General features: G+C 64.2%; 47 protein-coding genes and 1 tRNA gene (2 of these 48 running past the window's edge). 16 read left to right on the top strand and 32 right to left on the bottom strand.

Features of this window, described 5'->3' with window-relative positions; genetic code table 11:
• Positions 1-1,103, top strand: partial view of a M23 family metallopeptidase gene (locus tag X907_RS11955; RefSeq protein WP_127568304.1) — the 3' portion only. 376 nt of this gene lie to the left of the window's left edge; only the last 1,103 of its 1,479 coding nucleotides appear in the window; the start codon falls outside the window, past its left edge; its stop codon occupies positions 1,101-1,103.
• A 15-nt stretch (positions 1,104-1,118) separates the two neighbouring features.
• On the opposite strand, the gene ubiG is transcribed toward X907_RS11955, so the two are convergent.
• The 4 genes from ubiG to X907_RS11975 form a co-directional block, all read right to left on the bottom strand.
• Positions 1,119-1,877 (bottom strand): bifunctional 2-polyprenyl-6-hydroxyphenol methylase/3-demethylubiquinol 3-O-methyltransferase UbiG, encoded by a 759-nt coding sequence (ubiG, locus tag X907_RS11960; protein ID WP_127568306.1) that lies wholly within the window; start codon positions 1,875-1,877, stop codon positions 1,119-1,121.
• A 282-nt stretch (positions 1,878-2,159) separates the two neighbouring features.
• The gene (locus X907_RS11965) at positions 2,160-3,005 is read right to left on the bottom strand and encodes a helix-turn-helix domain-containing protein (RefSeq protein WP_233352344.1); all 846 of its coding nucleotides are present in this window, start codon (positions 3,003-3,005) and stop codon (positions 2,160-2,162) included.
• Positions 3,006-3,147: 142 nt separating this feature from the next.
• Positions 3,148-5,475, bottom strand: coding sequence for a phosphoenolpyruvate--protein phosphotransferase (gene ptsP / locus X907_RS11970; RefSeq protein WP_233352345.1), 2,328 nt, complete (start codon positions 5,473-5,475; stop codon positions 3,148-3,150).
• A gap of 76 nt (positions 5,476-5,551) precedes the next feature.
• The gene (locus X907_RS11975; RefSeq protein ID WP_127568310.1) at positions 5,552-6,757 is read right to left on the bottom strand and encodes an aspartate kinase; all 1,206 of its coding nucleotides are present in this window, start codon (positions 6,755-6,757) and stop codon (positions 5,552-5,554) included.
• Positions 6,758-7,268: 511 nt separating this feature from the next.
• Here X907_RS11975 and clpB point away from each other — a divergent pair.
• The 3 genes from clpB to X907_RS11990 all read left to right on the top strand — a co-directional run bounded on the left by clpB (position 7,269) and on the right by X907_RS11990 (position 10,922).
• Positions 7,269-9,887, top strand: a complete 2,619-nt coding sequence (gene clpB, locus X907_RS11980; protein WP_127568312.1) for an ATP-dependent chaperone ClpB — start codon at positions 7,269-7,271, stop codon at positions 9,885-9,887.
• A 268-nt stretch (positions 9,888-10,155) separates the two neighbouring features.
• Positions 10,156-10,575 (top strand): MAPEG family protein, encoded by a 420-nt coding sequence (locus X907_RS11985; protein WP_127568314.1) that lies wholly within the window; start codon positions 10,156-10,158, stop codon positions 10,573-10,575.
• Positions 10,572-10,922, top strand: a complete 351-nt coding sequence (locus X907_RS11990; RefSeq protein WP_127568316.1) for an ArsC/Spx/MgsR family protein — start codon at positions 10,572-10,574, stop codon at positions 10,920-10,922. The genes X907_RS11985 and X907_RS11990 overlap by 4 nt, the downstream gene beginning before the upstream one ends.
• A gap of 473 nt (positions 10,923-11,395) precedes the next feature.
• Here X907_RS11990 and ispG read toward each other — a convergent pair whose 3' ends face one another.
• From ispG to sdhC, 9 genes are all read right to left on the bottom strand, one after another.
• Entirely contained in the window at positions 11,396-12,535 is a 1,140-nt protein-coding gene (ispG, locus tag X907_RS11995; protein ID WP_127568318.1) for a flavodoxin-dependent (E)-4-hydroxy-3-methylbut-2-enyl-diphosphate synthase, read from the bottom strand.
• A gap of 81 nt (positions 12,536-12,616) precedes the next feature.
• The gene (locus X907_RS12000; RefSeq protein ID WP_233352346.1) at positions 12,617-13,306 is read right to left on the bottom strand and encodes a DUF4167 domain-containing protein; all 690 of its coding nucleotides are present in this window, start codon (positions 13,304-13,306) and stop codon (positions 12,617-12,619) included.
• A gap of 267 nt (positions 13,307-13,573) precedes the next feature.
• The gene (prmC, locus tag X907_RS12005; protein WP_127568322.1) at positions 13,574-14,416 is read right to left on the bottom strand and encodes a peptide chain release factor N(5)-glutamine methyltransferase; all 843 of its coding nucleotides are present in this window, start codon (positions 14,414-14,416) and stop codon (positions 13,574-13,576) included.
• Positions 14,417-14,628: 212 nt separating this feature from the next.
• On the bottom strand, positions 14,629-15,702 hold the full coding sequence (prfA, locus tag X907_RS12010) for a peptide chain release factor 1 (RefSeq protein ID WP_127568324.1): 1,074 nt from the start codon (positions 15,700-15,702) through the stop codon (positions 14,629-14,631).
• A gap of 17 nt (positions 15,703-15,719) precedes the next feature.
• Entirely contained in the window at positions 15,720-16,301 is a 582-nt protein-coding gene (locus X907_RS12015; protein WP_127568326.1) for an LOG family protein, read from the bottom strand.
• Between the two features lie 216 nt (positions 16,302-16,517).
• Complete coding sequence (locus tag X907_RS12020; RefSeq protein WP_127568328.1) at positions 16,518-17,297, bottom strand: succinate dehydrogenase iron-sulfur subunit; 780 nt, start codon at positions 17,295-17,297, stop codon at positions 16,518-16,520.
• A gap of 18 nt (positions 17,298-17,315) precedes the next feature.
• A complete protein-coding gene (gene sdhA, locus X907_RS12025; RefSeq protein WP_127568330.1) occupies positions 17,316-19,106 on the bottom strand; it encodes a succinate dehydrogenase flavoprotein subunit in 1,791 nt (596 codons plus the stop codon).
• 12 nt (positions 19,107-19,118) lie between these two features.
• Positions 19,119-19,496 carry a succinate dehydrogenase, hydrophobic membrane anchor protein gene (gene sdhD, locus X907_RS12030; RefSeq protein WP_127568332.1) on the bottom strand — a complete coding sequence of 126 codons (378 nt, stop codon included), beginning with the start codon at positions 19,494-19,496 and terminating at the stop codon, positions 19,119-19,121.
• Positions 19,496-19,891: a succinate dehydrogenase, cytochrome b556 subunit gene (gene sdhC, locus X907_RS12035; protein ID WP_127568334.1), complete on the bottom strand. Its 396-nt coding sequence runs from the start codon at positions 19,889-19,891 to the stop codon at positions 19,496-19,498. Before sdhC ends, sdhD begins: the two co-directional genes overlap by 1 nt.
• A 260-nt stretch (positions 19,892-20,151) precedes the next feature.
• Between sdhC and X907_RS12040 the strand changes: the two genes are divergently transcribed.
• The 3 genes from X907_RS12040 (at position 20,152) to X907_RS12050 (ending at position 23,591) form a co-directional block, all read left to right on the top strand.
• On the top strand, positions 20,152-21,033 hold the full coding sequence (locus X907_RS12040; protein WP_127568341.1) for an SDR family oxidoreductase: 882 nt from the start codon (positions 20,152-20,154) through the stop codon (positions 21,031-21,033).
• A gap of 34 nt (positions 21,034-21,067) precedes the next feature.
• Positions 21,068-22,816 carry a DUF885 domain-containing protein gene (locus tag X907_RS12045; RefSeq protein ID WP_127568344.1) on the top strand — a complete coding sequence of 583 codons (1,749 nt, stop codon included), beginning with the start codon at positions 21,068-21,070 and terminating at the stop codon, positions 22,814-22,816.
• Between the two features lie 421 nt (positions 22,817-23,237).
• Positions 23,238-23,591, top strand: coding sequence for a hypothetical protein (locus X907_RS12050; RefSeq protein WP_127568346.1), 354 nt, complete (start codon positions 23,238-23,240; stop codon positions 23,589-23,591).
• Positions 23,592-23,757: 166 nt separating this feature from the next.
• On the opposite strand, the gene X907_RS12055 is transcribed toward X907_RS12050, so the two are convergent.
• Complete coding sequence (locus X907_RS12055) at positions 23,758-24,057, bottom strand: GIY-YIG nuclease family protein (RefSeq protein ID WP_127568348.1); 300 nt, start codon at positions 24,055-24,057, stop codon at positions 23,758-23,760.
• A 408-nt stretch (positions 24,058-24,465) separates the two neighbouring features.
• On the opposite strand from X907_RS12055, the gene X907_RS12060 reads away from it, so the two are divergent.
• On the top strand, positions 24,466-25,110 hold the full coding sequence (locus X907_RS12060) for a MarC family protein (RefSeq protein WP_127568350.1): 645 nt from the start codon (positions 24,466-24,468) through the stop codon (positions 25,108-25,110).
• Positions 25,111-25,204: 94 nt separating this feature from the next.
• Positions 25,205-25,384, top strand: coding sequence for a hypothetical protein (locus X907_RS12065; protein WP_127568352.1), 180 nt, complete (start codon positions 25,205-25,207; stop codon positions 25,382-25,384).
• Between the two features lie 18 nt (positions 25,385-25,402).
• On the opposite strand, the gene X907_RS12070 is transcribed toward X907_RS12065, so the two are convergent.
• The 5 genes from X907_RS12070 to X907_RS12090 all read right to left on the bottom strand — a co-directional run bounded on the left by X907_RS12070 (position 25,403) and on the right by X907_RS12090 (position 34,136).
• Positions 25,403-26,962, bottom strand: a complete 1,560-nt coding sequence (locus X907_RS12070; RefSeq protein WP_127568354.1) for a carbon-nitrogen hydrolase family protein — start codon at positions 26,960-26,962, stop codon at positions 25,403-25,405.
• Positions 26,959-27,807: an N-carbamoylputrescine amidase gene (aguB, locus tag X907_RS12075; protein WP_233352347.1), complete on the bottom strand. Its 849-nt coding sequence runs from the start codon at positions 27,805-27,807 to the stop codon at positions 26,959-26,961. Before aguB ends, X907_RS12070 begins: the two co-directional genes overlap by 4 nt.
• A gap of 2 nt (positions 27,808-27,809) precedes the next feature.
• The gene (locus X907_RS12080; protein ID WP_127568356.1) at positions 27,810-29,540 is read right to left on the bottom strand and encodes a serine hydrolase domain-containing protein; all 1,731 of its coding nucleotides are present in this window, start codon (positions 29,538-29,540) and stop codon (positions 27,810-27,812) included.
• Between the two features lie 4 nt (positions 29,541-29,544).
• Positions 29,545-30,546 carry an agmatine deiminase family protein gene (locus tag X907_RS12085; RefSeq protein WP_127568358.1) on the bottom strand — a complete coding sequence of 334 codons (1,002 nt, stop codon included), beginning with the start codon at positions 30,544-30,546 and terminating at the stop codon, positions 29,545-29,547.
• 254 nt (positions 30,547-30,800) lie between these two features.
• Positions 30,801-34,136: a TonB-dependent receptor gene (locus X907_RS12090; protein ID WP_127568359.1), complete on the bottom strand. Its 3,336-nt coding sequence runs from the start codon at positions 34,134-34,136 to the stop codon at positions 30,801-30,803.
• Positions 34,137-34,515: 379 nt separating this feature from the next.
• On the opposite strand from X907_RS12090, the gene X907_RS12095 reads away from it, so the two are divergent.
• Positions 34,516-36,120, top strand: coding sequence for an ArnT family glycosyltransferase (locus X907_RS12095; protein WP_170175548.1), 1,605 nt, complete (start codon positions 34,516-34,518; stop codon positions 36,118-36,120).
• Here the strand turns inward: X907_RS12095 and msrA are convergent.
• The 8 genes from msrA to X907_RS12135 all read right to left on the bottom strand — a co-directional run bounded on the left by msrA (position 36,114) and on the right by X907_RS12135 (position 45,999).
• Positions 36,114-36,746: a peptide-methionine (S)-S-oxide reductase MsrA gene (gene msrA / locus X907_RS12100; protein ID WP_127568363.1), complete on the bottom strand. Its 633-nt coding sequence runs from the start codon at positions 36,744-36,746 to the stop codon at positions 36,114-36,116. The genes X907_RS12095 and msrA overlap by 7 nt on opposite strands.
• A gap of 94 nt (positions 36,747-36,840) precedes the next feature.
• Complete coding sequence (gene argC, locus X907_RS12105) at positions 36,841-37,782, bottom strand: N-acetyl-gamma-glutamyl-phosphate reductase (protein ID WP_127568365.1); 942 nt, start codon at positions 37,780-37,782, stop codon at positions 36,841-36,843.
• Positions 37,783-37,786: 4 nt separating this feature from the next.
• Positions 37,787-39,142, bottom strand: a complete 1,356-nt coding sequence (locus tag X907_RS12110) for an acetylglutamate kinase (RefSeq protein WP_233352348.1) — start codon at positions 39,140-39,142, stop codon at positions 37,787-37,789.
• Entirely contained in the window at positions 39,139-40,146 is a 1,008-nt protein-coding gene (locus tag X907_RS12115; RefSeq protein ID WP_127568367.1) for an N-acetylornithine carbamoyltransferase, read from the bottom strand. Before X907_RS12115 ends, X907_RS12110 begins: the two co-directional genes overlap by 4 nt.
• A 222-nt stretch (positions 40,147-40,368) precedes the next feature.
• Complete coding sequence (locus X907_RS12120) at positions 40,369-41,868, bottom strand: L,D-transpeptidase family protein (RefSeq protein WP_127568369.1); 1,500 nt, start codon at positions 41,866-41,868, stop codon at positions 40,369-40,371.
• Positions 41,869-42,006: 138 nt separating this feature from the next.
• Positions 42,007-42,279: a hypothetical protein gene (locus tag X907_RS12125; protein ID WP_233352349.1), complete on the bottom strand. Its 273-nt coding sequence runs from the start codon at positions 42,277-42,279 to the stop codon at positions 42,007-42,009.
• 233 nt (positions 42,280-42,512) lie between these two features.
• Complete coding sequence (locus X907_RS12130; RefSeq protein WP_127568373.1) at positions 42,513-43,493, bottom strand: P1 family peptidase; 981 nt, start codon at positions 43,491-43,493, stop codon at positions 42,513-42,515.
• A gap of 115 nt (positions 43,494-43,608) precedes the next feature.
• Positions 43,609-45,999: a TonB-dependent receptor plug domain-containing protein gene (locus tag X907_RS12135; protein ID WP_127568375.1), complete on the bottom strand. Its 2,391-nt coding sequence runs from the start codon at positions 45,997-45,999 to the stop codon at positions 43,609-43,611.
• Positions 46,000-46,345: 346 nt separating this feature from the next.
• On the opposite strand from X907_RS12135, the gene X907_RS12140 reads away from it, so the two are divergent.
• Both X907_RS12140 and ggt read left to right on the top strand, forming a co-directional pair.
• Positions 46,346-47,299 carry a LysR substrate-binding domain-containing protein gene (locus X907_RS12140; protein ID WP_170175549.1) on the top strand — a complete coding sequence of 318 codons (954 nt, stop codon included), beginning with the start codon at positions 46,346-46,348 and terminating at the stop codon, positions 47,297-47,299.
• Between the two features lie 62 nt (positions 47,300-47,361).
• A complete protein-coding gene (gene ggt, locus X907_RS12145) occupies positions 47,362-49,092 on the top strand; it encodes a gamma-glutamyltransferase (protein ID WP_127568379.1) in 1,731 nt (576 codons plus the stop codon).
• A 138-nt stretch (positions 49,093-49,230) separates the two neighbouring features.
• Here the strand turns inward: ggt and X907_RS12150 are convergent, their stop codons facing one another.
• The 4 genes from X907_RS12150 to X907_RS12165 all read right to left on the bottom strand — a co-directional run bounded on the left by X907_RS12150 (position 49,231) and on the right by X907_RS12165 (position 53,407).
• The gene (locus X907_RS12150) at positions 49,231-50,289 is read right to left on the bottom strand and encodes an ABC transporter ATP-binding protein (RefSeq protein ID WP_233352350.1); all 1,059 of its coding nucleotides are present in this window, start codon (positions 50,287-50,289) and stop codon (positions 49,231-49,233) included.
• The gene (locus X907_RS12155; protein ID WP_127569511.1) at positions 50,286-51,917 is read right to left on the bottom strand and encodes an ABC transporter permease; all 1,632 of its coding nucleotides are present in this window, start codon (positions 51,915-51,917) and stop codon (positions 50,286-50,288) included. The genes X907_RS12150 and X907_RS12155 overlap by 4 nt, the downstream gene beginning before the upstream one ends.
• Before the next feature lie 26 nt (positions 51,918-51,943).
• A complete protein-coding gene (locus X907_RS12160) occupies positions 51,944-52,984 on the bottom strand; it encodes an extracellular solute-binding protein (protein ID WP_127568381.1) in 1,041 nt (346 codons plus the stop codon).
• Between the two features lie 348 nt (positions 52,985-53,332).
• Positions 53,333-53,407, bottom strand: a tRNA-Val gene (locus X907_RS12165).
• Between the two features lie 256 nt (positions 53,408-53,663).
• On the opposite strand from X907_RS12165, the gene X907_RS12170 reads away from it, so the two are divergent.
• Positions 53,664-53,882, top strand: coding sequence for a phosphoglycolate phosphatase (locus tag X907_RS12170; RefSeq protein ID WP_127568383.1), 219 nt, complete (start codon positions 53,664-53,666; stop codon positions 53,880-53,882).
• A 2-nt stretch (positions 53,883-53,884) separates the two neighbouring features.
• Here the strand turns inward: X907_RS12170 and X907_RS12175 are convergent, their stop codons facing one another.
• A complete protein-coding gene (locus X907_RS12175) occupies positions 53,885-54,583 on the bottom strand; it encodes an HAD hydrolase-like protein (protein ID WP_127568385.1) in 699 nt (232 codons plus the stop codon).
• 98 nt (positions 54,584-54,681) lie between these two features.
• Between X907_RS12175 and glmU the strand changes: the two genes are divergently transcribed.
• The 3 genes in view from glmU to rpiA are tightly spaced (at most 40 nt apart) and all read left to right on the top strand, a layout consistent with a single transcriptional unit that may run on beyond the window.
• Positions 54,682-56,034 (top strand): bifunctional UDP-N-acetylglucosamine diphosphorylase/glucosamine-1-phosphate N-acetyltransferase GlmU, encoded by a 1,353-nt coding sequence (gene glmU / locus X907_RS12180; protein WP_127568387.1) that lies wholly within the window; start codon positions 54,682-54,684, stop codon positions 56,032-56,034.
• Between the two features lie 40 nt (positions 56,035-56,074).
• Positions 56,075-57,547, top strand: coding sequence for an NAD-dependent succinate-semialdehyde dehydrogenase (locus X907_RS12185; protein WP_127568389.1), 1,473 nt, complete (start codon positions 56,075-56,077; stop codon positions 57,545-57,547).
• Positions 57,544-57,671, top strand: the beginning of a protein-coding gene (gene rpiA / locus X907_RS12190; RefSeq protein WP_127568391.1) for a ribose-5-phosphate isomerase RpiA. 577 nt of this gene lie beyond the right edge of the window; the window shows 128 of its 705 coding nt (coding positions 1-128); it begins with the start codon at positions 57,544-57,546; its stop codon lies beyond the right edge, outside the window. The genes X907_RS12185 and rpiA overlap by 4 nt, the downstream gene beginning before the upstream one ends.

Here is a 57,671-nt window from a genome sequence, read left to right on the forward strand (position 1 = left end):
TGGATCCCATCTACCCCGCCCGCTCACTGCGCGCAGGCCAGTCGCTCAACCTCTTCTTCGAGCGCGATCCCTTGCAGCGCGTCTCGGCGGACGAAGAAAGCGGCCTTACCCTGACCGGCATTTCCTTCCGTCCCGACCAGGAGCGCACCCTGACCGTCGCGCGCACCGCCGACGGCCAGTACCGCACCCGCGAAGCCGTCATGACCGTCGAGCGTGAGATCGTGCGCGCACGCGGCGAGATTTCCTCCAGCCTGTACGCCGCCGCGCTGAATGCCGGCGCGACCGACCGCATCGTCACCGACATGGCGCTGGTGCTGGGCCACGCGGTGGACTTCCGCACCATCCGCTATGGCGACACGTTCGACATCGTGTTCGAGCGCTACACGAACCGGGCAGGCGAGGTGATCCGCACCGGCCGCATTCTCTACATGACGTTTGAAGGCCGTGGCCGTCCGCTGGAGTATTTCCGCTACGAAGCCCCGGACGGCGATATTGGCTATTACACTGGCGAAGGTGAGAGCGCGGCGCGCCTGCTGATGAAAATGCCGATCAATGGCGCGCGCATCTCCAGCCAGTTCGGCATGCGCTTCCACCCGATCCGCCGCACCAACCGGCCCCATAACGGCACAGACTTCGCCGCCCCGACCGGCACGCCGATCTACGCCGCCGGTAGTGGCACGGTGGAACGCGCCGACTGGTTCGGCTCATTCGGCAACTATATCCGCATCCGCCACGCCAATGGCTATCAGACCGCCTACGCGCACCTGAACGGGTTTGCCCGCGGCATCCGCGCCGGCACGCGCGTCACGCAAGGCCAGACCATCGGCTATGTCGGCACGACCGGCGCTTCCACCGGTCCGCACCTGCACTATGAGGTTCACCTCAATGGCCGCCCGCTCAACCCGATGAGCCTGGACCTGCCGACGGGCCGCCGTCTGGAAGCGGGTGAGCTGGGCATTTTCAACGCCGAGCGTGACCGGATCATCGCCCTGCGCGATCAGGCTCCGGCAGCGCGTGAGGAAGAGCCCCAGCCCGTTCTGGTTGCCGAGCGCAGCGAGGAACGCCGCGTCAGCGCCGGTTCAGGAGCCAGCGCACGGCCGTAACGGTACGGCCCGCGCCTACTTCGTGGCCGCCATCAGATAGTTCACGCCAGCATCAGTGCTGATGAAGAAGCTGTCCTTGAGCGGGTTATAGCTGACGCCCACGGGCGTTTCGGGCGCAAGGCCCGCAGTTTTCAGCGCGGCCTCCACCTCTTCGGGCTTTACCAGCTTTCCGAAGCGGTGCGTGCCGCGCGGCAGCCAGCCCAGCACATATTCCGCGCCGAAAATCGCCGTCACGAAGGCGCGGCTGGTGCGGTTGATCGTGCCGACAATCATTATCCCGCCGGGCTTTACCAGCGCCGCGCAATCGGCAAGGAACTGCGCCGGATCGGCGACATGCTCGACCACTTCAAGATTGAGCACGACGTCAAACCGCCCCGGCCCTTCGGCCTCCAGCAACTGCTCCGCCGTGCCGTGGCGGTAGTCGATTTCCAGCCCCGCCTCGCGGGCATGCACCAGCGCGGTCTTGATATTGGGCTCGGCGGCATCCACCCCCGTCACACGTCCGCCCAGACGCGCCATCGGTTCAGACACCAGCCCGCCCCCGCAGCCAATATCAAGCAGCTCAAGACCCGCCAGCGGCTCGCGGCCCTCACGGGCGAAATGGGCGCTCAGGCGCTCGCGTATCCAGGTGAGGCGCGCCGGGTTGAATTTGTGCAGCGGCGCAAACTTGGATTTGGGATCCCACCACTCGGCAGCCATGCGTGAGAACTTCTCCACCTCCGCCGGATCGATGGAGGGGCTGGAGAGGGTTTCAGGCGAGCTTGACTGGGCCATGGGAGGGGTTCCTGAGACGGGGAAGATCACGCCGCCAATATACGCTGGCACGCGCGCGCGTTAAGGGCTGTGAGTGAGGTAAAATGCCGCCGCCTGAAATGCGGGTGGGGGCAGAGCCCTCGTCCTTCGAGACGCTCGCTGCGCTCGCCCTCAGGATGAGGGCTTTGGCTATGCTTTCCCCCTCATCCCTCGGCCACGTAGTGCTCGAAGCACGAGGGAAAAGCATAGCTGCAGGCATGGATCCGCCGCAGGTTCCGCTATTCCGGCTATTACAGGAAAAACCTACCGGCCCGCGCCTGCGCCAGCGCCGCTCACCGGCGTGCCTTCGGCACGCGCTGCCCGCCAGTTGCGCACGAAATTGTCCATGGGCAGCGATTCCAGTATCTGCCCGGAATTGCCCAGCACGCCGATGTCCTGCGCGCCCGAACGCACGCGCACAGCGCCCGCATCGGTGGCAGAGACTTCCAGCCCGGCCTCGTCCGGCGCACGCCAGGAGGCACCGGCCTCCATCTCGCGCGCGAACAGCACACGGCCAGAGCCATCACGCACTTCCAGCGTCACCGGCGAGATGGCGGTAAAGACCAGCGCTTCGGGCGCATGGGCGGTCGGCAGACCGGCCCATATCTGGGCCGGGTCCGGCGCGCGGCTGGATTCCACCACGGGGCGCGGCGTGGCCAGCAGCGTGGCGGCATCAGGCGCTTCGGCAAACGCGCCGGTGCGGGTGATGTGGACGCCATACCAGCTCGTCGCGGCCAGCACGCTGCCCAGAATGATAACGGCGCCGATAACGCCCTTGGGCAGTTTGAATTCGCGTTTTTTCCTCGGAGCGGTCGGCTGGGCGCGGCCCGTATCGCACTCCACCTCCAGCTTGAACTGCTCCACCATTTCGGTGACGTTCAGCTCAAGGAAGCCGGCATAGGCACGCAGATAGCCGATCGTGTAGGCGCGCGAGGGCAGGCCGCGCGGGTCCATCGCTTCGAGGGCTTCGAGATAATCGCGCTTGATGCGGGTGCGCGCAGCGGCGGAATCCAGCGTCCAGCCATGTTTCAACCGCGCCTGACGCAAGATGTCACCGATGCTCGCGGGGCCACAAGGTGCCACCGGGGCATTGGCGAAAACAGCATCCATGGGCACGTACTGACTTCCTGCTACCTGACCGGCCAGCTTTTGCATCACACTTTTAACCGCGTGGAAGCGGCTTCCCCTCACCACCAGCGCCGAGTCGTATCACTTCCCTGTGACTTTTTGATCGCAACGCAAGTGGATTAAATCAAAATGCAGCACGGTTATCAACAAGTCGTGAAGAAATTCCGGCTTCTTGCGCAGCGGCGATCAGCTTTTCTCTCAAGGATTTATCCGTGCCGGGACGCGTTGCGCCCATTTCGCTTGCAAGCCAGGTGCCAAGACGGCCCGCATCGCACTCCGCCAGGGCCGCCTTTACCGGGCCGATACTGGCCGCCGACATGGATAATCGCCGGTAACCAAGACCGGCCAGAACACAGGCCTCCAGCGGCTTTCCGGCCATTTCGCCGCATACAGAAACCGGCTTGCCGGCCGCATCACACGCCTCGCGCACCGATTGAAGCAGGGCGAGCGGCGCCGGGTTCAGCACATCATAGCGCTGGGCCACTTGCGGGTTTTGCCGGTCAGCCGCGAAGAAATACTGCATCAGGTCATTCGCGCCCACGGCGGCAAAGTCGCACAAGGCCAGATAGGGCTCCGGGGCAAACGCTACCGCCGGCGTCTCGATCATCAGCCCTGTTTCGACGCGCTCCGGCACGCCGTGGCCATGGCGCCGGGCCAGCTCCAGCTCGGTGTAGAGAAGATCGCGCGCGCGCGACAGCTCGCCAATATCGGCCACCATGGGAAAGAGGACTTTCAGCCCCTGCCCTGCGCTGGCCCTGACAAGGGCGCGCAGCTGGTATCGGGTGAGCGCAGGCCGGTCGAGACCCATGCGCAGCGCCCGCCATCCCAGCGCCGGATTGGGCTCGCGCAGCTCCGGGATGAAGCGCGTCACCTTGTCGCCGCCAAGATCAAGCGTGCGGAACACGACCGGCCTGCCGCCCGCCGCTTTCAGGACCGCCCTGTACATCTCGATCTGGGCGGAGACGCGCGGCAGGGTATGGGAGATCATGAACTGGAATTCGGTGCGGAACAGGCCGACGCCCGCCGCGCCCGTTTCTGCCAGACGCGGCATCTCGATCAGCAGACCGGCATTCATCGACAATTCCATCGCCACGCCAGTGGCGGTCACGGCCGGCTCGTCGCGGCGTGCGGCGTAGGCCTGGTTCGCCCGGGAGAGGCCCTCCATGCGCTCGGCATAGGCGGTCAGAACCTCGTCGCCGGGACGCACATGCAGGATACCGAACTCGCCATCAATGATCAGCGTGTCGCCGTCTTCCACCCGGTCCAGCGCGCCTTCCACCTGCCCCACCATGGGTATGCCCAGCGCCTTGGCGACAATGGCCGCATGGCTGGTGGCAGAGCCTTCTTCCGTGGCCAGCCCCGCCAGGCGCGAGCGGTCCAGCTCCATCAGCTCGGCCGGGCCTATGGAGCGGGCAACCACGATGGCATTGGGCGGCAGATCGGCCAGCGCCCGCACCGCGTCCGGCCCCGCCAGATGGCGCAGCAGCCGGTTGGCAAGGTCTTCCAGATCATGCAGGCGCTCGCGGAAATGGGCTTCGCGCGCCTTCATCAGCCGGGCGCGGTGTTCATTGCGCACCCGCTCGACCGCGGCCTCTGCGGTCAGGCCCGAGCGCACCGCCTCGCGCAGCTGGCCGGTCCAGCCCCGGTCATGGGCGAACATGCGGTAGGCATCGAGCACATCGCGCGAGGGCGTGCCGATGGGCGCACGCCCCGATTCCAGCAATTCATCGAGCCCGCGCCGCAGATCGGCAATCGCCGAATCCAGACGCGCCTCTTCGGCCTCCGCGTCCTCTGCGATCATGCGCGCGGAATTGACGTGCGGCTCGTGGACCACGGCCACGCCCATGGTGATGCCCGGCGCCAGGGCGACACCGGCATAGCGCTCCGGCCCCGATGCGCGCAGTTCAAGATCGGAGAAGGCTTCGGCGCGAACAAGCTCGCCCGACGCCACGATCTCGGCCAGCAGCATAGCGACCGTCTGCAGCGTCTCGATTTCCTCTTCGGTGCTGGGCCGCGCCGACATGGACTGGGCGGTGAGCACCCCGACCAGACGGCCGCCGCGCAAGACCGGCACACCGACAAAGCTCTTGAACGGTTCTTCGCCGGTTTCCGGCTTGTAGGCAAAGCGCGGATGGGACGGGGCGTCTTCCACCGACAGGGGCCGCGCCCTCTGGGCGACAAGACCCACCAGGCCCTCATCACGCGCCAGGCGCAGTGAGTGAACTGCTTCTGCCTTCAGGCCGTGCGTCGCCGACAATTCCAGCGCGCCGCTGGGCAGGACCAGATAGATCGAGCACACATCAGAGCCGGTTTCCTCGGCGATGATGCGCGTCAGCCGGTCAAGGCGCGCCTGCGCCTGATCCTGCTGCGCCATCAGATCGCGGATGCGCTGCAGGAGCCGGCGCGGTCCGCGCAGGCCCGTCCTGTCCAGCATGGGCTTTTCCAGCGTCATGGTTCTAGTGGTCCCGTGGCTGCGGGCGGGCAATGTCAGGTATTGCGCGGGGCAGTGGCCCCTTTCGCCCCTGACGTCAAGCCTCGTCCAGCCTGTAGGCTGCATGAAGGGCGCGGACCGCCCGTTCCAGCGCATCTTCGTTCACGAGTGCTGAAATCTTGATCTCGGAGGTTGCCAGCATGCGTACCTCAATCGCCTCGCGCTCCAGCACACCATAGAGCGTGCGCGCCACGTCCGCCCGTCCGCGAAGGCCCGTACCGACCACCGACACCTTGGCAAGGCCCACCTCTGAAGCCAGTCCCTCATGCCCGGCCAGCGCCTGCAGGGCGGCGCGCAGATCACGCCCCTCCACCGAAAATTCCAGATTGGACCCGCCCGAACGCGCCCGGCCCTGCACGATCATGTCGACATGCACGCCCGCCCCGGCGAGCGCGGCAAACACGCCGCCCGGCCCGCTGGCGCTGTCTTCAATGCCCGGCACGGCGATGCGCGCCTGCGCGCGGGCATAGGCAATGCCGGACACGACGCGGCGTTCGGCCAGCGCGCTCTCGCTCAACACCTGCGTACCGATGCTCGCCCCCGGCGCGGCAAAGCTGGATTTCACCCGCATCGCCACGCCCTTGGCCTTGGCGTATTCGACAGAGCGGGTCTGCAGAACCTTCGCGCCCATCGCCGCCAGCTCCAGCATCTCGTCATGGGAGATGCGCGCCAGGCGCGTGGCTTTGGGTTCGATGCGCGGATCGGTGGTGAACACACCATCGACATCGGTGTAGATGTCGCACTCGGCGCCTATGGCCGCCGCAATCGCCGCGGCAGACAGATCCGTACCGCCCCGGCCCAGCGTGACGAGGCGCCCCTGCGCATCCACGCCCTGATAGCCCGCCACCACCGGGATAACCCCGTCGCCGAGCAGGCTCTCCAGCACCTCGCCATCAATGCCGGTAATGCGCGCCGAACCCGGCACGCCGTCCACCTCTATCGGTAATTGCCAGGCGAGGATTGAGCGCGCCTTCAGGCCCAGCTGTTTCAGCGCCAGCGCCATCAGGGCAGCGGCTGCCTGTTCACCGGCGGCCAGCACCGTGTCGGTCTCGATCTCGCCCAAGCCCCCACCGAGCGCGCTGGCATGGCCCAGATAGCGGTCAGTCTCCCCGGACATGGCCGAGACCACCACGGCGAGCTGATGGCCCCTGGCCGCCTCTGCCGCGACGATAGAGGCCGAATGGGCAATCCGTTCGGGACTGCCCATCGAGGTGCCGCCAAATTTCAGGACCAGCCGTGTCATGGCCCTTCTCTAGCAGGATTGGTGCCGGGAGGAAGCGGGGGAGTCTTTTCGCGGCCCCTCCACCTCGTCGTTCCCGCGCAGGCGGGAACCCAGGTTTAATGCTCACACATCCCTGCCGCGCACCTTTTAGCCTCGTGAGTTCAACTCACCGGGTCCCCGGCCTCCGAGCCGGGGTCCATTTTCCGGCCACCGGGCCTGTCCATGGGTCCCCCGTCGGGGCGGGGGGGGCATGGCAACGCCCCGCGCAACCCCTCCACTTCGTCATTCCGGGGGAGCGAAGCGACACCCGGAACCCAGCTTTTTTCAAGAACGACTGGGTTCCGGACAAGCGCTGTCGCGCTTTCCGGAATGACGAAGGGAGGGCGCCCCACCAAATTTATCCCCCCATTCCTTGTGTGGTCTCGTGGCCACACCTACATGCATGTCACCAGGGATGGCGGGCTGTGCCTCAAAGAGGGCGGCTCTTACCTAACCCCTTGTCTCGCTGCCCTTTTTCAGGAGACCTGAAGGCATGAATTTCGATACCTATACCGACCGTGCGCGCACTGTGATCCAGACCGCACAGGGCCTCGCCATGAAGGCGAAGAACCAGCAATTCTCCCCCGAGCACGTGTTTCGCGCGCTGATGGAGGAGGAAGAGGGCCTCGCCCCCAACCTTATCAACGCCGCTGGCGGGCGCGCGGACCTCGCCGCTGATCTGGCCAAGCGCGCGGTGGATGCCCTGCCCAAGGTTGAAGGCGGGTCTGGCCAGCTCTATCTCGCGCCGAAAACGGCCGAAATCCTCTCCGCCGCCGAAGAGGCCGCGAAGAAGGCTGGTGACCAGTATGTGACGGCCGAGCGCCTGCTGCTGGCTTTTGCGATCACGCCCGGCACCGCGCCGTTTGACATCTTGAAGCAGGCGGGCGTTACCCCGCAGACGCTGAACACCGCGATCAATGCGCTGCGTCAGGGCCGCACCGCCGACAGCGCCTCCTCTGAAGACAGCTATGAGGCGCTGAAGAAATACGCGCGCGACCTCACCGAGGTGGCCCGCAAGGGCAAGCTGGATCCGGTGATTGGCCGTGATGAGGAAATCCGCCGCACCATTCAGGTCCTCTCCCGGCGTACCAAGAATAACCCCGTCCTGATCGGTGAACCGGGCGTCGGCAAGACCGCTATCGCGGAAGGCCTCGCCCTGCGCATCGTCAATGGCGATGTTCCGGAATCCTTAAAAGACAAGCGCCTGCTCGCGCTCGATATGGGCGCGCTGATCGCGGGCGCGAAATATCGCGGCGAGTTTGAGGAGCGCCTGAAAGCCGTGCTCTCCGAAGTGACCGCAGCCGATGGGAAGATCATCCTCTTCATCGACGAGATGCACACGCTCGTCGGCGCCGGGAAAACCGATGGCGCGATGGATGCGTCGAACCTTTTAAAGCCCGCCCTGGCGCGCGGTGAGCTGCATTGCGTGGGCGCCACCACGCTCGATGAATACCGCAAGCATGTGGAGAAGGACGCCGCGCTCGCCCGCCGCTTCCAGCCCGTCTTCATCGACGAGCCGAGCGTGGAGGACACGATCTCCATCCTTCGCGGCCTGAAAGAGAAGTACGAGGTCCATCACGGCGTGCGCATCGCCGATGGGGCCATCGTGGCAGCGGCCACCCTCTCCAACCGCTACATCACCGACCGCTTCCTGCCCGACAAGGCCATCGACCTGATGGACGAGGCCTCTGCGCGCCTGCGCATGCAGGTGGATTCCAAGCCCGAAGAACTCGACGAGCTCGACCGGCGCATCATCCAGCTGAAGATCGAAGGCGAGGCGCTGAAAAAGGAGTCCGATGCGGCTTCGAAAGCGCGCCTCGAAGCGCTCACCAAGGAGCTATCCGATCTCGAGCAACGCTCTGCCGAGATGACGGCGGCCTGGCGCGCCGAGAAGGACAAGCTTGCCTCCTCGACGCATCTGAAAGAACAGCTCGACCAGCTTCGCGCAGAGCTTGCCAATGCCGAGCGGCGCGGTGATCTGGGGCGTGCCTCCGAGATCAAATATGGCCGCATCCCCGACCTGGAGCGCCAGCTTGGCGAGGCCGAAAAGGCAGGCGAGGCCAATAGCAAGGGCACTCTGGTGCAGGAGGTTGTCGATGAGGAGCAGATCGCCGGCATCGTCTCGCGCTGGACCGGCGTGCCGGTCGACAAGATGCTTGAGGGCGAGCGGGCCAAACTCCTGAAAATGGAGGAGGGGCTGCATGCCCGCGTGGTCGGTCAGGACGAGGCGGTCGCCGCCGTATCCGACGCCGTGCGCCGTGCGCGCGCGGGCCTGAAAGACCCCAGCCGCCCCATTGGCAGCTTCCTCTTCCTCGGCCCCACCGGGGTGGGCAAGACCGAGCTGACGAAAGCCTTGGCCGAGTTCCTCTTCGATGACGAGACGGCGATCACCCGGCTCGACATGAGCGAATACATGGAGAAGCACTCGGTCGCGCGCATGATCGGCGCGCCTCCGGGCTATGTCGGCTATGATGAGGGCGGGGCGCTGACCGAAGCCGTCAGAAGGCGCCCTTATCAGGTCATCCTCTTTGACGAGGTGGAAAAGGCCCATCCGGACGTGTTCAACGTGCTCCTGCAGGTGCTCGATGATGGCCGCCTGACCGATGGTCAGGGCCGCACGGTCGATTTCCGCAACACGCTCATCATCATGACCTCCAATCTGGGCTCGGAACATCTGCTCTCCGGCTCGGTGGAGGCAGCCCGTCCGATGGTGATGGAGGCGGTGCGGGCGAGCTTCCGGCCTGAATTCATCAACCGGATCGACGAGACGATCCTCTTCCAGCGCCTCGAACCCCAGCACATGGGCGCGATTGTGGAAATCCAGCTCAAACGCCTTGAAGCGCTCCTGAAAGACCGCCGCATGACGATCTCTCTGGATGAGCAGGCAAAGCAATGGCTGGCCGAGAAGGGCTATGACCCGGCCTATGGCGCACGCCCCCTGAAACGCGTGATCCAGAAAGAGCTGCAGGATCCGCTCGCCCGCCTGATCCTGGAAGGCACGATCAATGATGGCGACGAGGTGAAGGTCTCTGCCGAGGCCGGATCACTGACCATCAATGGCCGCGCGGTTAGCCGCTCAGCCCTGCCACCGGCAGAGGCCGTCATCCAGTAGAGAGGTCTTTTAGCGCCGCAGCCCATCCGGGCTGCGGTGTTCCGCGAAAAGTCGCGGGCGGCCGGTCGGCCTTGCGGCCCCTGACGGGGCCGGGCTGGCACCCCGGCGCGCAGCGCCGCAAGCGCGAACGCGCGCCCGAGCTCGTGCGAGGCGCGACGCGCGGATGCGCGGAGCACCACTAAAAAGACGCCCCTTCCCGTCCGGGCAGAGTCGCGCTTATCTCTCCTGACCAGAGGGCGCCAGACGCCCCGGACGGGAGGAGACGACCATGTATCAATCCATGATGGTGCCGCTGCTGGTGCTGGTATGCTGGACGCTGGTGATGTGGGTGTGGATGTATGCCACGCGCATTCCGGCCATGCAGAAGGCCAAGATCAACCCGGCACGCATGAAGGAAAAGTCCGAGATGGACGTGCTGCCGCGCGGCGTGCGTCAGATTGCGGACAATCATAACCATCTGCATGAACAGCCGGTGATTTTCTACGCGCTCGTCACCTACAGCCATCTCGTTGGCGTGGGTGATGCCATCAATATCGGCTTTGCCTGGACCTATGTGATCCTGCGCATCATCCACTCGCTGGTGCAGAGCACGATCAACTTCATTCCCTTACGCTTTGGCATCTACACGCTGGCGACGCTCTGCCTGTTTGTCATCGCTATCCGCAATCTGATAGCCTTGTCGGTATGAGCCTTACTGTATACGGACTGAAAAATTGCGAGACCTGCCGCAAGGCAATGACCGCATTGAGCGAAGGCGGGAGAAATCCCGCCTTCGTTGACATCCGCGCCGAGCCTTCCGTGGCCGGACTGATCCCCGGCTGGATCAGGGCTGTGGGTGAAGCAAAAATCGTCAACCGCGCCTCGATGACCTGGCGCAAGCTTTCTGACGAAGACAAGGCAAGGGCTGACGATGCGGGCAAACTCGCTGGCCTGCTCGATGAACACCGCACGCTTATAAAGCGCCCTGTGATCGTTACGGGAAGCACGGTCCATGTCGGCTGGACGAAGGCTGTGCAGGCTGAATTGGGGGTCTGATCTCCGGGTTCCGCCGAGCTGCCCTGCTGTCCCACTTTCGTCATTCCAGAAGCGGCGTCAGCCGCTATCTGGAACCCAGAGTTTCTATCGAAAAGCTGGGTTCCGGGTCTGCGCTTCGCTCCGCCCGGAATGACGAAGGGGAAATGCGCGGGGGAGCCATACTCGCCACAAGCTATCAGCCTGTCATCCTCCGGTCGCGAAGCGATCCGGGGGACCCATGCCTCTTTAGTTCCGCAACGCATCCGCGTTGCGATGTTCCGCGAATACCCGCCTGCGCGGGCACAGGCAGTCGCGGGCGCGCGTTCGCGCTTTTGGGCCGCTTGGCAACTCTCAGGCATGGGTGGCCCGGATAAACCGGGCCATGACAGGGATGTGACTTTCCGTTGAATGTGCCTTGGCTCTCCGGTTCCCCGTTTTCACGGGGACAGGCGGGGCCGGAGACCCCGGTGAGATGGGCCAGCCGGGAAGAAACCCTACTCCGCCGCAGCTGGCCTCTCGCGCATCGCGCGCATTTTGGCGGCTTTGTCTTCCACCGCAGCGACGATGCGTTCGATCATCGTCTCGTTGGAGACTTTTTCGGTCTGCTGACCGGCAAAATAGAGCATGCCCGCGCCCTTGCCGCCGCCGGTGAACCCCAGATCGGTATAGGCTGCCTCGCCGGGGCCGTTGACCACGCAGCCAATGATGGAGAGCGAGATCGGCTCGGAGATGTGCGCCAGCCGCGCTTCCAGCGCTTCGACGGTGCGGATCACGTCAAAGCCCTGACGCGCGCAGGACGGGCAGGCGATGATGTTCACCCCGCGCGTGCGCAGGCCCAGCGCTTTCAGCATGTCAAAGCCTGCGCGGATTTCCTCCACAGGCTCGGCCGAGAGCGAGACGCGGATCGTGTCGCCAATCCCGGCCCAGAGTAGCGAGCCCATGCCGATGGCGGACTTGATCGTGCCCGAGCGAAGCCCCCCGGCCTCTGTCACGCCCAGATGCAGCGGCGCATCGGTCGCTTCAGCCAGCATCTGATAGGCGGCGACGGTGAGGAAGAGATCAGACGCCTTCACCGAAATCTTGTATTCGTGAAAGCCCAGATCATCGAGAATGCGGGCGTGACCCAGCGCGCTTTCCACCATCGCGTCGGGGCAGGGCTCACCATATTTTTCAAGCAGTTCGCGCTCCAGCGATCCGGCATTGACCCCGATGCGGATGGAGCAGCCATTGTCGCGCGCCGCCGAGACGACCTCCTTCACGCGCGCCATGGAGCCGATATTGCCCGGATTGATGCGCAGGCACGCCGCGCCGGCCTCTGCCGCCTCGATGCCGCGCTTGTAGTGGAAATGAATGTCGGCGACGAGCGGCACTTTTGCCTCGCGCGCAATCGTGCGGAAGGCCGCCGTTGAGTCTTCATCCGGGCAGGAGACGCGCACAATGTCTGCGCCCGCCTCTTCAAGCCCGCGTATCTGGTTGATCGTCGCGCGCGCGTCGGATGTGGGCGTGTTGGTCATGGACTGCACGGAGATGGGCGCATCCCCGCCCACCTCGACAGACCCGACACGGATTTTGCGCGAGACGCGCCGGTCAATCGCCCGCCAGGGCCTGACCTTGGTGTGATCCTCGACCGCCATGAACCTGCTCCTTCGCGCCTCGCCCCTACATATAGGAGCGATGTGACGAGGTGAAGGCGGAGCAGGCGTCGGGCATCCAGATCAGGCAGCCGCCTCGCCATCACCGTCAGAGGCCGATTTCAGCGCCGCTTCGGCTTCGGCATCGGCGCGTGAACGGCGCGGACGCCGTGTGCGGGCCGGGCGCGGAGCCTCGTCGCCGGGCTGGTCGTCACCGCCGGACGTCACGGGCGTCTGCTCGGCCGTGCCCGGATCAACCATGCGCAGCGGATCGCTCTGGCCATCGCCATTGTCTGCGCCCTTGCGGCTGTCACCGTCAGAGGCGCCCTGCTGACCGGCATTCTCGTTGCGGCGGCTGGGGCGGCGGCCACGCGGCTGGCGTTCGCCGCCTTGTCCATTGCCCTGCTGGCGCTGATTGTTCTGGCCGTCCTGACGGTCGCCATTATCGCTATCGCCGCCATTACTGCGCGACTGATGCGTGTTGCGGCTGTCGCCATCATCACCGTCATCATCATTGTCATCATTGTTATTGTCGCGCTCTTCGCGGCGCGGCTGGATGACCTGCAGAATGCGCAGATAGTGCTCGGCGTGCTGGTAATAGTTTTCCGCCATGATCCGGTCGCCGGAGGAGGAAGCATCGCGCGCGAGCTGAAGATATTTTTCGTAGATATGGGCAGCATTGCCCCGGATTTTCACGTCCGGCCCATTGCTTTCAAAATTGCGATTGCCCTGATTATGATTGGGCTTACGCCCGCGGCCGCGTTGACGCTTCATGTCGTGCTGGGTCCTCATCTGGTGACCGTCATCTTGCCGGAATACCTGTCTGTTATGGCTTTATCCTGCGGGCCCGTGCCGGGGGTCGCGTTGCGCCAAGTCATGACGCACCTTGTTGGTGGTGCCACATGTCTCTGCAAGATGAGAGCCGGTATTACAGCGTTAGGCGCATGCCACTTTTCAGTTGTAACAGCCCCGTCCCGGCGCGCCACAATCGCTGTATCAACGCCAACCTAGACTCATCTGCACGTCATTTCCAAATCTTTTTCAGTTATGCACAGCCAGTACCCGGTCATGTCCGGCCAGGTCGGCAAGTATACGGGCGCTTCTGAAACCCGCTGCACGCGCCAGTTCCAGCACCGGCGCGCCCTGGTCATGGCCGATCTCGAACAAGGCGTGGCCACCAGGATTGAGCAGGCGGCGCGCCTCATGGAGAAGATGCGGATAGGGCGCCAGCCCGCCCTGCCCGCCATCCAGCGCCAGAAGCGGTTCAAAATCACGCACTTCCGGCTCCAGCGTGGCGATCACCTCCGGCGCAATATAGGGCGGGTTGGAGACCAGAAGATCAAACCGGCCCTCCACGCCATCGGCCCAGCCCGTCTCAAGAAAGCGGATCCGCCCCGAGAGCTGATTGCGTGCGGCATTGGCCTTTGCGATCTCCAGCGCGGCAGGCGAAATATCCGTCGCGATGGCGTGAGCGTTCGGCAGTTCAGACAGAAGCGCCAGCGCAATGGCGCCGGTGCCGGTGGCGACATCAAGGATTTTCAGCGGCGCACTGCGGTCCGTGATTCGTGCCAGCGCGGCGCGCACCAGCGTTTCGGTATCGCTGCGCGGGGTGAGGACATCGCGGGTAACGATGAGGTCCAGCGTCCAGAACCCCACCGAGCCGATGATCTGGGAGAGCGGCTCGCGCGCCTCCCGCCGGACGATCAGCGCCTCGAAGCGGGCGGCTTCCCCCTCGCTTAAAGGCGCCGCTACGCCCCGCGCGATCATACCGGCCGCATCCAGCCCCAGCGCATGGCGCAGGAGCGCGCGCGCATCCTCGCGCGCATCCTCGATGCCGGCGGCAGCAAGGCGGGCGCTAGCGGCTTTGAGGAGGGTGGGGATCATGTGAGCATTTCCAGTGGTGAAACCCCGGGCGAGCCGCGTCTCCTTGTTTTCCTCCCCCGTTTACGGGGGAGGTGTCAGCGCAGCTGACGGAGGGGGGAAATTTTTCTTTTCAAAATCCCCCCCTCGGTCCTTCGGACCACTCCCCCCGTAAACGGGGGGAGAAAACCGGTAGCCCGGACACCCGCCTGCGCGGGAACGACGACCCGAAGGTTTTACCCCTCATCCATGGCGGCGAGGCGGGCGGCCTGATCCTCGGCGAGCAGCGCATCGATCACCTCGCCCAGCGCCTCGCCAGACACGATCTCGGGCAGCTTGTAGAGCGTCAGATTGATGCGGTGGTCGGTGACGCGCCCTTGCGGATAGTTATAGGTGCGGATGCGTTCTGAGCGGTCGCCGGAGCCGACCTGGCCCTTGCGCTCTGCCGCGCGGGCGGCGTCCTTCTCGGCGCGCTCTTTTTCATAGAGCCGCGTCTTCATCACCTGCATGGCGATGGCGCGGTTCTGGTGCTGGGATTTTTCCTGGCTGATGACGACGATGCCGGTGGGCAGGTGCGTCATGCGCACGGCCGAGTCCGTCTTGTTGACGTGCTGGCCGCCCGCGCCGGAGGCCCGCATCGTGTCGATGCGCAGATCCTCGTCGCGGATGACGATATCGACATCTTCCGGTTCGGGCAGCACGGCCACCGTGGCGGCTGATGTGTGGATGCGCCCGCCAGCTTCAGTCGCCGGTACGCGCTGCACGCGGTGCACGCCGGATTCAAACTTCAGCTTGCCGAACACGCCCTTGCCGTTCAGCGAGGCGATGACTTCCTTGTAGCCGCCAACCTCGCTATCGCTGGCCGACAGCACTTCCACCTTCCAGCCCTGCTTGGAGGCATGGCGCTGGTACATGGAGAAGAGATCACCGGCAAACAGCGCCGCCTCGTCCCCGCCCGTGCCGGCGCGGATTTCGAGGATCACATTAGCCTCGTCATCCTTGTCTTTCGGCAGGAGAAGAAGCTGCAGCTCGCGCTCAATGGCCGGGATGCGCTCTTTCAGCTCCGCGCGCTCTTCCTGGGCAAGCTCGGCCATGTCCTTGTCGCCGCCCTCGGCGATGATGGCCTCGGCCTCGGCAAGCCCGGCGCGCGCGGCTTTCAGCTCGCGCGCCTTTTCGGTGACTTCCTTAAGCTCGGAGTGCTCGCGCGACAGCTTGACGATTTCCTCGCCATCGGCGGCCGCGCCGAGGCGCGCCTCGATCTGGTCGAAGCGGTCGAGAATCTGTTCAAGTTTCTGGTCGGGCAAACGCATGGGACTGGCGATACACCCTACATGCGCGCGCGTTCAAGCGACGGTATCATGCCGGGATGGTCATAATCGCCCATGCGGGCGAGCAGATCGGCAATATCACCGCCTGAAAACAGCATGTCGCGATGGCGCGCTTGTACAAAGCCGTCACCCTGCATCCGGTCGAGAAAAGCCAGCAGACCGTCATAATAGCCGTTCACATTGATGAGCCCGACCGGCTTTGTGTGACGGCCGAGCGCGCTCCAGGTCCAGATCTCGAACAACTCTTCCATCGTGCCAATGCCGCCGGGCAGCGCGATGAAGGCATCGGATTCCTCTGCCATCACGTGCTTGCGCTCATGCATGGAGGTGACAACGCGCATATCAGAGACGCGCGGATGGGCGATCTCGCGGTGATGGAGAAAGTCCGGGATCACGCCGGTGACAGCCCCGCCCGCATCCACGGCTGCATCGGCCAGCACACCCATCAGGCCCACCTGCCCGCCGCCATAGACGAGCCGGTAGCCTTCACTTGCCAGATGAAAACCCACAGCCCTTGCCATCGCGGCATAGGCCGGATCACCGCCGGGGCTCGCCCCGCAATATACACAGATCGATTTCATGGAGGGTGTGTAGCCCCCTGGCCAGATTCGGCCAAGGGGGATTGGCCTGAGCCTGTCATGGCCCGGTTTATCCGGGCCACCCATGCCTGAGAGTTTGCTTTTCCCTCGTGCTTCGAGCGCCACAGCGTTCCGAAAGGATGAGGGGCTGAAGGTGGTTTTGTCCCTCATCCTGAGGGCGAGCGAAGCGAGCGTCTCGAAGGATCGAGGGACAAAATACTAGCCCTGCCGTTCGACCAGCAATTCCTTGATATGGCCGATGGCTTTGGCGGGGTTCAGGCCCTTCGGGCACACATTGGTGCAGTTCATGATGGTGTGGCAGCGATAGAGCTTGAACGGGTCTTCAAGATCATCGAGCCGTTCACCCGTCGCTTCATCGCGGCTGTCGGCGATCCAGCGATAGGCCTGCAGGAGCGCGGCGGGCCCCAGATACTTGTCGGAATTCCACCAGTAGGACGGGCAGGCCGTCGAGCACGAGGCGCAAAGGATGCACTCGTAAAGCCCGTCCAGCTTTTCCCGGTCTTCAATCGACTGGCGCCATTCGCCCTGCGGGGTCGGCGTCACGGTCTGCAGATAGGGTTTGATGCTGGTCAGCTGGGCGTAGAAATTGGTCAGGTCCGGCACCAGATCCTTGATGACCGGCTGGTGCGGCAAGGGCGAAATGGTGACGCTGCCCTTATAGTCATCGATGGCGGCGGTGCAGGCGATGGTGTTACGCCCGCCAATATTCATCGAGCACGATCCGCAAATCCCCTCGCGGCAGGAGCGGCGGAAGGCGAGCGTGGAATCGATCTCGTTCTTGATGAAGAACAGCGCGTCCAGCACCATCGGGCCACACTTGTCCATGTCCACCTGATAGGTGTCCCAGCGCGGGTTCTCGCCCGTATCGGGGTCATAGCGGTAGACCTTGAAGGCGCGGGTATTGGTCGCGCCCTCCGGCTTCGGCCAGGCCTTGCCTTTTTTGACTTGCGAGTTTTTCGGCAGCGTCAGCTGGACCATGTCAGTCGTGTCCTGTGTCTAGTAGACCCGGGCCTTGGGCTCGATATAGGCGATGTCGTTGGAGAGCGTGTATTCATGCACCGGACGGTCGCCCAGCGTGACCTTGCCGGTCTTTTCCTCATACCAGGCAAGCGTGTGCTTCATCCATTGCTTGTCATCGCGCTCGGGGAAGTCCTCGCGCGCATGCGCGCCCCGGCTCTCGGTGCGCGCCGCTGCCGAGTTCACGGTGACGGCGGCCTGGGCGATGAGATTGTCAAACTCCAGCGCTTCAACGAGATCGGTATTCCAGACCATGGAGCGGTCCTTGATCGCGATGTCGCCCGCGCCGGAGACAACCTTGGCGATGCGCTCCACGCCCTCGTCCAGCACGTCCTGGGTACGGAAGACGGCGCAGTTTTCCTGCATGGCCCGCTGCATGTCGAGGCGCAGCTTGGCCGTCGGCGTGCCGCCATTGGCATTGCGGAAGCGGTCGAGACGGGCGAGCGTCGCATCGCCTGCGTCCTTGGGCAGTTCGGCTTGGGTTGCACCGCTCTGCGTCGTCTCCGCGCAGCGCAGGCCCGCCGCGCGGCCAAACACCACAAGGTCAATCAGCGAGTTGGAGCCAAGCCGGTTCGCGCCGTGGACACTGACGCACGCCGCTTCGCCGACGGCCATCAGGCCGGGCACGACATGGTCCGGATCGCCGCCCACCTTGGTCAGCACTTCGCCATGATAATTAGTCGGGATGCCGCCCATATTATAGTGGACGGTCGGCAGGACCGGGATCGGCTCGCGCGTCACGTCCACACCGGCGAAGATTTTCGCGCTTTCGGAAATGCCCGGCAGGCGCTCGTGCAGCACTTTGGGATCAAGGTGATCGAGGTGCAGGAAGATATGGTCCTTGTTGGGACCGACCCCGCGCCCTTCACGGATCTCGATCGTCATCGAGCGTGAGACGACATCGCGGCTGGCAAGGTCTTTGGCCGAGGGCGCATAGCGCTCCATGAAGCGTTCGCCTTCAGAGTTCGTCAGATACCCGCCCTCGCCGCGCGCGCCCTCGGTGATGAGGCAGCCCGCGCCATAAATCCCGGTCGGGTGGAACTGGACAAACTCCATATCCTGCAGCGGCAGGCCCGCACGCAGCACCATGGCATTGCCATCGCCGGTGCAGGTATGGGCGCTGGTGGCGGAGAAATAAGCGCGGCCATAGCCGCCGGTCGCCAGAATGACTTTCTGCGCGCGGAAGCGGTGCAGCGTGCCGTCATCGAGCTTCCAGGCGGTGACGCCCCGGCAGGCGCCCTCCTCGTCCATGATGAGGTCGAGCGCGAAATACTCGATGAAGAACTCGGTCGAGTGGCGCAGCGACTGGCCATAGAGCGTGTGCAATATGGCGTGGCCGGTACGGTCAGCGGCCGCGCAGGTGCGCTGCACCGGGCCTTCGCCGTAATTGCGGGTCATGCCGCCAAAGGCGCGCTGGTAGATCTTGCCTTCTTCGGTGCGCGAGAAGGGCACGCCCCAGTGTTCGAGCTCATACACGGCGGCCGGGGCCTCGCGGCAGAGATATTCAATCGCGTCCTGATCGCCCAGCCAGTCCGACCCCTTGACGGTGTCATACATATGCCAGCGCCAGTCATCCTCGCCCATATTGCCAAGGCTCGCCGAGATGCCGCCCTGCGCCGCAACCGTGTGGGAGCGCGTGGGGAAGACCTTGGTGATGCAGGCCGTCTTCAGACCGGCTTGCGCGGCGCCCAGCGCTGCGCGCAGGCCCGAACCGCCCGCGCCCACCACGACAACGTCAAACGAGTGGTCGATCCATTTGTATTCAGACATCGAAACCTGCTCCTAGCGCGCCAGCGCGAGTACGGAATAGAGAACTGCGATCCACAGGCCCGCCGCCACGAAGGTGTTGAGGATCAGCAGGATCGCCTTGGTCGCCGGACGGTAGATATAGTCCTCGATGACGACCTGAAGACCCAGGCGCATGTGGTAGAGCGCCGCAGTCATCGCCAGCAGGGTAAGGATCGCGCCAAGCGGCGAGCCGACCCAGGCGGCAGCCTCCACATAGCCCGCGCCCGCATTCTTGGCGAGCTTCACCAGAAAGAGCGGCATCAGCACGACAAGCGCGATGGCGCTGACACGCTGGGCGATGAAATGGCCGGTGCCGGACTTGGCCGAACCGAGGCCGCGCACACGCGCCAGAGGGGTACGAAAATCACCCATTACACCAGCCCTCCCACAATCCAGATGGCAGCAGTGATGATCACCGCGCCGGCAATGATGAGGATGGAGCGCAGGTTCGAGCCCTTGGCGTCAAAGCCCAGCCCCGCATCCCAGGCGAGGTGGCGCAAGCCATTGAGCAGGTGGAAGACCACCGAGAAGGTGAAGCCGATAAAGGCGAGCGTGATGAGAATGCCAAAGGGTCCGGCATTCAGATCTTCCCAGATCGCGTAGGCGTCCGGCCCGGCGGCCAGAAGCACCAGCCAGAGCGATACCAGCACCGCGCCGATATAGTTCGCGACGCCGGTCGCGCGGTGCAGGATGGAGGAGGCCATGGTGGCGTGCCAGCGCCATATCTGGACGTGAGGGGAGAGGGGCTGGTCAGGTCTGGTCGCCATGGGCGTTGCTTTCCGCCTTCGAATACCGTTTCGAAAAAATCCGTAAACGGGAAAGGACGGTGCTTTCCTTGACAGCGCCTTAACCGGGTGATCCCGGTATCAGTCCTGCCAGTTCAGGCCGCCCCTTGCCTGTTTGAGCGAGACAATAATCCGGCAAGGCGCAAGGTCAATGCGGCGGGTGCTAAGGGGATGGGTAATTGACCGCGCCCGCCCCGCTTGCCACCCTTCATCCTGGCTGAATTCAAAAACAGGGGTGGCGGATGAATGATCTGGTGCGCAGCGCGCTGGTAACGGGCGCATCGACCGGCATTGGCCGGGCCTGCGTGGAGAAATTCGTGGCCGAGGGCTGGCAGGTCTTTGCCAGCGTGCGCAAGGCCGAAGACGGCGAACGCCTTAAAAGCGAGATCGGCGAGGCGGTCATCCCCCTCCTCTTTGATGTCACAGACGGCCCGGCGATTGCCCGCGCTGCGGACGAAATGCGCGAGGCGCTGATGGGCGCGACGCTAGGCGCGCTCGTGAACAATGCCGGTATCGCCGTGGCCGGGCCGCTTCTTCATCTGCCCATCGAGGAGATGGAAAAGCAGATGGATGTGAACGTGACCGGCCAGCTGCGCGTGGTGCAGGCCTTTGGGCCGCTTCTGGGCACGGACCGTTCGCTCTCCGGCGCGCCGGGGCGGATCGTGAATATCTCCTCGGTTGCCGGTTTCAGCGCCGCGCCCTTCGTCGTGCCTTATGCGTGCTCGAAATTCGCGCTTGAAGCGTTTACCCAAGGGCTGCGCCGCGAGCTGACCCCTTATGGCATTGATGTCGTCGCCATCAATCCGGGGCCCATCGCCACCCCGATCTGGGACAAGGCCGAAAGCGTCGACCCGGAGCAATACGCCCAAACCGATTACATCAAGCCCATACGCCGGCTGGTCAATTACATGCTGGAGCGCGGCCGCAAAGGCCTGCCGCCCTCTGCGGTGGCCGATGCGGTCTGGGCGGCGGTGACATCGCCCAAGCCGAAGCTCAACACCATCGTCACGCCCGAACCGTTCACGCAGTGGTTACTGGGCATCATGCCGCGCCGGATGGCAGACAGGATCATCACCAGGCGCCTCGGTCTGACGCCGCAAGCGCTCAACACACGCGGGCAGTAAAGCCCTTGGACCATACACGAACGGGGAGAACACCATGCGCCATCTGATCTGCGGCATCGCCGCCAGCGTGCTGATCGCCAGCGCCGCCCATGCCGATCCGGCAGAGGATTTCGCCAGCCTGGTCGCCGATTACGAGGCCTGGACCGAGGAGCAGAACGTGCAGGCGCGCATCCGCGCCGGTGATCTCGATGCAATGCGTGAATGGCGCGACATTTCGCGTGAGACCATCGAGGCCCGCGATACGCAGATGGCAGGCTTTTATGACCGGATGCGCGCCATTGACCCCGCCGCGCTGGAGGGCAGCGACACCGCTTCCTACGCCGTGCTGGAGCACATGCTGCGCCACGCCGTCGCCCTGCCGCAGGCGCAAGGCATGTACTTCCCCTTCACCAATGATTCCGGCTTTCACACCTCGGCCGATTTCGCCGCAATGAGCGCGCGTCTGCGCAATGCGGATGAGGCTGAGGCCTGGATCGACCGGCTGGCGGCCTATCCGGCACATCTGGACGCGTGGATGGGCTGGCTGGACGAGGCGATTCAGGCGGGCTGGACCCAGCCGCGCGAAATCATCCCCGGCGTGATCGACCAGATCGCCGCCCAGATCGTCGATGATCCGCGCGACAGCGCGCTCTTCATGCCGCTGGCCAACCTGCCCGCCAGCATTCCGGCTGAGGCGCGCGAGGCGCTGCAGGCACGCGGCGCGGCCGTGATCGCTGATACGGTCATGCCTGCCATTGCAGGCCTGAGAGACTATTTTGAAAACACCTACATGCCGGCCGCGCGCGAGAGCATTGGCGTCTCCGAAGTGCCTGGCGGGCGCGAGTATTACCGCGCGCTGGTGCGCTATCACACCTCGCTGGATCTCACCCCGGAGGAGGTTCACCAGACCGGTCTTGCCGAGGTGGCCCGCATCCGCGCCGAGATGGACGATGTCATCGCCCGCACCGGGTTTGAGGGCAGTTTTGACGAATTTACCCACTATCTGCGCACCGATCCGCGCTTCTACGCCCAGAGCGAGATGGAGCTGATGATGCGCGCCTCCTATCTCTCCAAGCTGGCCGATGATGCGATGCCGGCCGTGTTCAACCGCCTGCCGCGCCTGCCCTATGGCGTGCGCCCCGTGCCGCCTGCCATTGCGCCGAACTACACCACGGGCCGCTACTGGCCGGGCGACGCCGAAACGGGCCGGGCTGGCGGCTATATGGTCAACACCTATGCGCTCGACCAGCGCCCGCTCTATGAGCTGCCCGCCCTCACCCTGCACGAGGCGGTGCCGGGCCATCACCACCAGATCGCGCTCGCCCAGGAGATCGAGGACATGCCCGCCTTCCGCCGCCGCGCCTCCATCACCGCCTTCACCGAAGGCTGGGGGCTTTATTCGGAATTCCTCGGCCTCGATATGGGCTTTTACGAAGACGCGTATGAGGATTTTGGCCGCCTCTCCTACGAGATGTGGCGCGCCTGCCGCCTGGTGGTCGATACCGGCATGCATTATTTCGGCTGGACGCGCGAAGAGGCCGAGGCCTGCTTCCTCGATAATTCCGCCCTCGCGCCCCTGAACGTCACCAATGAGGTGTCGCGCTATATCTCATGGCCGGGTCAGGCGCTGGCCTACAAGACCGGCGAGATCCTCATCCGCCGCCTGCGCAGCCAGGGCGAGGCGAGGCTGGGCGAGGATTTTGACCTCGCCGATTTCCACGACACGATCCTGGAAGAAGGCCCGCTGCCCCTCTCCTATCTGGAAAGCAAAATGGAAGCCTGGATAGCGGAGCAGGAGGGGTAGGGGTTTTTCCTTGGACCTCTCCACCTTAGGCCCCGGACTTGATCCGGGATCCATCTTTTCAAGCCAGTACGTATTCATTTAGGTCTCCCGTCGGAGCGGGAGACCCCGGTGGGAAGGTTTCCGCCTCACTTGCAGCCACAGAAATACCGGCGAGTATTGGAAAACCGGGGTCCCCCGCCCCGACGGGGGATCCATTTTTTTGTTTCTCCGAAACGGGTCAGCCGAACGCCGGAAAAAGGCGCGTAGATGGCAACCTTTTTTCTGGGTCTCCCGTCAGAGCGGGAGACCCCGGTGGGAAGGTTTTCACATCGCTTGCAGAGACAGAGATACCGGCGAACATTGGAAAACCGGGGTCTCCCGCCCCGACGGGAGACCCAGAGATCTGTTCCGTTGTCGCTGAACCGGAGGGCCGCATCAAAAAATGAGTATGCCTGTCAGCATCTTGTCAAATGTCGCCACCGCAGCATTTCACACGATCCCCTTCACCCTGATCGTAGTTCTGGCGTTCGGGTATCGCGGCGTGCTCACCATCGCAGCGATATTTCTGACCATACTCATAACGCTGTTTGTCCAGCTGCCTCTGATCAGGCATCCGACGACAGGGCTTTTTCTGGTAGCGGTTTTCAGCGTACCCATCGCCTTATTGTCATTCAACGCGATAGCCTTCGTCTGGGCGATGCTTGCGGGAATGCCGTACAGCTTCATCTGGGCTGACAGCTTCGCTCTGGCCCTCGCGATTCCGCTGTGGTTCTGGGGCATGCGGGCAATCACCTGATCTGAGTTGTTGATAGCGGCTTTCTGGGTCTCCCGTCGGTGCGGGAGACCCCGGAGATATTGGCTTCATTGCTTCTAGATTGCCTGCCGGTGAAAGCGTTGACCTCTCCGCCGGGGTCCCCCGCCCCGCCTGTCCCCGTGAAAACGGGGAACGGGGGACCCAGATTTCAGAACACCATCAGATTATTGAGCTCCGGGTAGAGGTCGCGCCATTCGGGATTGTGCTGCTCGATCAGCGCAATCTTCCACGCCCGGTTCCAGTGCTTGACCTGCCGCTCGCGGGCAATGGCATCATGCGTGGTGCCGCAATGCTCCAGATAGACAAGGTCGAACACCTTGTACTTCCAGACAAACTCCGACCCCTTGCCCATGCGGTGCTGGGCGATGCGCTCTGCCGGATTGGCACAGGAGCCAACGTAAAGCGTGCCGTTGCGCTTTGAGGCGAGGATGTAGATGTAGGCCGACATGCGCCAATGCTGATTGGCCTTCGCGCGCCGTTCAACCTTTTTCTGGGTCTCCCGTCGGGGCGGGAGACCCCGGAGATGTTAGCTTCTCTGATCCAAGATTGCCTGCCAGTGAGAGCGTTGACCTCTCCACCGGAGTCCCCCGCCTCGACGGGGGACCCAGATTTTTCCACCCCTATCCCCCCTTTTCGCACGAATAGGGGGATAAGTCCCGCCGGCGGGCATCTATCCTCCTTGTGGCTTTGGTGCAACACGGTGGAATCGGGGCCCTGGAACCGTGGAATCGGGGTGTGCGCACCCCTCATTTCGGGCCTGAAAACCCCTTAAAACGGGGATAGAGGGCCTGCCCCCTCTCGCCAGACGCAAAAAGGGGTGTTATCCGCCCCCCTATCCCCCATGGACAGGTGTGTCATGCCCGCTATCGATCTTGCCCTTCTCTCTGCCGCCTTCGTCACGTTTTTCGTGGTGATCGATCCGATCGGCGTGATGCCGATCTTTGCAGGGCTGACCCAAGGCACCAGCGCGGCGCACCGGCGCAAGATGGCCATCAAATCGGTTCTGATCGCCACCATCATCCTGCTGGGCTTTGCCTATGGCGGGGAATGGCTGCTCTCCGCGCTGGGGGTGAGCCTTGATGCGTTCCGCGCGGCGGGCGGCGTGCTGCTCTTCCTGCTGGCGCTCGACATGATCTTTGAAAAGCGCACCGAGCGGCGCGAGGACCGGGCCGGAAAACTGCACGGCGAGGGCGAGCACGCGCCGGAGGATATCTCCGTTTTCCCCATGGCTATCCCCATGCTGGCGGGCCCCGGCGCGATTGCCTCCATCATGCTCTACATGTCCGGCTCTGGCGGGGACTGGGCAACGCAAGGCGTCGTTCTGGCGGCGATGGCGGCCAATCTCATCGTGTGTCTGGTGCTGTTTCTGGCCGCCGGTCCGCTCATGCGCGTGATGGGGGATACAGTCGCGGCGATGATCACGCGTATCCTCGGGGTGATCCTGGCCGCTCTGGCCGCCCAGTTCATCTTTGACGGGATCGCAGGCGCCTTGCTGGGCTGACGTTTATGGTCAATGCAGCGTAAACGCTGCGCTCACTGAAATTTAGCCAGTTTCTGCCATTATCCTGCCTTCAGGGTGCAGGAGAAAAAGCGCCATGACACGGTTTCGCATCATGCTCTGGATCGCCTTTGCAGGCGTGCTGGCTCTCGGCCTCGGGGCCGGAGGGATGAGCCTTGCCAGCGGCATGGTGGATCAGGCCATTGCCTTTACCTGGCCGAGCGCGGGCGCGGCACTGGCCATCGCCCTTCTGATCCCGGCCGCGCGGCGCGAATAGGTTTTTGATAACAGCGTGTTAGCTGCGCCCTGAACCGGGCCCGTCATTCCACACAATGCGGTATAGATCAAAGCGCCGGTCGCGCAGATTGCGCACCGTGCCGGAGCGCCGGCTCTCGGCCAGATCATCGAGGCGCAGATCGGCCACCGCGATTGTCTCAACATTTTCAGAAGTTTCCGCCGCGATGCCATCGCGCGCAAACGGAAAGTCGCACGGCGTCAGAATGGCGCTCTGGGCGTAGTTGACATCCATGTTTTCAACGTCCGGCAGATTGCCGACATTGCCTGCTGTGACTACGTAAAACTGGTTCTCGATGGCGCGCGCCTGCGAGCAATAGCGCACCCGCAAATGGCCGGTACGGTCATCGGTGGCGTAAGGCACGAACAATATGCGCGCGCCCTCATCGGCCAGGCGGCGGGCCAGCTCTGGAAATTCGCTGTCATAACAGATGAGTACGCCAATCGGCCCGCAGTCTGTCGGGATGGCGTGGACGAAATCGCCGCCCTTGATATTCCACCAGAAGCGCTCGTTCGGCGTCGGGTGGATCTTCTCCTGCGCGTGCACCGAGCCATCGCGCAGGAAGACGTAAGCGACGTTCTGGATCTCGCCATCATCGGTCTCTGTCGGGTGAGAACCGCCAACGATATTAATGTTGTAGCGCACAGCCAGCTGGCTCATGAACTCCAGGAAGCGCGGCGTATGGCGCGACAGGGCGGCGATGGATTCCTGCGGCGAGAGGCGCCGTTTTTCGAGCGATAGCAGCGCCACGGTGAACATTTCCGGGAAGACGCAGAAATCGGCCCGGTAATCCGAACAGACATCGACGAAATATTCCACATTGCGCTCGAACTCGCGCGTGCTTTCAACCGCGCGGGCCATGAACTGGACAGCCGCCACGCGCACGGTCTGCGGGTCTGGGCGTTTGCCGCCGGACGGCGCTTCAACGAATTTGGGATTACGCCACACCATCAGCGAGGCATGGCCAAGAGAATCAGTATCTTCGGGGTAGTAGTTCTTCAGAACGCCCACCGGCTCAAAGCCCATGCGCATCTGGAAGTTGGAGACCGAATCCTTCACCTCGCGAGCCTCGATGGCGGCCAGATACTCTTCCGGCGTGGGGTAGGCCTTGCGGCGGCGCTTATAGCCGGGCAGCCGCCCGCCAAAGACAACGCCCTTCAGCCCCCAGGCCTGGCAGAGCTGTTTTCTGGCATTGTAGAGGCGCTGGCCAATGCGCAGACGGCGGCGTGTCGGATCAACCGCCACCTCCATGCCGTAGAGCCATTCTCCATCCTCGTCATGGCGCGCCGCATAGCCATTGCCGGTGATCTCCGCCCATGTATGCGGGCTCATCGCCAGCTCTTCGCTGATGATGAAGGTCGCACACCAGCCGACCACATCGCCTTCATATTCCACGAGAAACTGGCCTTCGGGAAAGGCCTGTATCTGGCCGCGTATCATGCCGGGCAGGTCTGGCGGCAGGTTGGGATAGGCCCGGTCCTGAAGCGCCAGAATCTCCGGCACATCGGCCAGCGTGGCATTACGTACGGTCAGTTTCGCGCTGCGGCGGGTATCGGTCATGAAAAATGGGGTCCGTATAGATCGGTGCGCCGATCCCGGAAAAAGCCCCAGGCGGCGCGGTGACGGTCAAGGAAGGCACGGTCGAAACGCGCAACCGCTACACCTTGTTCCGTCCGGTCCAGCTCGGACACCACCTCGCCGGTATGATCGCAGATAAAGCTGGTCCCGTAGAAGACCTGGCCGTTCTCGTCGCCCACCCGGTTCGCTGCGGCGATGGGCATCACGTTGGAGACGGCATGGCCCTGCATGGCCCGGCGCCAGCGCGCCGCCGTGTCCAGGCTGTCATCATGGGGCTCAGACCCGATGGCGGTGGGGTAGAGCAAGACTTCGGCGCCCAGAAGCGCCATGGCACGCGCGGTTTCGGGGAACCACTGGTCCCAGCAAATGCCAACGCCGACGCGGCCATGGCGGGTATTCCACACCTTGAAGCCGGTATCGCCGGGACGGAAATAATACTTCTCCTGATAGCCGGGACCGTCGGGGATATGGCTCTTGCGGTAGGTGCCGAGCGCCTTGCCGTCCGCATCCAGCATGACCATGGAGTTATAGTAGCGCGGACCGTCGCGCTCGAAGATGGACACCGGGATCACTACCCCCAGCTCGGCAGCCAGCGGCTGCAGCGCGGTCACGCACGGATGCTCCAGCGCGGGAAAGGCGGTGCCAAACCAGCGCTCTTCCTGGCTGGTGCAGAAATACGGCCCCTGAAAGAGTTCGGGCGGCAGGATCACTTGCGCGCCCTTGCCCGCCGCCTCGCGCACGAGGCCCTTCACCGTTTCGATGTTGGCATGCATGTCTTCACCGAACGCGCCTTGCAGCACGCCCAGCGTAATCGTCTCGTTGGTCAAGATCAGTCCTCGTTAAGCTGGTCGAGCCAGTCGCCCGGCCCGTCGCCCGTGCGCAGATCCATCACCGTCGGCCAGAGCCGCCACGGGGCGCTGGCATCGGCATTCCACAGCGCTATGTAGGCAAATCCGGTCGCCGGTTCCATGACTATCTGCGCGCCATAGCCCGACAAATAGCCCGAATGGGCGATGAGGGTGCGGTCCCCCCAGCGGTAAATGCGCCAGCCCAGCCCGTAATGGGTCTCCTGCACCCGCCCCGGGAAGCGCCGGTTCAGGCCTTGGGTTTCCCGCGGGGTGGCCACGTAAGGCGTGAAAATGCGCTCGCGGATTTCGGCCGGTATACCGCCCGTCTCCGAGATATGCGCCTGTGCCCAGGCCATCAGGTCTTCCAGCGATACGACAGCCGCCGCAGCCGGCGCCACCGCATCATAATTGCTGGCCGGGCTGCCGGCCGTGTCCGTACGGCGTGCCCAGCCACGATGGGGCCGGGCCCAGCTGGCAGAGCGCGTCAGGTCGCGTTCGGTAAAACCGGCCGTCGTCATGCCGTAGCGGTCAAACAGCCGGCGGCGCACATTGCGCTCATAGCTGGAGCCCGTCGCCGAGCGCACCACTTCGGCGGCGCCTGAAAACACAATGTTCTGATAGGTGTAGCACTCGCCAACAGCGCAGACCGGATCCAGCAGGGCCGTGTCGGTGAGGATGGAGTCGATGGTGCGCCCCTCCTCCAGCCGGTTGTCATAGGCGTTGCGTGGCAGGCCGGTGCGGTGCGACACCAGATCCAGCACGGTCGGCTGGCGGGAATTGTTGACGCGGATCGTCTCCGGTGCCGGATCATCCAGCCGGATGCGGCCCTCATGCTCAAGATGGGCCAGCAATACGCCGGTCATCGTCTTGGTCAGCGAGGCGGCACGGAACACGGTGCGCGGCGTGATGGGCTCACCCGACCCGGCCGCTGTCTCGCCAGAGGTATAGATAAGCGCCGGGCGGCCCTGCTCGATAATGGCGACAGCCAGACCGACCACGCGCCGTGAACTGGCCGCCTGATTGAGCCGCACGATCACATCGTCCAGATAGGCAAGGTTGGAATAGAGCGAGACGCGCGGTTCGCGCGGATTGCTGATCTGGGCCAGCGTCTCGGCCTCATCCACCAGGGTCGGCAAGAGACGCTCAGGCGTGATCTCCCAGACGAACTGGCCGCCATCGGCGGGCACCGCCACCGGCACCGTGTAGCCGTCGTTGACATAGGCCATGTCGAGCGATTCCGCGATGGCCGCAGCTTCGGCCAGCGCCGCTTCCGCGTCCAGCTCCGGCGCGCTGGCGATGAATGGGGCCTCTGCCTCCACGCCCGACACCGGCGCGATACGGTAGATGGTTTCGCCCTCGGTCTGTGCAGCCCCGGCCTCGTCCGCGCCGGGGCGGCGTTCTGGCAGGTGACGTTCCGGCAGCACAGGCGCGGCGTCCAGCCCCATGCCTGCCGCTGCGCCGGCATCGGCCAGGACATAGACTGCCTCGCCGCCATCGCGCATTTCAGACACGCCTGCAGCCTCGCGCCGCGCCTCGGCAGCGGCGATCAGCGCGTCGGCCTGCTCCATGGTCAGGCTGGCTTCAGAGGACGGTGCATCATCGGCAGATGCGAGTGCGCTGGCCGTCAGCGCACGCAAGTACGGCACAGGCGGCGCCGCACTGGATGCGGCCGCCATGGCAAGCGCGGCAAAAGCATAGGCCGTATAGCGCATGGGATCAGACCCGCGGCTGGTTGCACGTCACACAATGAAAGGACCCGCCGCCAGACAGGATATGCGAAGACGGGCTGGCCGCAAGAGTGTGCAACGCAAAGTAAGGTTTCAAAACCTCTAACGCCGCATCGGCGTGCGTGTTAAACGATGGAACTACAACGGTTTTCGGCGAAATCACCCAGTTCATGTGAGAGGCGGCCTTTGGCTCGCCCTCCTCGTCCACAACCCGCCCCGGCGAGGGAATGCGCACCACTTTCAGCTTGCGCCCCTTCGCATCGGCTGCGCTTTCCAGCTGCCGGGCGATGGCATCAAAGATTTTTGCATTGGGGTCATCGCTGCCGCTGGCGCTCTGGCAGGCGACGATGCCGGGCGCGATGAAGCGGGCGATATTGTCGACATGACCGTCTGTATGATCGCCAATGAGGCCTTCATCGAGCCAGATGACGGTGCTGATCCCCAGCGCCTCTTTGAGGCGGTCCTCCACCTGCGCTTCGCCAAGACCCGGATTGCGGTTAGCGTTCAGCAGGCACTGGCGCGTGGTGAGAAGCGTGCCCTCGCCATCAAACTCCAGCGCGCCGCCCTCGCACACCAGATCGATCTCTTTCAGCGTGGCTCCCGCCAGCGCGGCGACGGCAAGACCGATCTGCTGGTCGCCATCGAGCTCATACTTGCCGCCCCAGCCATTGAAGCGGAAACGCACTGCCTTCAGCTGGCCGTTCGACACCGCGAACACTGGCCCGGTATCACGCACCCAGACATCGCCGTAAGGATTGCGCACCACCTCGACGGTCTGCCCCAGACGGGCGCGGACATCGCGGGCCGTTTCCTCATTGGCCGCATGCACGGCGACGGCCTGGCCGCCGCGCACCAGATGGCTGACAAAGCTGGCAAATTCGGCGCGGGCGGGGGCGAGGTTTTCCTCCCACAGATCGCCGTCCGCGGGCCAGCAGGTGTGGATCACGCTCTGCGGCACGGTCTCGTGGGGGATGTGAAGATTGGCGGTCATGAGTGGCCCGGACAGCTGGCGGTGAAAGGCTTTGCCATACCATGCCTGCACAGGCGTAGCGATGGGGTTAAGCGGGGGACCTCTTACTGAAACCCCGGAAGCGCAAAGCGCTATCCGGGGCCTCTCTCCGCTTCATCCTGCCACAGGTCCCGGATGGCCCTGCGGGCCTCCGGGATTTCAACGATGTTTCAAAAGAAAAGGGCGGCTCAAAAGAGCCGCCCTTCCCAGTCTCAAAGCCCGTAGAGGCGTGGCTACTAGAACTCGTAGCGCAGGCCCAGACGGATTTTGTAGAGAGAGTTACCAACACTCTCAACACCGGTCGTCTGGTTCGGGTTGAAGCTGTTGTAACGGTATTGGCAAGCTCCGGCCGTAGCGCAGACGATCGCCGGATCAAAGTTCGCATCGTAAACGAGCGATGCCGGATTGGCGTTGCTAGGCGTAGCCGACGCACGCGAGTTCAGGCGGCGGAAGGTCGGATCACCGGTACGAACCAGGTCAGCCGTCACAACCGGCAGGTTGCCGAAATTGCCGCCGCGGGAGTTGTAGCTGCGGCCCCATTCATTGTTGAGCAGGTTCGGGAAGTTCTCGATATCGATCACGAAGGTCGCACGATTATTCCGGAAACGCTCAACGCCGAAGGAAGCAAACGGCAGATCCTGCTGGAAGCGCAGGTTCCACAGCTGCTGCCAGGGTGCGTTGGCCGAGTTACGGTCAACGATCTGGCCACGGGTCAGACCGGCATCCGCCACGAACTGGTTGAACACCGCCTGGTCGAAGCCGGGGGCGTAGACCACGTTCGGGTCGCTTTCCAGCGGGATGTAGAGCAGATCGGTGCTTGAAGGCGACTGGACCGAGTCCAGACCGAAGAGCGGGTTCAGCTGGTTCACCGAGAAGGTGTAGCTGACCGGCTGGCCCGAGCGGATATTGCCGAACACGTCAAAACGTGAGCGCAGATCACCGAAGAGCTCAGCCTCATACGACAGGTTGATGCCGAACGAGTGACGGGTTTCAAAGACCGAACGGCCTGCAGTCTGGTTGTTACGGTCAACCGACAGCTGGTTGTGGAAGTTCGACACCGACACAGACGACGCGCCGGACGCAATCATGTCCACATCCTGGTAGGCATAGGACACATAGAAGCCCAGGCCGTTGTCGAACTCGTTCGCCAGCGAAACCGAGTAGACCCAGCTGTCGCCGTCATTGACGTTGTAAAGCTCGATGGCGTTCTGGATATTCTCGCCAGCCTGCTGGTTATAGGCAAGAATATTGGTGTAGACCGGACGGCCGTCAGGCGCGACGCCTACGGGCAGTCCACGCTCGGTCTGGGCCAGATTCCGCCAAGAATAGCCACGGTGGATGCTGCCATAAAGCGCCTGAACCTCGATCAGATAGTCGCGGCCAAGATTGAAGCCACCGAAATCAAGGTCAAACTCGTGCTGAACGGTCACGTTGCCACGCCAGGTCGACGGGACATCGAAGCTCGGGCTGATGACATCAACCGGAGCCGGCGTGGTCAGGTCAGAAGCAGCCACCTGGTCGAGAAGGGGTTGCGGCACGTTGCGCGGGTCAACACCCGTGAACAGGCCGGACACCGAGAAGTTCTGCGGCAGGTAGTTATTGCCGAACCACACATTGGGGTCACCACCGGCGAAGAGACCGAAGCCACCTGACACGGTGGTGCGGCTCAGCGCATCCCAGCGGAAGCCGAAGCGCGGCATCAGAATGTCGAGACCGTCAAGGCTGCGGCGGTTGGCAGCGCCATAGGCCAGATCGAAATCAGGACGGTCCGGCAGGCCGAGATTGTCTTCAAAGCGCTGATAACGCAGACCGAAAGTCAGCTCCAGGTCCGGCGTCATCTGCCACTGGTCCTGAACAAAGGCTGACCAGGTGGTGTAGTCAACGAACGTGGCCGCATCGACCGCATTCCCGGACGGAGCGCTACGGAACACGACGTTGGCAGTACCCGTCGCAATGTCGTTGACCGCGTTGGCACCCTGGAAGTTGAACTGACCACGGCCGTCCTGCAGGAAGAGGTTGTAGAAGGCGTAGTTGTTGTACTCGCCGCCGAAGCTGATGACGTGATCGCCCCAGATATAGTCACCCTGGCCATAAACAACGAGGCGTTCATCGCTGAACTCGTTGTAGGCGCGTGAACGGTCACAGCCACCCAGAATGGTGCGCGAGCCGCCGGCGGGGATGTTCACAAGGCCTTCCAGCGGCGTGCCGGCGACGTTCTCCGGCGTAAGCACGACGCGGATCTCACCAACTTCACCACCCCGGCAGTTCTGGCCGGGATTGGCTTCCTTGTAGCCAATGCGCAGGGTCGTGGAGAAATTGCTGGTCCAGTTGGAATACAGGTGAGCGTTGTAGGCCGTCACCTGACGCGGCGTGTCATACCAGACCGAGCTGAAATTGTTGCCGTTGCTGGTGTTGGTGTCCGTTTCCTGAACGTCCTGGTAGGACAGGGTCAGGCGGTGGTCGTCCGTGATGTTCCAGTCGATGCGCGCGAAGTAGCGCTCAGCCGTTACCGGGATGGTCGCCACGTCGGGACGCGGGCCAACATCAACGCCAAGGCCGCTCTGGATCAGGCCGCGAAGCGCTTCGTGGAAGCCGGGCTGGTAGCCCTGACCGGCGTCAACATTGCTCGGGGCAACAGGACGGGCCGTTTCGAAGTTTTCGTAGCCCACAAAGAAGAACAGGCGGTCACGGATGATCGGGCCACCCAGCGTGAAGCCGTATTCTTCCTCGGTGAACGCGTCGGACGGGATGTAGCGGCCGAACGCGGTGTTCGACTGATAGTCATCGCCTGACCGGTAGTAGGACAGCGTACCGGAGAATTCGTTGGTACCGCCGCGGGTAACGACGTTCACCAGACCGCCGGTGAAGCCGCTCGTGAACACCGAATAATCGGTTGCCACAACGGAGACCGCCTCGACCGTGTCGAGCGAGAGCGGCGAGCGGTTGGTCGCGTAGGTAGACGTGCTAAGACCAAAATCGTCGGACTGGCTGATGCCGTCGATCACGAACGCGTTGAAGCGCGGGTTGGTACCGGCAACAGACAGGTTACCGATCGCGCCGGTGGAGTTGGCAAGCGGATCGCGCACCAGCGTGCTGATCAGGTCACGGTTGAAGGACGGCTGGTTGAGGATGTCCTGGGCGTTGAAGGACGAGCCGGCACCGTTATTGAGGCTGATCGACTGGCCGGCCGTACCGGAGACAACGATGGTCTCGACGTTCTCAATCAGGCGCAGCGAGGCGCGGATCGGCGGGTTGGCGCCCGGCGCGAGGCTCAGATTGTCGACCAGATCGCCTTCATAACCGGGCGCGTCGACCGTGATGCGGTAGGGGCCACCCACGCGCAGGCCGGACGCGGCAAAGTTGCCGTTGGCGCTGGTGGAGGCAACCGACACGGTGGAAGTCGGAATGTGGATGATCGTCACCGACGCATTGCCAACCGGCGCGCCAGTTTGATCCACAACAGTGCCGCGCACCTGCGAGGCGGTCTGCTGGGCATGCACGGCGGCTACCGGGGCCATCGCGGCGAGCGCGGCCACAGAAGCGCCATAAGCGAGCTTCTTGAAGAGTTTCATGGGATAGGTCCCCCTGGATCGACCAAAATGAAGCGAAGCCCGCCGGAATACGGGCGTTCGGGGGACCGCTTACGAGCGCTGGGAGTCGGTTCGGTGACACAAGTGTGAAGGTTTTATTTCAACGCTACCGATTTATTAACAGCCCGTTAGGATGCATACGGATGCTGTAACGGGCCGACAGCCATGGAAATTCAAGCCTGTGCGGGAATTTCGAGCCGCCGGTTATGCGTTTGAGACATCCGCTGATCGATGCCGGACTGCACCGCTCCTGCAGCGACATCTCAGGCACCGTGACTTCTGCGCAACGCCTCTCCTGATCGCCACCTGCAGCAATAACCGCAAGCCAGGTGCGCTGGTGGCGGTTAGGCTTTATGTAGGAATGACCCCGACGTCACTGTCTGCCCGGCCCGACACAATAATGACCCTGCTGCAAGCCTCCCTCACCGATCTGACAACGCGAAGGCTGGTCCTGGCGGCGGGCCTGTTCGGCTTGCTGCTTCTGGCCGCGCGCATAACCGGGCTGATCGTCAATCCCTCCAGCCTCTATGCCGACGAGACGCAATACTGGGTGTGGTCGCGCGATCTGGACTGGGGCTATTTCTCCAAACCGCCGCTGATCGCCTGGATCATCGCTGCCACCACCGCTGTGTTCGGTGATTCGGACTGGGCGATCCGGCTCGCCGCACCGCTGCTGCATACCGCAACCGCGCTGCTGCTGGCGCTCAGCGCTGACCGGCTGTTTGGCCGGGCCGTAGCCGCATGGACCTTCATTGCCTGGATCACCCTGCCCTCGGTCTGGCTGTCGGCGGCGGTCATTTCCACCGATGCGGTATTGCTGACCTGCTGGGCGCTGGCGCTTTACGGATTTGTCCGCCTGCGCGAAGGGGCGGGGTGGAGCGCTATTGTCCTGCTGGGCGCCGGGTTCGGTTTTGGCATGCTGGCAAAATACGCCATGGGCTATTTCGCGGCCGGGCTGGCGCTGGCGGCTATTCTCGACCCGGTCTCGCGCCGCGCGCTTGTCCGGCCGCGCCTGCTGGTGGCGGGCGCACTGGCCCTGCTCATCATGGCACCAAACCTCATCTGGAACTGGCGCAACGACTTTGCGACCGTCTCCCACACGGCGGCCAATGCCAACTGGCGCGGGGATATGTTCAATCCCGGCGAGGCCATCACCTTCCTGATTGACCAGATGGGCGTGTTTGGCCCCGCCTTCTTCGTCGCGCTGGTGGCAGCATTCATTGTGCTGGTGCGCCAGTGGCGCAAGGGCAGCGCCGACCCGCGCCTGATCATACTGGCCTGTTTCTGCGTGCCCGCCATTCTGGTCGTGACGGGGCAGGCCTTCTTGAGCCGCGCCCACGCCAACTGGGCGGCCAGCGCCTATGCCGCCGCCACCATCATCGTCGTGGCCGTATTGCTGCAGGGTCCGCGCTGGCGGCGCTGGGTACTGATCGGCTCGGTTGCGCTGCACACACTTGTCGGCGTGAGCTTCGCCACGCTCGCCATGAGTCCGGCCCTGACCGAGCAGGTGGGCCTTGCCAACGCGTTCAAGCGCGTGCGCGGCTGGCCGGAAACCGCAACCGCCCTGGCAGAGATTGTGGAGCGCACGGGCGTCGAGACGCTCGTTTTCGATAACCGCAATGATTTCCACCAGATGCAACGCTATGGCGGAGCCATCAATGCAGAATTTTTCATGTGGATGCGCTATGCCGGCATCACCAATCACGCCGAACAGGGCTGGGCCCTGCCTGCAGGCTATGACGGCCCGGTCCTGATCGCATCGGAGCGGCCCATGGAAGTGCCGGTCATGGCGTTCGACTTTGCAAGCCTGGAGCGCGCCGGCGATATCCGCATTGATCTGGGCGGCGGGCGCGAGCGCCACTACCAGCTCTTCATCGCAGAAGGCTACCGGCCCGTTGTCAGGACCGACCAGTTCGAGGATGCGGTCCGCCTGTCACGTCAGGCGCGCGACACGGCCCTTCAGTAACCGCCCGCCTCATTGCCCCAGATTTCGCGCAGGCGCTGATCGCGCCGGCAGCCAAAGCGGTAGCGCTGATAGCGGATCGGATTATTCGCCGCATAGTTCTGGTGATAGTCCTCCGCTGGCCAGAAGATTTCAGCCTCGCGGATACGCACCGCCAGCGGCTGGCCGAAGCGGGCCTCGACTTCGGCGGCGCTGGCCTCGGCAGCGGCGCGCTGCGCCTCATCGAGCGTGAAAATGGCAGGCGCATAGGCCGCCCCCCGGTCGCAGAACTGCCCGCCCCCGTCGAACGGATCGACATTGCGCCAGTAGTGATGAAGCAGCGCCTCATAGCTGACGATCTGCGGGTCATAGATGATCTCGACCGCCTCGACATGGCCGGTATTGCCATTGACCACCTGACGGTACTCGGGATTCTCCACATGCCCGCCGGTAAAACCGGAGACCACGTCGATCACGCCGTCGAGCCGCTCAAAGTCGGCCTCGGTACACCAGAAGCAGCCCGAGGCAAGAATTGCGCGGGCCTGCCCGTCCGGCAGGGCGGCGGGTTCGCCAGCCTCTTGCGCTGTCCCGGCAGAGCTGTCCGAGCAGGCCATCAGGAAGGCTGCGGCAATAAGGGCGAGGAGGCGCATGGCGGTATCCTTCCGGTCAGCTGACAGTGAGTAAATGACGCAGACTGCCGTCAGGGAAAGCCCCGCACGCGAAATTGTGACACGCAAGGCGGGATCAGCTGATACCGCCCAGCTCCTCCAGCCCCGCCGCCAGCGCAAGGTTCTGCACGGCCTGAACGGCGGCGCCTTTCAGGAGATTGTCGAGTGCGCAGACCAGTGTCGCATTGCGTCCGCCCTCGCCCACAGACCAGCCGCCGATCACTGCGCCCGGAATATCCTGCCCGTCACGGATTTCGGGGATGGTGTCAGAGAGGCGGATCAGCTTTTCGCCGCCATAGGCTTCTGCATAGCGGCTTTTCAGCGCTTCCAGCGTCACCGGCGCGGCAAAGTTCAGCTGCGCGGTCAGGGTGATGCCCCGAAAGAAGGCAGCGACATGGGGTGAGAAGCGCACTTCATGGGCAAGATGACGGCTCATCTCGCGCTCATGCATGTGGCCGGTGAGGCTGTAGGGCATGAGATTGTCGCGCAGCGCCTCGAGATCGTTCTTGCGGCTGGGCGTGGTGCCTGCGCCGGAATAGCCCGACACGCCAAACAGATGCGCCGGACCGCTCAAGAGATCACGCACCGGATGCACGCAGAGCTGTCCCGCCGTGGCATAGCAGCCCGGATTGGAGATGCGCGCCGCGCCTTTCAGGCGCTCCCGGCCGTAAAGCTCCGGCAGGCCATAAGCCCAGCTGCCGTCAAAGCGGTAATCGGCCGACAGATCGACCAGGATCGTGCCCGGCGCTGCGGCTTCAATCGCCGCCACATAGGGCGCGGCTTCGCCATTGGGCAGCGCCAGTATCACCGCGTCCGCACCGCGCGCCGCGACGTCTTGCGGCCCCATGGCCTCGAAGGTCAGCCCATCGCGGGCTTCAGGCGCGAGATTGGATACCGGCTCACCCGCCATCGCCCGCGAGGAGGCAAAGACCAGCTCCATATCGCTGCGGCGCGACAGGATGGCGATGAGCTCCTTGCCGGTATGTCCGCGCGCACCCACAAGACCGACGGTCAGCATGGCTCTAGCTCCTCAGCGTCGGCGGCAGGGCCGCGATACGCTCCACCATCGCCGGAATGCGCGACAGATTATCCTCTCCGCGCCAGAACACCGTCCAGTGGCCAGTCTTCACCGCGCCATGGCAGGTAGCGAAGTAGAACTCATTGACGGGATTATCGGTGCGCGAGCGCCAGTAAAGGCGCGGCGCATAGGCGATCAGCTTGCGCCAGACAGCCCCGCCCAGCCCCTCGCCGCGCGCATCGTCGAGCACAGCAAACTTGTCGAGATAGATGATATCATCGAGCCGCGAGGTGATGGCCGCCGCGCGGTAGCTCTCGGTCACGAATGCGCGGTCAAAGTCCAGCGCTTCGAAATACCCCTCCACCAGCTTGCGCCCGAAGGCCTGTTCGATCAGCGGGGCCGCACGCGCCGGGTCGAGATCGGCCTTGGTCATGATCTCCAGCATGCGCTCGCCCTTGCGCACCAGTGTGCCGGATCCGGCATGGGTGAACAGCTCCTTGGCGAGTTCCCCCGGACTGGTGATCGAGACCGAGCTGGACAGTGGCAGATCATCAAGCAGACGCTTGATCTCTTCCATTTTCAGACGCATCCCGCCCGACACCCAGTCCGCGCCCATCAGCTCGTCAAAATCGGTGGCGAGGTTGATGGCCGAGATGGCTTTTCCGGCTTCATCCAGAAGCGCGCCCGTGCCCGTCAGGAAGACGATCTTGTAGGGCTGCAGCGCGTGTACGAGCGCGCGCACGGCGGCATCGGCATTGATATTGACCATGCGCCCGTCTGCCGTATCGCCAAGACAGGCCAGGATCGGCGCCTGCCCGGCGCGCGCCGCCGCTGCAACCAGATCAAGGCGCACAGCCTTGGGATCGCCGACGCGCCCAAGCTCCGCCTCATCCATCAGCTCGGCTTCAAACACGCCTGAGGGGATGGCCGCCGCGCGCCCGCCGCAATCGCGGATCGCCTGCACCAGATCGAGATTCACGCGCGTCAGCGTATCGCGGATCACGGGGATCGCTTCGGGCGGGGTCACGCGCAGGCCCTGCTTGCGCACGGTCTCGATGCCCGCCTCGGCCAGCGCCTTGTCGAGCTGCGGACCGCCGCCATGCACCACGATGGGAGCCAGCCCCACCGTCTGCAGGAAGGCGAGCGAGGCTGACAGCGCCTCCATCTCCTCTTCCATCACCGCGCCGCCGACCTTGATGACAGCGAAACGCTCCTGATCGAGGCGCGAGAAACGGGTCAGATACTCGCGTATCTCCTTGCCGTCGCGCATCTGGGAGAGAAGCTGGACGATGGCCGAGCGTACGGGAACAGCGGCCCCGCCGCGTTCATTTGCCGAATTACCGGCTGCCTGATCGATCACGCCGCCCCTCCTTTTACGAGGGCTTCCATGATCGCCTTTTGCACGTGCAGACGGTTTTCCGCTTCCGCCATACCGATAAAGGCGGGCGAATCCACGACCGAGTCTGCAATCTTCACATTACGGCGCATGGGCAGGCAGTGGCTGACGACCGCATTGTCCGTCATCGCCATCTTGGCATCGTCAATCATGAAGCCTGCGCCCTTGGCGCGGTGGGGCGCTTCACCGTCCCACTGGCCGAAAAAGGGCAGCGCGCCCCAGCTCTTGGCATACACGGCGTGCGCGCCGCTATAGGCCGCCTTCACATCGGTGGTGACGGTAAGCGAGCTGCCGGCATCACCGCAGAATTTCTCGGCCGCGTCCATGTAGCGCTGATCGAGGCGATAGACCTCGTCCGGGATCAGAAGGCGCACATTCATGCCAAACTTCGACGCAATCAGCAGCGCGGAATTGGCCACAGCGGTGTTGAGCGGCTTGGGATGCGGTACCCAGGTGAGAAGAAACTCCTTGCCGCGCACATCGCCGATAGCGTCCTGCAGGGCCATCATATGGGCCAGCTCCTGACAGGGATGGACGATTGTTTCCATGTTGATGACAGGAACCGTGGCGTATTTCGCATACGCCATGATCAGCGGATCCTCGCGCTCGGCCGTCCAGTTCTCGAACTTGGGGAAGCAGCGGATCGCGATGAGATCGACGTAAGAAGACAGCACGCGTGCGGCCTCCTTCACGTGCTCTTCGGCCGTGCCATCCATGATGGCCCCGTCCTCGAACTCGACCGGCCAGGTACCGCCGCGTGCATCGAGCACGATGGCATGGCCGCCCAGCTGGTGAGCGCCAAGGTCAAACGAGGTGCGCGTGCGCAGGGACGGGTTGAAGAAGACGAGCGCGATGGACTTGCCTTTGAGCGCATCGCCTTGCGGGCTTTCGCGGTATCGGCGCGCACGGTCGATCAGGCTCTGAAGTTCTTGTCTCGACCAGTCAGCGGTAGACAGGAAATGCCGCATCGTTTCACGCGCCTCCCTTGGGCGTTGGAAAGCTCACGCGTTTAGCGCTCATTGCTGCGTTGCGCAAACGGGTGTGTGAGCGGGAGGAATGTTTGAGCCTTCACGCGCCTGGCGTTTGAACCCCCGGAAGCCCGCAGGGCTATCCGGGGCCTCGGGCCAGTTCTGCAAGAGGCCCCGGCTCGCGCTTCGCTTGGCCGGGAGTTCAGTATCTGGCTGAACCGCTCACGGGCTGCCCTGCACGGCGGCCGTGAGGACTTCGGCATGGTCCTCCACCGCACTCTCCCCGCGCGCATCGGCGTCCAGCGCCGCGATGAGAGCCGCGTCGCGGCTATAGATGTCGTGGATGAAGCGGACATGGCCGAAACGGTCCGACACGGCGGTAAAATAGAGGATGTGGACAGGGATGTGATTGCGCAGCCAGACGCGGCGCGTTCGGCCATTGTCAAAGGCCTCCTCCATCGCCTCGCGCGTCCAGCCCGTCTCGCCCTGCAGCACCCACCAGGCGAGCTCGCGCGGCTCGTCGACGCGTACACAGCCGGAGGATTCATTGCGCTGCACATTGTCAAACAGGGCACGATGGGGCGTGTCGTGAATGTAGATATTGTGGATGTTGGGGAACATGAATTTCACCTCCCCCATAGAATTGCCGCGTCCCGGCACCTGGATGACGCGGTAACGGCCATTGGCCCAGTCCGCCTGCGACGGGTTGACGACCCTGCCGGTAGACTGGTCCACCAGCCGGTAGCCCGACGCCAGCGCATAGCCCGGATTGGTCTGGAACCGCCTGAGCCAGGGCGCGCCCAGGCTGGTGGGCGTGTACCAGACCGGATTGATCTCGATAAAGGTCATGTCCTCGGAGAAGATCGGCGTGCGGTTATAGCCCCGCCCGATCATGGAGCGGTGTACCCGCTCCACCTGCCCGCCTGACCACGCTTCCAGCCGGTAGTCGGCGAGGTTTACCCGGATATGGCGCTCGCCCAGATCACGCGGCACCCAGCGCCAGCGCTCCAGATTGGCGCGCACCTGATCGAGCCGGTGACGCGGCGGCGTATTCAGCTCCCGCAAGGTACCCGGCCCCACGACCCCGTCCGTCGCCAGATTGTGCCGCGCCTGAAAGCGGATCAGCGCCGTTCGCAGCATGTCATCAAACGGCGTGTCCGGTGGCGCGAGTCGCGCCAGCAAGCCTTCCTGATGCAGGCGCGCACGCAACGCATCCACCCGCGCGCCACTATCACCAAGCCCCAGCCTCGGCCCGCCTGCTATGGGTGAATGGGCACGCAGCAGCGCATGACGGCGGATCAGCTCGCGGCGCAAGGCCATATAGTCAGGGTGGGAGGGGCTGAACCCCTCCAGCGTGGCAAACACGGCATTCTCACGAAGGGCTGTCGCCATCGCCATGTCGAGGTCGAGCCTGCGCTGCGGCGCGGTCCAGTCCGGTTCCAGCTGTCGCGGATCGATCCGGCCAATCGCAAGGTCGCGCGCGAGCGCCATGAAGCCCTCGCGGGCCAGTGCATCGCGTTCCGGCCCCGCGCTCAAGGCGAGCACCGCTTCGGGTGCAGGGTAATGGCCAGATGTCAGCCCGTGCGTCCACGCCTCGCTCAACGCATCGGCCAGATCGGCGATGTGGCTGTCGCTCCACGCCTGGCGCGCATGCGCGGGACCTGCGACGGCCAACACCAGTGCGCATAGCGCTAACGTCGTGAAAAAGGCGCGTGCGCCCATCTCCTGCCCCCTCGGCCGTGCCGGCGAGGTTAACAAGACCTTGCCGCGATGAGAACGGGAAATAATCACGCAAACAAAAACCCCGGACCGATATAGGGTCCGGGGCCATTGTTACTCTCGAATGCCGGTGAGGCCGCCTTATTCAGGCGCGCCGTCCTCCGGGCTTTCCTCGGTGGCTTCTTCCCAAGCCTCTTCGGCGTCTTCAGCCCATTCTTCGGTCTGATCGGTCGTCGCATCCCAGGCATCGCCAGCAGCGTCGGTGGTGTCATCCCACGCTTCTTCTACCGGGCTTTGCTCTTCAGTGCCCAGCGCCTCATCGATTGCTTCGCCCGCTTCTTCTGCCGGACCCTGCTGCTCACAGGCGGCCAGAATCGCACTTGCAGCGAATGCAGCCAGAACAAACTTTTTCATCGTCAACTTCTCCATCAGTGACCTGTCCATCAGGGAGGCCGGCGGCGCTATTCGTGCCCCGGTTTTTTGCAGCCCCGCGGAATAACCGCGAAGGAAAGCCAACAGCTTATTGGCTTCCCGTCAAGCAATAACAGGGTGTATCGCCCCGAAATCACCGTCCGCAACGCCGGGAATAAACGCACGCCTGCCGCATTTGGTTGCAGCCCATTTGCGGTAAACAGCATTCACCGGCCTTACAGTTTTGTCATCCGGGCATGGTGGACGCCGCGCGCAATGGCCCGCGCCAGACAGTCAGCTGCCAGATTGCCAAGCCGGGCAAGGGACAAGGGCGCAGGATCCGGCAGGCCAGCCCGCCCGGTCGACGCCACGAACACCACATCGCCATCAAAGGGCGTATGCACCGGACGGATCGCGCGCGCCATGCCATCCTGCGCCATGATGGCGACCCGCCGCGCCTGATCAGGTGTCAGCGCCGCATCCGTGGCAATGATGGCAAGCGTGGTGTTGGCGCGCAGGCCGGGATTGAACTTCGCCTCGCCCCAGTCTTCCAGATCGTCCAGCGAAGCAGGCGCGCAGCCCAGCCCGCCAAACTCGCTCTCCCGCTCAAACGGCGCGGCCCAGTACTGCTGCGTACCGGGCACTGTCACCGAACCGAAACTGTTCACGCACACAAGCGCGCTGACCGTGTAGCCCTCGCGCGATTTCACGCTGGCAGAGCCGGTTCCGCCGGGCAAGGCCCCAGCCCTTGCGCCAAACCCGGCCCCGGCGCGGCCAAGGCGCACGGGCGCGCGGCGGCGGGCATCGTCAAGCGCGGCGCGGCCCAGCCGCGCATAGGGCGGTTCCTCGCCCCAGCCCTTGTCTCCGCCATTGGCCAGATCATAGAGGATCGCCGCCGGTACGATGGGAGAGGCCGGCACGCCCGGCTGGGGCATCAGTGCATAGCCACGGCCCTCAGCTCCAAGCGCGGCGCATACCGCATCGGCTGCGCCCAGCCCGTAGACAGAGCCGCCCGACAGCACGATGGCGTCCACGCCTTCCACCAGCCCACCGGGGCGCAGCACATCGCTTTCGCGTGTGCCGGGGCCGCCGCCGCGCACATCGATGGCGGCAATCGCGGGTTCGTCGAACAGCACCAGCGTGACGCCGGTGCGGACGGCCTCATCCTCGGCCTGTCCGACGCTGAGCCCGGCTATATCGGTGAGGTCGTTGTGCATTACTCGCGCTCCTGCTCGGCGGCGTCAGCCTAGCCGCATCTCTAAAGCAGACAAAAGAAAACCCCCGCAAGGCGGACCTTGCGGGGGCAAAACCGTCCAGTGACGGGAGGAGAGCTTACCAGTTCACGCGGACGCGGCCATAGACATAGCGGCCGTTAAAGCCGGCCGGCGAGAAGCTGGAGAAGGGCAGGATGCCATTGAAGTCCAGACCGGCAGGGACATTGTCCGGGTAGGTATCGAAGACGTTATTGGCACCCAGAGCGAAGTTTACGCGGCTGGTGATGTCGATATTGCCTTCAAGGTCGATGACCCACTGTTCGGACAGTTTCACATCGCTGGCAGCCGCCGTGCCGGGCGAAAGCGTTTCACCAAAGCGCGTGGCGCGGACAAACCCGCCAAGCCGGTCACGCGACCAGTCGAGGCCGAGGATGAACTTGTCGCGCGGCGTGCCCTCTTCCAGACGCAAGGTGGACTGGCGCCCGAAGATTGTCGGCGGCGGGGTCAGCGAGGACAGGACGCCGGTAGACTGGATATTGCTCAACTCGACCGTGTTGTAGTTATAGCCGAACGTCGCGTTGAACTCGCCGATATTATCGACCGACCAGCCATAGCTGGCTACGATGTCCACACCTTCAGTCGTGCTGTCCGCCGCGTTCAGGAAGAAGCGGGCCGAGGTGACGCCGGCCGGCAGAATGGCCTGCACCTCCGGCGAGTTCAGATTTTCCGAAAGCAGGATGCGGTCATCAATCTCGATGCGGTAGGCATCGATGGTGAGCGCAAACCCGCCGGTGGCGAACACAGCGCCCAGCGAGTAGTTCACGCTGGTCTCCGCCTCCAGCGGCGTCGCGCCCAGCGCAATGGCAACGGGGCTGGAGACCGGGAAGGTGCCGGTTTCGAACGGCACGCCGCCGGTGAACACCGTCGCGGTCGAGGTGAAGAAGGACTGGTGCAGGGACGGTGCGCGGAAGCCGGTGCTGACCGAACCGCGAAGTGCCAGCGCATCGGTGAGTTCGAAACGGGCGGCGAGACGGCCATTCAGCGTGTCACCGAAATCGGAATAGTTCTCGTAGCGGCCCGCGACCGAGACGGTCAGGCGGTCGGTGAGATCAGCCTCCAGATCGATATAGGCACTGAAGGACTGGCGGCTGGCATCCACCTCGTTGCTGGGCTGGAAGCCGGGGAAGACCTGGCTGCCCGGAGCGCCCGGGAAAGCGCCCTGGATGTAGGAGCCCGGCTCGCCTGCACCAATCTCGAAGTTTTCAAAGCGTGCTTCGAGGCCGAGACCGACATTGAGCGGACCTGAGAAGGCATCCACCGCGTACTGGCGCACAAGGTCGAAATTGGCCACGGCCTGGCTGTAGGCCAGCTGACCGGCATAGAATTCGGTCGGGCTGGCAGCGCCCAGCGTCGTGTTCAGCGTGTTCCTGATCGTGTAGTCGATCTGGTTACGGCCATAGACCAGGCTGGCATCAGCCGACCATTCGCCCAGCTGCGCGCGCAGCCCCCCGCCAACCGAATAGTCCTCCACTTCCGACGCGATCAGCGGCAGGAAGCCGTCCGGATAGATGGCCAGTACGTTGCGGGCATCCAGCGCACGCCGGTAGAAACCGGCCGAGTCCGCCTCGCGGTTCTGGTAGCTGGCAAAGCCGTAAAGCTCGTTGCCATTGGCAAAGGGAATACCGGCATTGGCCAGAAGGGTGATGTCACGTGCATTCGGGTTGCCAAAGCGGTGATTGAGGCGGTCAAAGCTTTCCTCGCGCGGGTCACCCGCCGGCTCGTATTGCTGACGCGGATCCGGGCCGGAGCGATTGGTGGAGCTGCGGTCACGGAACTCACCCGAAATCGTCAGGAAGCCGTCGGCGCCAAGCGGCAGGCCCGCCCAGGCGGCGGCGGTGAAGGTTTCGCCGTCACGCTCGTCACGGTCACCGCTGAGCAGGGGCACGGTCGTCACGTTCTGGCCATAGGTGAAGGTGGCGCCTCCGCCTTCGCGCGCTTCGCGCAGGCGCACATTGATGACGCCGGCAATGGCGTCCGAGCCGTATTGTGCCGCTGCGCCGTCGCGCAGCACTTCCACCGCGCCAATAGCGCTGGTCGGGATGGTGTTGAGGTCAACCGCAGCCGAACCCCGGCCCACCGACCCGTTCAGATTGACCAGCGCGCTGACATGGCGGCGCTTGCCGTTGACGAGGGTCAGCGTCTGGTCCGGACCAAGCCCGCGCAGGGTCGCCGGACGGACGCTGTCGGTGCCGTCAGTCAGCGAGGGCTGGGGGAAGGAGAAAGACGGCACGGCATAGTTCAACGCCACATTGAGCTCGGTCGAGCCATTGGCTTCCAGCTGTGCGTTGGAAATGACGTCGACGGGCGCAAGGGTCTGCAGGGCGGTGCGCCCTTCGGAGCGCGTGCCGGTGACGACGATAACATCTTCAGGTGTGCTGGCAGGCTGCTGTGCGAGGCCTGCGCTGGCTGCAACCAGGGCAATCGCGGTGCTGGTGAATAGTGTTTTCATGGGTCCAATCCCCTTTTTTGATCAGTCGGTGAAGAGCGCCCCGGCTAACGCTGCAGCGCAGCAAACCGGTGGTTATACCGTCCAGAATGTCCGAACATTAAGTTGGGTTTGAACGGTTTCCAGTCAGTTGGAGCCAATCTGGCACCAAGCCCCCGTCGATGTGACAATTTTGCGACACATGCCGTCATGGACGGAAAGGGAGCGCGTTGAGCGAAGAATATCTAATTGCATGCTGGCGCCCCCTCGAAAAACTCCCGCCCCCACACTGCACAATCGACAGGCTGAACGAGACATTGTAGACAAAAGGCCCGTTACACAGCGCGAGCGCAATCGAGCGGACCTAGGGATGGCATTAGAAAATCTGAACGATGGAGAGCTGGCCTCGTCTGCGCCACAACCGCTCCTGCCGCTTAATGCCCTGCGCGCCTTCGAGGCAGCCGCCCGGCGCGGCAGCCTTGCTGCAGCTGCGAGAGAGTTGGGCGTCACACCGGGCGCCGTATCCCAACAGATCCGGCTTCTGGAGGATGTGCTCAAGACCCGCCTGCTGGAGCGCACCGGGCAGGGCGTATTGCTCACCGTGGAGGCCGCCGATGCGGCGCCCTATCTGCACGAGGCGTTTGCCAGCCTCGCCGAAGCCAGCGCGCGGTTGCGTTTTGCAGGCGCCGCACCTGCGCGGGTGCGTCTGGGGGTTCCCGGTGCCTTTGCCGCCGCCTGGCTCGCCCCGCGCCTTGCCCGGGCGGGACGCAGTGATGTCAACCTGATCAGCGATCCCGGCACGGACGATCTGGACCGCTTCCGGCTGGATATAGAGATACGCTTCGGCGACGGGCAATGGCCTGGCTATGCGGTGCGCCCGTTATTGTCGGACAGCCTGATGCCCGCCGTCGCACCTGACCTGCTCGAGCAGTGCGATGGCGACTGGCGCAAGGCCGTGCTCGCCCTGCCGCTCATTCATGACACGACCCCGGCACGCGATCCGTCCCAACCCGACTGGCAGGTCTGGCTGGCGCGCCGCGGGCTGAACCGGCCCGATCTCGCTCAAGGCGATCATGTCAGCGCGCCTGATCACGCCGTGCGCGCCGCCGTATCAGGGCGCGGCGTGGCGCTGGTACGCGCCTCGCTGGCCGAAAACGCCGTCGCGGAAGGACGCCTCGTCACCCTCATCGCCGACGGGGTGACACCGCTGTCCTGGCGCTATCATCTATTGTCACCCGAAGGACGCCCGTTGAGCCGTGCCGCGCGCTCGCTGGCGAGCTTCCTGACCGAAGAGGCAAGGCCCTTTGAAACAGCGGGGGTCTAGCCAAACCCGCTGCCACGCCACACCTTCCACCGGACTGACTGGAAAAGAGAGAGAGACCGTCCATGTATCTGAACCGCTTCCTCCTCACCGCCGCCCTGCCCTTTGCCCTGATTGCCTGCAGCGGCGATGACAGCGCGCAGCAGAGCACTTCGGGTCCGGTTACAGGCAGCGAGGAAGCTATGGTGTCCGCCGCTCATCCGCTGGCCGTGGAGGCCGGTCTGGATGTCTTGCGCCGGGGCGGCGATGCGGTGGACGCCGCCATTGCCGTGCAGATGGTGCTGGGTCTGGTCGAGCCGCAGAGCTCCGGCATTGCGGGCGGGGCCTTCATGGTGCGCTATGACGCGCAGACGGGCGCCGTCACGGTCTATGACGGGCGCGAGACAGCCCCGGCGGCGGTAACAGAAGACTACTGGCTGGACGAAAACGGCGAGCCTCTGGCCTATCTCGATGCCTGGCAGAGCGGCCAGTCCACCGGCGCGCCCGGGGCGGTGGCCATGCTGGCCATGGCCCATGAGGAACATGGCCGGCTGGACTGGTCCGCAAGTTTCGAGGCGGGAATTGAACTGGCCGAAGAGGGTTTCCCGCTATCGGGGCGCACCTCTGCCATGGCCACCCGCGTGGCACAGATTTCCCAGCTATCGCGTCAGGAGCCTGCCCGCTCCTATTTCTACGATGAAGAGGGCAATGCCCACCCTGAGGGCTTTATCCGTACCAATCCGGGCTATGCCGACACGCTGCGGGCCGTCGCGGCTGACTGGCACAATTTCTACACCGGCGAGATCGCGCAAGACATCATTGCCACCGCATCGCGCGATCCGCGGGGCGGTCTCCTGACGCTGGAAGACCTGGAAGCGTATGAGCCGGTCCGGCGCGAGGCCATCTGTGTGCCCTACCGCGTCTATCAGGTCTGCTCGGCCCCGCCGCCCTCATCGGGCGCGGTCGCGGTCGGGGCCATCCTGACCTTGCTGGAAGGGTTCGAGATGAGCGCGTTCGGCCCGGACACGGTCGAGGGCTGGCATCTCTTCATCGAGGCCAGCCGCCTGGCCTATGCCGACCGGGATCAGTATGTCGGCGATCCGGCCTTTGCCGATGTGCCGGTTGAGGGTCTGCTGGACCATGCCTACCTGACCGAGCGCCGCCGCCTGATCTCCATCGATGCAGCGATCCCGGCGATCCGTCACGGTACCCCGCCCGGCGCGCCGGAAGTGATCGCCGATACGACGCCGGACGCTCCCGGCACCACGCACTATTCCATCCGCGACACGTTCGGCAATGTCGTCTCGATGACCACCACGGTGGAGTCCATTTTCGGCAATAACCGGATGACGCAAGGCGGCTTCCTGCTCAACAACCAGCTCACCGATTTTGCCTTCGTGCCAAGGGATGCAGACGGGCGCACCCATCCCAATGCGCCGGCAAGCGGAAAGCGTCCGCGCTCGTCCATGTCGCCGACAATCGTGCTGGATGCCGAAGGCGATTTCCTGATCGCCACCGGCTCTCCGGGCGGCAATTCCATCATCGCCTACACGGCCAAGACGCTGGTTGCGATGCTGGACTGGGGGATGACGCCGCAGGAGGCAGCCGCCCTTCCCAATATCGTCGCGCGCGGCGATGTGGTCAGCATTGAGAGCGGCTTTGATGCAGAGCTGCTGGAGAGTTTGCGCGCGCTCGGCCACCAGATACGCGGCGAGCAGGGCGAAAATTCCGGCATCCACATCATCCGCCTGAATGCGGACGGCATGCTGGAAGGCGGGGCGGACCCCCGCCGGGACGGCGTGGCCGGACGGCCCTAGGGGGACTGATCAATCTCCACCCATCTTGAACTCCCGGCCAAGCGTAGCGCAGAGCCGGGACCTCGTGCAGGAGAAGCGGGACAAGGCCCCGGACAGCCCTTCGGGCTTCCGGGGTTTCACGTCCAGAGCGTGAAAACCCTACCTCGCCACCACACTCACAAAAGCCGGGTCCAGGACGAGAGACACCGCGTCACCGGCCTGTGCCGGATGGCTGACCGGCGCGCGGGCCGTCACCCGTTCACCCGACGCCAGCGCGATCAGGAGCACGACCACGGGGCCAGCAGGGCGCCGTGAGACGATACGGGCAGACGCCCCGGCTTCGCCCCCCGCGCCAACGAGAATGCCCTCAGGGCGCACCAGCACGGTGACGGCGCTGCCATCGGGTTGAGGGGCGGCGGCCACACCCAGAGGCGTTGATGCCTTGCCGCCGTCCACCCTGCTGGCAAAGGCCTCGACATCGCCCAGCATGCGCGCCGCACTTTCACTGGCAGGCGCGAGATAGAGCGCGTCAGGCGTGCCCGACTGGATGATGCTGCCACGCTCCATCAGCGCGATTTCGTCGGCGCTGGCCAGCGCATCTTCGGCGTCGTGCGTGATGATGAGCGAGGCCGTGCCGGAGCGGCGCAGCACGTCCAGCGTCATCGCGGAAAGGTCGGCGCGCAGCCGCCGGTCGAGCCCGCTAAACGGTTCGTCCAGCAGCATGACGGCAGGTTCGGGCGCCAGCGCGCGGGCCAGCGCGACGCGTTGCTGCTCACCGCCTGAAAGCTCGTGCGGATAGGCGCGCGCCCGGTGGGTCAGCTCCACCGCCTCAAGGCTTTCCATCACGCGCTGGCGGCGTTCACCGCCGCTCAAATGACGCAGGCCAAAAGCCACATTCTGGATCGCGGTCAGGTGCGGAAACAGGGCGTAATCCTGAAACACCACCCCGCAGCGGCGGCGCTCCGGCGCCAGATGCATGCCCGGCCCGCTCCACACATTCCCGTCTGACACGATCTCGCCCGCATGCAGGCGTTCCAGACCGGCAATCGCGCGCAGCAGCGTCGACTTGCCTGCCCCGGACGGCCCTAGCAGCGCCGTTACCTGACCGGCACGTAGAGACAGATCAGCCCCGCGCACGGCGACACCGTCCGCGCCGCCAAGGCGCACCTCGGCGCCGGTAATCACCACGCGCGGCGTATCGTTTGCCATCATGTTCATTCGGCCAGCCCCGGTATCGCTTCGGAGGGAGGCACACTGGCGCGCGCACGCTCTGTGGCGGTAATGCGCCGGGCAATCCAGATCATCGCCGGCAATGCCGCCACAACCAGCAGCACCGCGGGCAGGGCCGCTTCGCCCAGCCTTTCATCGGCGGCATAATTGTGCGCGGTCACGGCCAGCGTGTTCATGTTGAAGGGCCTTAGGATCATCGTCGCGGGAAGCTCTTTGAGAACCTCCACAAATACAAGCAGGCCTGCCAGCGCGACACCCGACGAGACCAGCGGCCAATGGACGCGCCGGGCGAGTTCCAGCGGTCTTGCCCCCAGAGTGCGCCCGGCTGCATCAAGGGAGGGCGTGACGCGCGACAGCGCGCTTTCGCTGGGGCCGATGGCGGCGGCGATGAAACGCGCCTGATAGGCAAAGATCAGCGCCAGCGCGCTGCCTGTCAGAACCAGCGGGAAGGGCGAACCTGTGAGGGAACGCCAACCCGTATCCAGCCAGCCCTGCAATGTGCCGAAGATGATCAGCACGCCCAGCGCCGCCACCGCGCCCGGTACGCCATAGCCCATCGAGGCAATACGGGCAGAGGCTCTTCCGGCAAGCTTTCGGGTGCGGATGGCATAGGCAAGTCCCAGCCCGATAACCGCTGCCAGCAGGCCGGATACGCCCGCCAGCATCAGCGAGTTTACCGCCGCATCCATCAGCCCGGTTGCAGCCGGCGTATAGGCCGCCCGCCAGCCCAGCCTTGCCGCCGGGATGACGAGACCCATCAGCACGGGCATGAGGCACGCAAAGGCCGCCAGCATTCCGGCAAGCGGGGAGAGACTCTGACGGCGGAAGGCACGCACATGGCCAGACGCCGCTGTCTGACGCGCGCGGCGGCGCAAGGCCCGCTCGGCCATGAAAATCAGGAAGGTGATCGAGACCAGCAGCATGGCAAGGCGCGCCGCATCAGGGATCGACCCCTCGCCCGCCCAGGCGCGCATCAGCGCCACGGTCAGGGTCGGCGCGCCCAGATGACTGACCGTGCCATAGTCTGCCAGCGCCTCCATCACCACCAGCGCAAGGCCCGCCGCGATGGCCGGGCGCACCATGGGCAGGGCGGTGCGGGCAAAAGCCTGGAAGGGCGAACACCCCAGCGTACGCGCCGCATCATAGGCGTCGGCGGATTGGGCCGAGAAGCTCTCACGCGCCAGCAGATAGACATAAGGATAGAAGACGAGGCCAAAGATCGCGCCTGCGCCAAGAGGTCCATGCACGGCGGGCACCAGCCCGCCCAGCGGGCCCGCGCCTTGCGTCAGGTCATACCAGCCATAGGCCGCCGCATAGGCGGGCATGGCCAGCGGCAGGGCCAGCATCCACTGAAACACATTGCGGCCCGGAAACACGTGGCGCGTGACCAGCCAGGCCGTGCCTGTGCCTATAACGCCCGCCAGAAGCGCCGCCGTCAGGCCCACAATCGCGGTATTGATGAGGAATTCGGCCAGGCGCGTATTGGCAATGTGGATCAGATAATCGCTCCACGGGCCGGACACGCCGAGCCACACCACGGCCAGCAAAGGCGCGGCGCACAAAAGGCCTGCAAAAGCAGCGAGCCAGACAGGATGTAATCCTGTCCGGCCCGTCATTCTGCGGCGCAGTGTGGCAGTATCGGTTATGGCCATCCCACCCGGTCAAAAATGCGCTGGGCTTCAGCGCCGTTTTCGCCCAGCGCGTTGACGTTCAGATCACGCGCCTCGAAACCGGCAAACCCATCAAGAACGGTGTTGTCATAGCTGACAGACGGGTCGGCGGGAAACTCATTGGTAAGTTCGGCAAAGGCGCGCTGGGCCCGCTCCGACAGAAGGAAGGCCAGAAGCGCCCGCGCGGCTTCAGGGTTGGGCGCATTGGCTGCAAGGCCCGCGCCGGAGATGTTCACATACGTGCCGCCCCGGCCCTGATCGGGGAAGACGACGCCGACAGCCTCGCCCACCGCGCGGTCCGCGCTGTCAGAGGCGTTCAGCAAACGGCCAAGATAGTAGTGATTGACCATGGCGACATCGCATTCACCAGCGGCCACGGCGCGGATCTGGTCGGTATCGCCGCCCTGCGGGGTGCGGGCCAGATTCTGCGCGATGCCGCGCGCAAAGCTTTCTGCCGCCTCAGCGCCATCTTCGGCGATCATGCCGGCTACCAGCGACTGGTTATAGACATTGGAAGAAGAGCGCGCGCACACCCGGCCTTCAAACTCCGGACGGGCAAGGTCGGCATAGGTTTGCACCTCCGACGGGTCCACACGGCCCTGCGCATAAACGATGACGCGGGCGCGGGTCGCGAAGCCGAACCAGAGATTATCGGGATGCACCAGGGTGTCGGGCACCCGGTCCAGCATGCCGCCCAGATCGCCTGCTGGCTGGAACAGGCCCGCCTGCTCGGCACGGTGCAGACGGCCTGCATCGACAGTGATGATGACATCAGCCTGCGACCGCTCGCCATCGGCGCGAACCCGCTCGATCAGCAGATCGCCGTCGGCCTCGACCAGATTGATCGCGATGCCGGTCTCTTCGGTGAAGGCCCGGAACACTTCCTGATCGGACGCGTAATGGCGCGCCGAGAACACGTTGACGACGCTGTCCTGCTCGGGCTGGCCACAGGCGGCCAGACCCAGCGAGGCACACAGAGCGCCGATTATGGAAAGGCGGAGACGGTCAGACATGGCGTTCCTCTTACGGTTTGCAGCAGCACAAAGAACCTCCGTCAAAAGGGTCCGGCGCCGTTACCGGGCTGTCATGCCAGCTCTGCGAACGCTTCGCAAGAGCAATAGCGAATTAATTGAACGTCCATGCAGCCACGGGGCCCCGCCCGGCGTTTCCCAAAAGGAAAGACAACATTTCCAAAGTGGCGCGACAAGCGGCCACTTCGCCAATGGTCACTTTAAAGTGATCCGCATCCGGTAAGGCGATGCTGGCCATGCCATGTGCAATAGCCGGCTTCGACTGCCCTTGCAGGCCTGGGCCTGCGGGCAGTCGAAAATCCGGCATTACACAGATTTAATGAGGAAATCTGGTGGGCGATACTAGGATCGAACTAGTGACCCCTTCGGTGTGAACGAAGTGCTCTACCGCTGAGCTAATCGCCCGGAGGGAGCGGCGTATAGAGGTAAAACACGCACGCGGTCAAGCACTGGATCGCTAAGCGGGCCCGAATTCGCTGCATGCATTCACTGGCTTGATAACATATTCGCGAGGAGGGCTTTCGTCACACTTCCGTCAAGAAGACAAAGCATCTATATGCCTCATACAGCCGGGCGCAAGAAGCGGCCCCGGCATGACACCCGACAGTCACCAAAGCCGGTGCGCTTCAAGGCCCTAAGCGCGTCGAAGGAGAATAGAGACATGGCCAGTAATGACCTCTGCACGCCTGAAGGCGCGCGCCGCCTGAAAGAACGTATCGAAGCCTACTGGAAAGAGCGCGGTTACGACGTGACCGTCGATCTCGTGGACGCTGGCTTCATGCCCGCCATGCGGTCTGCCCGCACCGATGTGCGCTCCAACCTCGTCAACGGCATGCCGCGCCCGGCCAATGACCGTGGCGAGAATCGCCGCAGCGCGTAATTTCAGGCCGGTCGCCTGCCCGCTGCCAGTTCGGCGAGCATGGCAGGCAGATCGTCGAAATGATCGAAAAGCCGGTCAGCGCCCAGCGTGCTGACCGGCTTTTCGCTGTAACCTCCCGAAAACAGCACACTGGCGGCGCCTGCACCCTGTGCGGCCAGCGCGTCAGGCTCGGAATCGCCCACCAGAGCGATGAAGCGCCCGGCATCGCCCTCGCCGGCGGCGGTGAGGAGATGGGACGGGTCCGGCTTCTTGGCCGGCGCGTCCTCCGGCCCGGTGATCCGCTCGAACCGGCCTGTCAGGTCCAGCGCCTCCATCAGCTGGCGCGCCAGCGCGGACGGCTTGTTGGTACAGACGCTAAGCCGTGCGCCCGATGCCGCCAGGACATCCAGCGCGGCCTCCACCCCGGCAAACGGGCGGCTGTGCGCGGCAATATCGGCTCCGTAAGTCATCAGGAAATGCGACAGCGCCGATTCGGCCATGTCCGGCTCCAGAACGGCCCCGGCCCGGTCGAAAGCCCGCACGATCAGCGCCCGCGCGCCACGTCCGACCATGGCGCGAACATCATCGACCGGCACCGGATCAAGGCCGAAGCGGGCAATCGATTCATTGAGCGCCCGCACCAGATCAGGGGCCGTGTCCACCAGCGTTCCATCTAGGTCAAACGCGATGGACGCCCCCCGCAGGGCCTCAAAATGCGTCATGGCCAGTCTTCCCCTTCGCAAGTATGCGCCCGATGGGCTATAGCGCGGGCGGGCCTGTGATAACAGCGCCCGGCGGCAGGCAGGATAAAGGGCATCCCATGGCAAAGGCGCGCGCAGTCATCATTCTGGCAGCTGGCCATGGCACGCGCATGAAATCGGACCTGCCCAAGCCGCTGCATGCTGTCGGCGGACGCCCCATGCTGGACTGGAGCCTCGCGCTGGCCGGTCAATGCGGCGCGGACCGCCAGGTGGTGATCTGGGGTGCGCACGGGCCGGAGGTGAAGACCCGCGCAGAGGCCGCTGGCGCGGCAACCGCCCTGCAGGATCCGCCCATGGGCACCGGCCACGCCGTGCTGTGCGGCAAGGACTCGCTGACCGGTTTTGACGGCGATGTGGCCGTGCTCTTTGCTGACACGCCCCTCATCCGCACCGAAACGCTGCAGGCCGTCTTTGCGGCGCTCGATTCGGGCGCGGACATCGCCGTTCTGGGCTTCGAGCCGGAAAATCCCACCGGCTATGGCCGCCTGATCGAAAACGCGTCCGGCGCGCTCACCGCCATTGTCGAGGAAAAGGAAGCCAGCGCCGAGCAAAAAGCCGTGCGCCTGTGCAATTCCGGCGTAATGGCAGCGCCAGCGCGCGTGCTGTTTGACCTGCTCTCGAAGGTCACGAACGACAACGCGAAGGGTGAGTATTATCTGACCGACATCGTGGCGCTTGGTGTTGCTGCCGGACACACCGCCCGCGCGGTGCGCGCGGACGCAGATGAGGTGCTGGGCGTCAACTCCCGCGCCAATCTGGCCGAAGCCGAAGCCGCCTTTCAGGCGCGCGCCCGCACCGCCGCCATGGAGGCGGGCGTAACGCTGATTGCGCCGGAAACCGTGTTCTTCAGCCATGACACGCAAATTGCGAATGACGTGATCGTGGAGCCGAACGTGGTCTTTGGCCCCGGCGTGCGCATCGAGACCGGCGCATTGATCCATGCCTTCAGCCATCTGGAGGGGACAAGCGTTGGCGAGAACGCGTCCGTTGGCCCCTATGCCCGCCTGCGCCCCGGCGCGGTGCTGGAGACGGGAGCGAAAATCGGCAATTTCGTCGAGGTGAAAAACGCGGTCCTGCACGCCGGCGCGAAGGCCAATCATTTGTCCTATATCGGCGATGCCGACATTGGCGCGAAGGCCAATATCGGCGCTGGCACCATCACCTGCAATTATGATGGCTTCTTCAAACATCGAACGATTGTCGGCGATGGCGCGTTTATCGGGTCCAATACCAGCCTGGTCGCGCCTGTGAACATTGGACGCGGGGCCTTTACAGGCTCGGGCAGCGTCATCACATCAGACGTGCCGGATGACACGCTGGCTCTGTCGCGCGCCAAGCAGGAGAACAAGCCCGGCTGGGCGGCACGCTTCCGCCAGATGATGCAGGCGCGCAAGGACAAGACGAAAGCATAATAGACCGGGAAACCGGCCCCACACGCGAAAGGACCTCCCCATGAGTGATTACAAGTCCCGCCTGAAAAATTCCGGCCTGTGGCGCACTGATTCCTTCATCAATGGCGAATGGGTGAAGGGCGATAGCCGGTTTGACGTCAACAATCCGGCCAACCGGGAAAAGGTCGCTGATGTCGCGGATGTCGGGGCGGAGGGCGCCAAGCGCGCGGTGAAGGCCGCTGCGGCGGCGAACCTTGCCTGGCGGCGCACCTCGGCGTTCGAGCGCTCGCGCATCGTCAATCGCTGGTATGAGCTCATCATGGAGCATCAGGATGATCTGGGGATCATTCTGGCTGCCGAGATGGGCAAGCCACTCAAAGAAGCCAAGGGCGAGGTCGCCTATGGCGCTGGCTTCGTCCAGTGGGCCGCAGAGGAAGCCCGGCGCGTGCATGGCGAGACCCTGCCCGTGCCGACGCCGGGCGCGCGCGGCTGGACGATCCGCCAGCCCGTGGGCGTTGTCTCGTGCATCACGCCGTGGAACTTCCCCTCCGCCATGATTACCCGCAAGTGCGGCCCCGCGCTGGCGGTGGGCTGTCCCATCGTCATCAAGCCGGCGGCGGAAACGCCGCTCTCCGCGCTGGCGCTGGCCGAGCTGGCAGACCGTGCCGGCTTCCCCAAGGGCGTGTTTAACGTCGTCACCGGCGAAGCGGGCGAGATCGGCCCGGTCCTCACCGGATCTGACGAGGTGGCGATGATCGCCTTTACCGGCTCCACGCCGGTGGGCGCGCTGCTGATGGAGCAGGCGGCGAAAACCATCAAGCGTGTCGCGCTGGAGCTGGGTGGCAATGCGCCCTTCATCATCATGGATGATGCCGATCTTGAAAAAGCCGCTGACGGGCTGGTTCAGGGCAAGTTCCGTGCGGCCGGCCAGACCTGTGTGTCGCCCAACCGCGTCTTCGTACAGGAAGGCGTGATCGACAAGCTCACTGAACTCCTCAAAACGCGCGTGGCGAAGCTGAAGCTCGGCGATCCCTTCGCTGACGGCACCGATGTCGGCCCGCTGATCCACGAAGAAGCCGTCAGCCGCGTGGCCGAGCTGGTGGAGAACGCCGTTTCCGAGGGCGCCAAAGTGCTCGCGGGCGGCAAATCACGCGTGGACGAGATGGGCGGCGCGTATTTCGAGCCGACCCTCATCACCGGCGCGGACCACTCGATGAGCCTTGCCTGCAACGAGATTTTCGGCCCCGTCGCCGCGCTCTACCCGTTCAAGGACGAGGACGAGGTCATCAGGCTCGCCAATGACACGCCCTACGGGCTTGCCGCCTATCTCTACACGCGCGATGCCGGACGCATTCACCGCATCTCCGAAGGCATTGATTTTGGCATGGTCGGCGTCAACGCGCCGATGGTCGGCTCGCCCGCCACACCCTTTGGCGGCATGAAGCAGTCCGGCATTGGCCGCGAGGGCGGCAAATGGGCGGCCGAAGAGTTCACCGAGCTGAAATTCGTCCTCCTTGGCGGGGTCGATCAGTGAGCGCGCAGAGCCAGAAGGCCAGAGCCGCTGAAGCGGCGCTGGAGTATATTGAGGACGGCATGATTGTGGGGCTCGGTTCGGGCTCCACAGCCGCCCTTTTCGTCAAGGCGCTGGGGCGGCGCTG

It is taken from the genome of Glycocaulis alkaliphilus, assembly GCF_004000605.1.
Classification (GTDB): domain Bacteria; phylum Pseudomonadota; class Alphaproteobacteria; order Caulobacterales; family Maricaulaceae; genus Glycocaulis; species Glycocaulis alkaliphilus.

Bases quoted from the DNA above. Each gene is read 5' to 3' on its own strand.
- X907_RS12130 (WP_127568373.1), bottom strand. From the start codon at position 43,493: ATGCACAACGACCTCACCGATATAGCCGGGCTCAGCGTCGGACAGGCC.
- X907_RS12170 (WP_127568383.1), top strand. From the start codon at position 53,664: ATGGCCAGTAATGACCTCTGCACGCCTGAAGGCGCGCGCCGCCTGAAA.
- prfA (WP_127568324.1), bottom strand. From the start codon at position 15,702: ATGCGTTTGCCCGACCAGAAACTTGAACAGATTCTCGACCGCTTCGAC.
- X907_RS12040 (WP_127568341.1), top strand. From the start codon at position 20,152: ATGAATGATCTGGTGCGCAGCGCGCTGGTAACGGGCGCATCGACCGGC.
- X907_RS12015 (WP_127568326.1), bottom strand. From the start codon at position 16,301: ATGAAATCGATCTGTGTATATTGCGGGGCGAGCCCCGGCGGTGATCCG.
- X907_RS12020 (WP_127568328.1), bottom strand. From the start codon at position 17,297: ATGGTCCAGCTGACGCTGCCGAAAAACTCGCAAGTCAAAAAAGGCAAG.
- X907_RS12000 (WP_233352346.1), bottom strand. From the start codon at position 13,306: ATGAAGCGTCAACGCGGCCGCGGGCGTAAGCCCAATCATAATCAGGGC.
- sdhA (WP_127568330.1), bottom strand. From the start codon at position 19,106: ATGTCTGAATACAAATGGATCGACCACTCGTTTGACGTTGTCGTGGTG.
- X907_RS12065 (WP_127568352.1), top strand. From the start codon at position 25,205: ATGACACGGTTTCGCATCATGCTCTGGATCGCCTTTGCAGGCGTGCTG.
- sdhC (WP_127568334.1), bottom strand. From the start codon at position 19,891: ATGGCGACCAGACCTGACCAGCCCCTCTCCCCTCACGTCCAGATATGG.
- X907_RS12045 (WP_127568344.1), top strand. From the start codon at position 21,068: ATGCGCCATCTGATCTGCGGCATCGCCGCCAGCGTGCTGATCGCCAGC.
- X907_RS12115 (WP_127568367.1), bottom strand. From the start codon at position 40,146: ATGCGGCATTTCCTGTCTACCGCTGACTGGTCGAGACAAGAACTTCAG.
- X907_RS12160 (WP_127568381.1), bottom strand. From the start codon at position 52,984: ATGTCTGACCGTCTCCGCCTTTCCATAATCGGCGCTCTGTGTGCCTCG.
- msrA (WP_127568363.1), bottom strand. From the start codon at position 36,746: ATGCGCCTCCTCGCCCTTATTGCCGCAGCCTTCCTGATGGCCTGCTCG.
- X907_RS12055 (WP_127568348.1), bottom strand. From the start codon at position 24,057: ATGTCGGCCTACATCTACATCCTCGCCTCAAAGCGCAACGGCACGCTT.
- ispG (WP_127568318.1), bottom strand. From the start codon at position 12,535: ATGGCGGTCGAGGATCACACCAAGGTCAGGCCCTGGCGGGCGATTGAC.
- prmC (WP_127568322.1), bottom strand. From the start codon at position 14,416: ATGATCCCCACCCTCCTCAAAGCCGCTAGCGCCCGCCTTGCTGCCGCC.
- X907_RS12120 (WP_127568369.1), bottom strand. From the start codon at position 41,868: ATGGGCGCACGCGCCTTTTTCACGACGTTAGCGCTATGCGCACTGGTG.
- ptsP (WP_233352345.1), bottom strand. From the start codon at position 5,475: ATGACGCTGGAAAAGCCCATGCTGGACAGGACGGGCCTGCGCGGACCG.
- X907_RS11990 (WP_127568316.1), top strand. From the start codon at position 10,572: ATGAGCCTTACTGTATACGGACTGAAAAATTGCGAGACCTGCCGCAAG.
- X907_RS12095 (WP_170175548.1), top strand. From the start codon at position 34,516: ATGACCCCGACGTCACTGTCTGCCCGGCCCGACACAATAATGACCCTG.
- X907_RS12155 (WP_127569511.1), bottom strand. From the start codon at position 51,917: ATGACGGGCCGGACAGGATTACATCCTGTCTGGCTCGCTGCTTTTGCA.
- X907_RS12125 (WP_233352349.1), bottom strand. From the start codon at position 42,279: ATGAAAAAGTTTGTTCTGGCTGCATTCGCTGCAAGTGCGATTCTGGCC.
- clpB (WP_127568312.1), top strand. From the start codon at position 7,269: ATGAATTTCGATACCTATACCGACCGTGCGCGCACTGTGATCCAGACC.
- ggt (WP_127568379.1), top strand. From the start codon at position 47,362: ATGTATCTGAACCGCTTCCTCCTCACCGCCGCCCTGCCCTTTGCCCTG.
- X907_RS12080 (WP_127568356.1), bottom strand. From the start codon at position 29,540: ATGCGCTATACGGCCTATGCTTTTGCCGCGCTTGCCATGGCGGCCGCA.
- argC (WP_127568365.1), bottom strand. From the start codon at position 37,782: ATGCTGACCGTCGGTCTTGTGGGTGCGCGCGGACATACCGGCAAGGAG.
- X907_RS12060 (WP_127568350.1), top strand. From the start codon at position 24,466: ATGCCCGCTATCGATCTTGCCCTTCTCTCTGCCGCCTTCGTCACGTTT.
- X907_RS12185 (WP_127568389.1), top strand. From the start codon at position 56,075: ATGAGTGATTACAAGTCCCGCCTGAAAAATTCCGGCCTGTGGCGCACT.
- X907_RS11975 (WP_127568310.1), bottom strand. From the start codon at position 6,757: ATGACACGGCTGGTCCTGAAATTTGGCGGCACCTCGATGGGCAGTCCC.
- X907_RS11965 (WP_233352344.1), bottom strand. From the start codon at position 3,005: ATGGATGCTGTTTTCGCCAATGCCCCGGTGGCACCTTGTGGCCCCGCG.
- X907_RS12135 (WP_127568375.1), bottom strand. From the start codon at position 45,999: ATGAAAACACTATTCACCAGCACCGCGATTGCCCTGGTTGCAGCCAGC.
- X907_RS12090 (WP_127568359.1), bottom strand. From the start codon at position 34,136: ATGAAACTCTTCAAGAAGCTCGCTTATGGCGCTTCTGTGGCCGCGCTC.
- X907_RS12085 (WP_127568358.1), bottom strand. From the start codon at position 30,546: ATGACCGCCAATCTTCACATCCCCCACGAGACCGTGCCGCAGAGCGTG.
- X907_RS12050 (WP_127568346.1), top strand. From the start codon at position 23,238: ATGAGTATGCCTGTCAGCATCTTGTCAAATGTCGCCACCGCAGCATTT.
- X907_RS12140 (WP_170175549.1), top strand. From the start codon at position 46,346: ATGGCATTAGAAAATCTGAACGATGGAGAGCTGGCCTCGTCTGCGCCA.
- X907_RS12175 (WP_127568385.1), bottom strand. From the start codon at position 54,583: ATGACGCATTTTGAGGCCCTGCGGGGGGCGTCCATCGCGTTTGACCTA.
- X907_RS12070 (WP_127568354.1), bottom strand. From the start codon at position 26,962: ATGACCGATACCCGCCGCAGCGCGAAACTGACCGTACGTAATGCCACG.
- X907_RS12150 (WP_233352350.1), bottom strand. From the start codon at position 50,289: ATGAACATGATGGCAAACGATACGCCGCGCGTGGTGATTACCGGCGCC.
- ubiG (WP_127568306.1), bottom strand. From the start codon at position 1,877: ATGGCCCAGTCAAGCTCGCCTGAAACCCTCTCCAGCCCCTCCATCGAT.
- sdhD (WP_127568332.1), bottom strand. From the start codon at position 19,496: ATGGGTGATTTTCGTACCCCTCTGGCGCGTGTGCGCGGCCTCGGTTCG.
- glmU (WP_127568387.1), top strand. From the start codon at position 54,682: ATGGCAAAGGCGCGCGCAGTCATCATTCTGGCAGCTGGCCATGGCACG.
- X907_RS11985 (WP_127568314.1), top strand. From the start codon at position 10,156: ATGTATCAATCCATGATGGTGCCGCTGCTGGTGCTGGTATGCTGGACG.